The sequence below is a fragment of the Azospirillum rugosum genome, assembly GCF_017876155.1.
Classification (GTDB): Bacteria; Pseudomonadota; Alphaproteobacteria; order Azospirillales; family Azospirillaceae; genus Azospirillum; species Azospirillum rugosum.
The window spans coordinates 115,344-156,237 of the sequence record NZ_JAGINP010000024.1; the positions used below are offsets into that span (position 1 = coordinate 115,344).

General features: G+C 69.1%; 35 protein-coding genes and 1 tRNA gene (1 of these 36 running past the window's edge). 16 read left to right on the plus strand and 20 right to left on the minus strand.

Translation table 11 applies throughout. From position 1 onward, the window contains the following. The 6 genes from J2851_RS27830 to J2851_RS27855 all read left to right on the plus strand — a co-directional run. Nucleotides 1-468 carry the 3' end of an acetate/propionate family kinase gene (locus J2851_RS27830; RefSeq protein ID WP_209770429.1) on the plus strand. Its footprint begins 732 nt before the window's first position, so only the last 468 of its 1,200 coding nucleotides appear in the window; its start codon lies off the left edge, out of view; its stop codon occupies nucleotides 466-468. A gap of 15 nt (nucleotides 469-483) precedes the next feature. Then, nucleotides 484-1,596, plus strand: coding sequence for an efflux RND transporter periplasmic adaptor subunit (locus tag J2851_RS27835; RefSeq protein WP_209770430.1), 1,113 nt, complete (start codon nucleotides 484-486; stop codon nucleotides 1,594-1,596). Then, a complete protein-coding gene (locus J2851_RS27840; RefSeq protein ID WP_209770431.1) occupies nucleotides 1,593-2,765 on the plus strand; it encodes an efflux RND transporter periplasmic adaptor subunit in 1,173 nt (390 codons plus the stop codon). Before J2851_RS27835 ends, J2851_RS27840 begins: the two co-directional genes overlap by 4 nt. Continuing rightward, on the plus strand, nucleotides 2,762-5,923 hold the full coding sequence (locus J2851_RS27845) for an efflux RND transporter permease subunit (RefSeq protein ID WP_246500986.1): 3,162 nt from the start codon (nucleotides 2,762-2,764) through the stop codon (nucleotides 5,921-5,923). Before J2851_RS27840 ends, J2851_RS27845 begins: the two co-directional genes overlap by 4 nt. A gap of 64 nt (nucleotides 5,924-5,987) precedes the next feature. Further along, nucleotides 5,988-8,753: an MGH1-like glycoside hydrolase domain-containing protein gene (locus J2851_RS27850; protein ID WP_209770432.1), complete on the plus strand. Its 2,766-nt coding sequence runs from the start codon at nucleotides 5,988-5,990 to the stop codon at nucleotides 8,751-8,753. 50 nt (nucleotides 8,754-8,803) lie between these two features. Next, a complete protein-coding gene (locus tag J2851_RS27855; RefSeq protein ID WP_209770433.1) occupies nucleotides 8,804-9,418 on the plus strand; it encodes a hypothetical protein in 615 nt (204 codons plus the stop codon). 87 nt (nucleotides 9,419-9,505) lie between these two features. On the opposite strand, the gene J2851_RS27860 is transcribed toward J2851_RS27855, so the two are convergent. The 8 genes from J2851_RS27860 to J2851_RS27895 form a co-directional block, all read right to left on the minus strand. Continuing rightward, nucleotides 9,506-9,754: a hypothetical protein gene (locus J2851_RS27860; protein WP_209770434.1), complete on the minus strand. Its 249-nt coding sequence runs from the start codon at nucleotides 9,752-9,754 to the stop codon at nucleotides 9,506-9,508. Between the two features lie 71 nt (nucleotides 9,755-9,825). After that, entirely contained in the window at nucleotides 9,826-10,431 is a 606-nt protein-coding gene (locus J2851_RS27865) for a PqiC family protein (RefSeq protein WP_209770435.1), read from the minus strand. 56 nt (nucleotides 10,432-10,487) lie between these two features. Beyond that, nucleotides 10,488-11,501: an MlaD family protein gene (locus J2851_RS27870; protein ID WP_209770436.1), complete on the minus strand. Its 1,014-nt coding sequence runs from the start codon at nucleotides 11,499-11,501 to the stop codon at nucleotides 10,488-10,490. A gap of 26 nt (nucleotides 11,502-11,527) precedes the next feature. Beyond that, nucleotides 11,528-12,349, minus strand: coding sequence for an ABC transporter ATP-binding protein (locus J2851_RS27875; RefSeq protein WP_209770437.1), 822 nt, complete (start codon nucleotides 12,347-12,349; stop codon nucleotides 11,528-11,530). 12 nt (nucleotides 12,350-12,361) lie between these two features. Further along, nucleotides 12,362-13,489: an MlaE family ABC transporter permease gene (locus J2851_RS27880; RefSeq protein WP_209770438.1), complete on the minus strand. Its 1,128-nt coding sequence runs from the start codon at nucleotides 13,487-13,489 to the stop codon at nucleotides 12,362-12,364. Nucleotides 13,490-13,546: 57 nt separating this feature from the next. Then, nucleotides 13,547-13,825 (minus strand): glycine zipper family protein, encoded by a 279-nt coding sequence (locus tag J2851_RS27885; protein WP_209770439.1) that lies wholly within the window; start codon nucleotides 13,823-13,825, stop codon nucleotides 13,547-13,549. Between the two features lie 57 nt (nucleotides 13,826-13,882). Next, nucleotides 13,883-14,302, minus strand: a complete 420-nt coding sequence (locus J2851_RS27890; protein ID WP_209770440.1) for a Rap1a/Tai family immunity protein — start codon at nucleotides 14,300-14,302, stop codon at nucleotides 13,883-13,885. A 218-nt stretch (nucleotides 14,303-14,520) separates the two neighbouring features. After that, nucleotides 14,521-16,425: a tetratricopeptide repeat protein gene (locus J2851_RS27895; RefSeq protein WP_209770441.1), complete on the minus strand. Its 1,905-nt coding sequence runs from the start codon at nucleotides 16,423-16,425 to the stop codon at nucleotides 14,521-14,523. 919 nt (nucleotides 16,426-17,344) lie between these two features. Here J2851_RS27895 and J2851_RS27900 point away from each other — a divergent pair. The 3 genes from J2851_RS27900 to ccoG all read left to right on the plus strand — a co-directional run bounded on the left by J2851_RS27900 (nucleotide 17,345) and on the right by ccoG (nucleotide 22,045). Continuing rightward, nucleotides 17,345-18,469 carry an AI-2E family transporter gene (locus tag J2851_RS27900; protein ID WP_209770442.1) on the plus strand — a complete coding sequence of 375 codons (1,125 nt, stop codon included), beginning with the start codon at nucleotides 17,345-17,347 and terminating at the stop codon, nucleotides 18,467-18,469. 405 nt (nucleotides 18,470-18,874) lie between these two features. Beyond that, nucleotides 18,875-20,359, plus strand: coding sequence for an aminotransferase-like domain-containing protein (locus J2851_RS27905; protein WP_209770443.1), 1,485 nt, complete (start codon nucleotides 18,875-18,877; stop codon nucleotides 20,357-20,359). A gap of 195 nt (nucleotides 20,360-20,554) precedes the next feature. After that, nucleotides 20,555-22,045 carry a cytochrome c oxidase accessory protein CcoG gene (gene ccoG, locus J2851_RS27910; RefSeq protein ID WP_209770444.1) on the plus strand — a complete coding sequence of 497 codons (1,491 nt, stop codon included), beginning with the start codon at nucleotides 20,555-20,557 and terminating at the stop codon, nucleotides 22,043-22,045. A gap of 101 nt (nucleotides 22,046-22,146) precedes the next feature. On the opposite strand, the gene J2851_RS27915 is transcribed toward ccoG, so the two are convergent. Then, nucleotides 22,147-22,461, minus strand: coding sequence for a MetQ/NlpA family ABC transporter substrate-binding protein (locus tag J2851_RS27915; RefSeq protein ID WP_307420406.1), 315 nt, complete (start codon nucleotides 22,459-22,461; stop codon nucleotides 22,147-22,149). 186 nt (nucleotides 22,462-22,647) lie between these two features. On the opposite strand from J2851_RS27915, the gene J2851_RS27920 reads away from it, so the two are divergent. Together J2851_RS27920 and J2851_RS27925 are read left to right on the plus strand one after the other, a co-directional pair. Further along, the gene (locus J2851_RS27920; RefSeq protein WP_209770445.1) at nucleotides 22,648-24,027 is read left to right on the plus strand and encodes a pyridoxal-phosphate dependent enzyme; all 1,380 of its coding nucleotides are present in this window, start codon (nucleotides 22,648-22,650) and stop codon (nucleotides 24,025-24,027) included. A 5-nt stretch (nucleotides 24,028-24,032) separates the two neighbouring features. Next, on the plus strand, nucleotides 24,033-25,214 hold the full coding sequence (locus J2851_RS27925) for a cystathionine gamma-synthase (RefSeq protein WP_209770446.1): 1,182 nt from the start codon (nucleotides 24,033-24,035) through the stop codon (nucleotides 25,212-25,214). A gap of 139 nt (nucleotides 25,215-25,353) precedes the next feature. Here J2851_RS27925 and J2851_RS27930 read toward each other — a convergent pair whose 3' ends face one another. The 3 genes from J2851_RS27930 to J2851_RS27940 all read right to left on the minus strand — a co-directional run bounded on the left by J2851_RS27930 (nucleotide 25,354) and on the right by J2851_RS27940 (nucleotide 28,831). Next, nucleotides 25,354-26,001, minus strand: a complete 648-nt coding sequence (locus J2851_RS27930; RefSeq protein ID WP_209770447.1) for a DUF47 domain-containing protein — start codon at nucleotides 25,999-26,001, stop codon at nucleotides 25,354-25,356. A gap of 139 nt (nucleotides 26,002-26,140) precedes the next feature. Continuing rightward, the gene (locus tag J2851_RS27935) at nucleotides 26,141-28,369 is read right to left on the minus strand and encodes a xanthine dehydrogenase family protein molybdopterin-binding subunit (protein ID WP_209770448.1); all 2,229 of its coding nucleotides are present in this window, start codon (nucleotides 28,367-28,369) and stop codon (nucleotides 26,141-26,143) included. Nucleotides 28,370-28,372: 3 nt separating this feature from the next. After that, nucleotides 28,373-28,831, minus strand: a complete 459-nt coding sequence (locus J2851_RS27940; protein ID WP_209770449.1) for a (2Fe-2S)-binding protein — start codon at nucleotides 28,829-28,831, stop codon at nucleotides 28,373-28,375. A 378-nt stretch (nucleotides 28,832-29,209) separates the two neighbouring features. Here J2851_RS27940 and J2851_RS27945 point away from each other — a divergent pair, with 378 nt between their 5' ends. Continuing rightward, nucleotides 29,210-30,133, plus strand: coding sequence for an AraC family transcriptional regulator (locus tag J2851_RS27945; protein WP_209770450.1), 924 nt, complete (start codon nucleotides 29,210-29,212; stop codon nucleotides 30,131-30,133). 21 nt (nucleotides 30,134-30,154) lie between these two features. On the opposite strand, the gene J2851_RS27950 is transcribed toward J2851_RS27945, so the two are convergent. Then, nucleotides 30,155-30,319, minus strand: coding sequence for a hypothetical protein (locus J2851_RS27950; RefSeq protein ID WP_209770451.1), 165 nt, complete (start codon nucleotides 30,317-30,319; stop codon nucleotides 30,155-30,157). Nucleotides 30,320-30,488: 169 nt separating this feature from the next. Here J2851_RS27950 and J2851_RS27955 point away from each other — a divergent pair, with 169 nt between their 5' ends. Continuing rightward, nucleotides 30,489-30,692, plus strand: a complete 204-nt coding sequence (locus J2851_RS27955; protein ID WP_209770452.1) for a hypothetical protein — start codon at nucleotides 30,489-30,491, stop codon at nucleotides 30,690-30,692. A 9-nt stretch (nucleotides 30,693-30,701) separates the two neighbouring features. Here the strand turns inward: J2851_RS27955 and J2851_RS27960 are convergent, their stop codons facing one another. Then, nucleotides 30,702-33,116 carry a hybrid sensor histidine kinase/response regulator gene (locus J2851_RS27960; RefSeq protein WP_307420403.1) on the minus strand — a complete coding sequence of 805 codons (2,415 nt, stop codon included), beginning with the start codon at nucleotides 33,114-33,116 and terminating at the stop codon, nucleotides 30,702-30,704. A gap of 494 nt (nucleotides 33,117-33,610) precedes the next feature. Here J2851_RS27960 and J2851_RS27965 point away from each other — a divergent pair, with 494 nt between their 5' ends. Beyond that, nucleotides 33,611-34,402, plus strand: a complete 792-nt coding sequence (locus tag J2851_RS27965) for an SDR family NAD(P)-dependent oxidoreductase (protein WP_209770453.1) — start codon at nucleotides 33,611-33,613, stop codon at nucleotides 34,400-34,402. Nucleotides 34,403-34,492: 90 nt separating this feature from the next. On the opposite strand, the gene J2851_RS27970 is transcribed toward J2851_RS27965, so the two are convergent. Continuing rightward, nucleotides 34,493-34,568: transfer RNA gene (locus tag J2851_RS27970), tRNA-Phe, on the minus strand. A gap of 196 nt (nucleotides 34,569-34,764) precedes the next feature. Here J2851_RS27970 and J2851_RS27975 point away from each other — a divergent pair. Further along, nucleotides 34,765-35,220, plus strand: a complete 456-nt coding sequence (locus J2851_RS27975; protein WP_209770454.1) for a hypothetical protein — start codon at nucleotides 34,765-34,767, stop codon at nucleotides 35,218-35,220. Between the two features lie 25 nt (nucleotides 35,221-35,245). Here the strand turns inward: J2851_RS27975 and J2851_RS27980 are convergent, their stop codons facing one another. The 3 genes from J2851_RS27980 to soxR form a co-directional block, all read right to left on the minus strand. Further along, on the minus strand, nucleotides 35,246-35,572 hold the full coding sequence (locus tag J2851_RS27980; RefSeq protein ID WP_209770455.1) for a hypothetical protein: 327 nt from the start codon (nucleotides 35,570-35,572) through the stop codon (nucleotides 35,246-35,248). A gap of 100 nt (nucleotides 35,573-35,672) precedes the next feature. Beyond that, complete coding sequence (locus tag J2851_RS27985; protein WP_209770456.1) at nucleotides 35,673-37,697, minus strand: O-linked N-acetylglucosamine transferase, SPINDLY family protein; 2,025 nt, start codon at nucleotides 37,695-37,697, stop codon at nucleotides 35,673-35,675. 80 nt (nucleotides 37,698-37,777) lie between these two features. Then, the gene (gene soxR, locus J2851_RS27990) at nucleotides 37,778-38,239 is read right to left on the minus strand and encodes a redox-sensitive transcriptional activator SoxR (protein ID WP_209770457.1); all 462 of its coding nucleotides are present in this window, start codon (nucleotides 38,237-38,239) and stop codon (nucleotides 37,778-37,780) included. A gap of 140 nt (nucleotides 38,240-38,379) precedes the next feature. On the opposite strand from soxR, the gene J2851_RS27995 reads away from it, so the two are divergent. Then, a complete protein-coding gene (locus tag J2851_RS27995) occupies nucleotides 38,380-38,640 on the plus strand; it encodes a hypothetical protein (RefSeq protein WP_209770458.1) in 261 nt (86 codons plus the stop codon). A gap of 112 nt (nucleotides 38,641-38,752) precedes the next feature. Here the strand turns inward: J2851_RS27995 and frc are convergent, their stop codons facing one another. Next, entirely contained in the window at nucleotides 38,753-40,003 is a 1,251-nt protein-coding gene (frc, locus tag J2851_RS28000) for a formyl-CoA transferase (protein ID WP_209770459.1), read from the minus strand. Nucleotides 40,004-40,110: 107 nt separating this feature from the next. Beyond that, nucleotides 40,111-40,557: a PAS domain S-box protein gene (locus J2851_RS28005; RefSeq protein ID WP_209770460.1), complete on the minus strand. Its 447-nt coding sequence runs from the start codon at nucleotides 40,555-40,557 to the stop codon at nucleotides 40,111-40,113. Nucleotides 40,558-40,894: the final 337 nt, after the last annotated feature.

The window sequence follows — 40,894 nt, forward strand, 5'->3', positions numbered from 1 at the left end:
CTCGACCCCGGCGTGGTGCTGTACCTGATGGACCGGGGCATGGACGCCCGCGCCATCGAGCATCTGCTGTACCACGACTGCGGGCTGAAGGGCCTGTCCGGCATCAGCAACGACGTCCGCGACCTGCTGGCCAGCGACGATCCGCGCGCCCGGCTGGCGCTCGATTACTTCGTCTACCGGGCCGGCCTCGCCGTCGGGTCGCTCGCCGCGGCGATGGGCGGCATCGACGCCCTGGTCTTCACCGCCGGCATCGGCGAGCGGGCGCCGTCGATCCGCCAGGGCATCGCGGAGCGGGCGCGCTGGCTCGGCCTGGACCTCGATGATGCAGCCAACGAGGCCGGGGAAAGCCGCATCAGCACGCCCGGCAGCCGGGTCAAAGCCTACGTCGTGCCGACCGACGAGGAACGGATGATCGCGCTGCACACGCGGGACATCCTCGGCCGGCATCGCCAGGGCCGGCATCATTAGGGAGAACGGCGCGCCATGACGACACGAACGGCAAGCGCGGCGGTCGTCGCCAGCCTCCTTCTCCTGGGGTGCGAGCAGCCGCAGCCTCCGCCCGCGGAGGCCACGCTGGTCCGCGCGCTTGCCGTCCAGGAAACGGCCTTCGACCAGACCACGGCGCTGACCGGCGACATCCAGGCCCGGCACGAGAGCAACCTGGGCTTCCGCGTCGGGGGCAAGGTGGTCGAACGGCTGGTGGACGTCGGGCAGACGGTCGCCAACGGCGACCTGCTCGCGCGGCTGGACGATCAGGACCAGCAGAACGCCGTGCGCTCCGCCGAATCCGACGTGGCCGCCGCGCAAGCCTTCGTGGAGCAGAGCCGCACGCAGGAGGAACGCCAGCGCACCCTGCTCGCCCAGGGCTTCACCACGCGCGTGCAGTACGACAACGCGCAGAAGCGCTACGCCCAGGCGCAGGCGGAGATGAACGCTGCGCAGGCCAAGCTGCAAACGGCCAGGGACACGCTGTCCTACACCGAACTGCGGGCCGACCGCGACGGGGTCATCACCGCCAAGGCGGCCGAGCCGGGGCAGGTCGTGGCCGCCGGCCAGATGGTGCTGCGGCTGGCCGATCCTGGGGAACGCGAGGCGGTGTTCCAGGTGCCCGGCGCCAGCACCCGGCTGGAAGGCCGGAATGAGCTGCCGGCGGTCGAGGTGCGGCTGGTCAGCGACCCGAAGGTCGTCGCCGACGGGACGATCCGCGAGGTGTCGCCGGGCGTCGACCCGGTCACCCGAACCTACACGGTCAAGGTCTCCCTGCCGGATGCGCCGCCGGCCTTTCTGCTGGGCGCCGCCGTCACCGGGCGGGCCAAGCTGCCGGCCCGGCCGGTCGTCACCCTGCCCTCCTCCGCCCTTTATGAGACCGAGCAGGGCGACCCGGCGGTCTGGGTCGTCGCCCGCTCCCCCGAGTCCAAGGCTGATCCCAAGGCAGTCGATAAGGTCAGCCTGCGGCCGGTCTCCGTCCTCCAGTACGACACCGGCGTGGTCACGGTGGAGCGGGGCCTCAGCGCCGGCGAGCTCGTGGTGATCGGCGGCGTCCAGAAGCTGCGGCCCGGCCAGACGGTGACCATCAAGCAGGGGAGCGGAACATGACGCGCGCGACGCCCGGCCAAGCCCTGTCCGCTGCCCTGTCCGCCGCCCTGGTGCTGGCCGCGACGATCCTCGCCGGGTGCCAGGAGCAGGCTCGCCACGAGGCCGACGCGGGGCCGGTGATCCGCCCGGTGCGGACCATCACCGTCCAGCCGCAGAGCTTCCGCCTGTCCGAAACGGCGACCGGAACGATCGAGGCGCGCGCCGACGCCGACCTGGGATTCCGCATTGCCGGAAAGCTGATCGAGCGCAAGGTCGATGTGGGCGACCGGGTCCGCGCCGGCGATCTGCTCGCCCGGCTGGACGACCAGGACCAGCGCAACGCGCTGCGCACGGCCGAATCCAACCTGGCCTCCGCGCAGGCGGAGCAGGTGCAGGCCCGCAACGAGGAGGCCCGCAAGCGGGAGCTTCTGGCCAACGGCAACACCTCCCAGGCCATCTACGACGCGGCCCTTCTTTCCATGCGCACGGCGGACGCCAAGGTGGTGGCGGCGCAGGCCGCCCTCCAGTCGGCGCGCGACAAGGTCGGCTACACCGAGTTGACCGCCGACCGCGACGGCGTCGTGACCACCGTGGGCGCCGAGCCCGGGCAGGTGGTCGAGGCCGGGGAGATGGTGGTGCGGGTCGCCCAGCCGGAGCAGCGCGAGGCGGTCTTCAACGTGGCCGAGGCGGGGATCCGGGGGGCGCCCAAGGACCCGGTGATCGAGGTGACGCTGGCCGGCGCGCCGGACATCACGGCGCTTGGCCACGTCCGCGAAATCTCCCCCCAGGCCGACCCCGTCACCCGCACCCACACCGTGCGGATCGCCTTGGAGAACCCGCCCGACGCCCTGCGCCTGGGCGCCACCGTCACCGGCCGCCTCAAGCAGCCGCCGGCCCCGGTGATCGAGCTGCCGGCGACCGCGCTGCTGGAGGAGACGTCGGCGGACGGATCCACGCGGACCCTCGTCTGGGTTGTGGATCCTCAAAACCAGACAGTGCGGCGTCGCACCGTCGCGATCCGGCCCAGGGATGGCGCCAGGGGCCCGGATGGCCCGGTCCCAGATGGCCCGATCATCGTCACCGATGGCCTGTCCAAGGGCGACGTCGTGGTCGCCGTCGGGGTGCACAGCCTCTCCGAAGGCCAGCGCGTGCGGCTCACCAAGACCATCGAAACGGCGGCGGCACCATGATCACCAAATTCAACCTGTCGGAGTGGGCGCTGCGGCACCGCTCCTTCACCTGGTACTTGATCCTGTCGCTGACCGTGGCGGGCGCGCTGGCCTACATGCGGCTGGGGCGGGAGGAGGATCCCGCCTTCACCATCAAGACCATGGTCGTCCAGACGAACTGGCCCGGCGCCACGATCGAGGACACCATGAACCTGGTGACCGACCCTATCGAGAAGAAGCTGGAGGAGATCCCCTATCTCGACTACGTCAAGAGCTACACCAAGCCCGGCATCTCCGTCGTCTACGTCAACCTGAAGGACTACACGCCGGCGGAGGCGGTGGACGACCTCTGGTACCAGACGCGCAAGAAGATCGCCGACATGAAGTCCACCCTGCCCGCGGGCGTGCAGGGGCCGGCCTTCAACGACGAGTTCGGCGACACCTTCGGCACCGTCTACGCCTTCACCGCCGACGGCTTCAGCTACCGCGAGCTGAAGGATTACGCCGAGACCGCGCGGGCGGAGCTGATGCGCGTGCCGAACGTCGGCAAGGTGCAGTTCGTCGGCATCCAGAACGAAAAGATCTACCTGGACTTCTCCACCCGCCAGCTCGCCGCGATGGGCATCGACCGGGAGCAGGTCATCGCCGACCTCCAGGCGCAGAACGCCGTGGCGCCGGCGGGCGTGGTCCAGGCGGGCGACGAGAAGATCTCCGTGCGCGTCAGCGGCGCCTTCACCTCGGAGGACAGCCTGCGCGCCATCAGCCTGCGCGCGAACGGGAAATTCTATCGACTGGCCGACGTGGCGCAGGTCCGGCGCGGCTACGCCGACCCGCCGACCCCGCTGTTCCGCTACAACGGGCAGCCGGCCATCGGGCTGATCATCTCCATGGCGGCCGGCGGCAACATGCTGGCCTTCGGCGAAGGCATCCACGAGAAGATGCGGCAGGTGGAGGCCAACCTGCCCGTGGGCATCAACGTCCACCTCGTCGCCAACCAGTCGGTGGTGGTCGAGGAGTCCATCGCCGGCTTCACCAAGGCGCTGAAGGAGGCGGTCATCATCGTCATGGCCGTCAGCTTCGTCAGCCTGGGCCTGCGGGCCGGCATGGTGGTGGCGACCTCCATCCCGCTGGTGCTGGCGATGACCTTCATGGGCATGGCCTATTTCGGGATCGAGCTGCAGCGCATCTCGCTCGGCGCCCTGATCATCGCGCTGGGCCTGCTGGTGGACGACGCCATGATCACCGTGGAGATGATGATCACCAAGCTGGAGGAGGGCTTCAGCCTGGATAAGGCGGCGACCTTCGCCTACACCTCCACCGCCTTTCCCATGCTGACCGGGACGCTGGTCACGGTGGCCGGCTTCATCCCCATCGGCTTCGCCCAGGGCGGGGCGGCGGAATACTGCTTCTCGCTGTTCGCCGTGGTGGCGATGGCGCTGCTGTTCTCCTGGATCGTCGCGGTGCTGTTCGCCCCGCTGATCGGGGTGAACGTCCTGCGCCCGCCGAAGGCGGCCAAGCAAGGCCACGGGCAGGGCCACGGCGCGCACGAGCCGGGTCGCCTGATGCGCCTGTTCCGGGCAAGCCTGCGCGCCGCCATGCGCGCGCGGTATCTGGTGATCGTCGGCACGCTGGCGCTGTTCGCCCTGTCGGTCTTCGGCCTGAAGCACGTGCAGCAGCAGTTCTTCCCGGCGTCGGATCGGCCGGAGCTGCTGGTGAACCTGACGCTGCCGCAGACCGCCTCCATCAACGCGACCCGCGAGACGGTGGACCGGCTGGAAAAGGTGCTGGCCGCCGATCCCGACGTCGCGCACTGGAGCTTCTATGTCGGCCAGGGTGCCATCCGCTTCTACCTGCCGCTCGACGTGCAGCTCGCCAACGACTACTTCGCGCAGGCCGTGGTGGTGACCAAGGGCTATGCGGTCCGCGACGCCGTCCGCGCGCGGCTGGAGCGGGTGCTGAACGAGGACTTCTCCGACCTGAACACACGCGTCAGCCCGCTGGAGATGGGGCCGCCGGTCGGCTGGCCGATCCAGTACCGCGTCTCCGGCCCCGACGTGGGCGAGGTGCGCGCCATCGCCGCGAAGATGGCCGACACCATCGGCACGAACCCCTACACGCTGCTGATCAACTACGACTGGAACGAGCCGTCGAAGGTCGTGCGCGTGGACGTGGACCAGGACAAGGCGCGCATGCTCGGCATCAGCTCCAAGTCGCTGAACGAGGCGCTGAACGCCACCGTGTCGGGCGCCGCCTTCACGCAGGTGCGCGACGACATCTACCTGATCGACGTGGTGGCGCAGGCGACCAACGCGGAGCGCAGCTCCATCGAGACGCTGCGCAACCTCCAGGTCGCCATCCCGGAGGGGCGCACCGTGCCGCTGAAGGAGGTGGCGACGCTGCGCTACGACCTGGAGCAGCCGGTGGTCTGGCGCCGCTCCCGCAACCCGACGATCACGGTGCAGGCCGACCTCGTCCCGCCGCTCCAGGCCGCGACGGTGGTGAACCAGCTGGCCCCGGCGGTGGCGGAGCTGCAACGCAGCCTGCCGCCCGGCTACACGATCGAGGCCGGCGGCACGGTGGAGAACAGCGCCAAGGGCATGGCCTCCATCATCGCGGTCTTCCCGATCATGGTCTTCGTCATGCTGACCGTGCTGATGATCCAGCTGCAAAGCTTCCAGAAGCTGTTCCTGGTCATCAGCGTGGCGCCGCTGGGCCTGATCGGCGTGGTCGCGGCGCTGCTGCCGACCGGCACGCCGCTGGGCTTCGTCGCCATCCTGGGCGTCGTCGCGCTGATCGGCATGATCGTGCGCAACTCGGTCATCATGATCGCCCAGATCGACGAGCATCTGGCGATGGGCGAGCATCCCTGGGACGCGGTGATCAACGCCACCATGCACCGCGTGCGGCCGATCCTGCTGACGGCCGCCGCCGCCAGCCTGGGCATGATCCCGATCGCGCCGGAGGTCTTCTGGGGCCCCATGGCCTACGCAGTCATCGGCGGCCTGCTGGTGGCGACGGCGCTGACCCTGCTGTTCCTGCCGGCGCTCTACGTCGCCTGGTTCCGCATCAAGGAACCGGCGGGGGCCGGCGCGCCCGCGGCACAGGTCCGCCCGCCGCCGTCGACGCCACCATCCACGGCGGACCAGACGCCGACCAAGGGCGTGCCCAGCGGGGCGTGAGCGGCCCACGCCGTGAGGGGACCGCGCCCCTTCCCCCTGGGGAGTTCCATCGAGGGAGGTTCCAATGCCGGAAGCGGGTGATCGACCGGGAGCGGCCAGGACGGCCGAGCATGTCCGGCTTGACGAGGCGCGCGAGCGGGCTGTGGCGTGGAAGGCCTGGGGTCCCTACCTCAGCGAGCGCCAATGGGGCACGGTGCGGGAGGACTACAGCGAGTCCGGCGACAGCTGGAACTATTTCCCGCACGACCAGGCCCGCTCCCGCGCCTACCGCTGGGGCGAGGACGGGCTCGCCGGCATCTCCGACGAGCGGCAGCGGCTGTGCTTCGCGCTCGCCCTGTGGAACGGCCGCGACCCGATCCTGAAGGAACGGCTGTTCGGCCTGACCAACAACGAGGGCAACCACGGCGAGGATGTGAAGGAATACTACTTCTATCTCGACAGCACGCCGACCCACTCGTACATGAAATACCTGTACAAATACCCGCAGGCGGTCTTTCCCTACACCGACCTCGTCGAGACGAACCGCCGGCGCGGCCGGCACGAGATGGAATACGAACTGCTCGACACCGGCGTGTTCAACGAAAGCCGCTACTTCGACGTCTTCGTCGAATACGCCAAGGCGTCGCCGGGGCAAATCCTCGTCCAGGTCACCGCCTGCAACCGCGGGCCGGACCCGGCGGAGTTGCACGTCCTCCCCACCCTGTGGTGGCGCAACCGCTGGTCCTGGGGCGACCGCCCGGACGAGGCCGCGCACCGGCCGTCGCTGCGGGACGCCGGCGGCGCGTCCGGGCGCCGGACCGTTGCGGTCAACGACCCCGAAGAGGGCGAGAAGGCGCTCCATTGCGACGGCGATCCCGACCTGCTCTTCACGGAGAACGAGACCAACAGCGAGCGCCTGTTCGGCGTGCCGAACCGCACACCCTACGTGAAGGACGGCATCGACGCCTGCGTCGTCCAGGGCCGCGGGGACGCCGTCAACCCGGAGAAGACCGGCACCAAGATGGCGGCGCATTACCGCCTGACGCTCGGCCCCGGCGAGAGCCGGACCATCCGCCTGCGCCTGGACGCGGACGGGCAAGGGGCCGGTGACGGCGACGTCTTCGGGCCCGCCTTCGCGGACGTGATGGAGACGCGCCGCCGCGAGGCCGACGCCTTCTACGCGGCCATCACCCCCGCCTCCTTCAGCGCCGATGCCGCCCTGGTCTTCCGCCAGGCGCTGGCCGGCATGCTGTGGGGCAAGCAGTTCTACGACTACGACCTGACCACCTGGCTGGAAGAACGCGGGGCGAGCCCCTTCCGCGCCATGCACCGCGCGCCGCCGCGCAACTTCCATTGGCACCACATGGACAACGCCGACATCATCTCGATGCCGGACAAGTGGGAGTATCCCTGGTACGCCGCCTGGGACCTCGCCTTCCACGTCGTGGCCCTGACGCTGGTCGATCCGGACTTCGGCAAGCACCAGCTGGACCTGATGCTGCGGGAACGCTACCTGCACCCCAACGGCCAGATCCCGGCCTACGAGTGGAACTTCGGCGACGTGAACCCGCCCGTCCACGCCTGGGCCAGCATCTTCACCTACCGCCACCTCAAGACCCGCGACCATGCGCACGACCTGGTCTGGCTGGAGCAAATCTTCCAGAAGCTGCTTCTGAACTTCACCTGGTGGCTGAACCGCAAGGACCGCGAGGGCAAGAACGTCTTCGAGGGCGGCTTCCTCGGGCTCGACAACATCGGCGTGTTCGACCGCAGCGCGCCGCTGCCGACCGGCGGCCATCTGGAGCAGGCGGACGGCACGGCCTGGATGGGTCTGTTCAGCCTGAACATGCTGGAGATCGCCGCCGAACTGATGAAGGAAAAGCCGGTCTACGCGGACATGACCATGAAGTTCGCGGAGCATTTCCTGTGGATCGCCTCGGCCATGACCCGTGTGGGCGACGACACCGGCCTGTGGGACGAGGAGGACGGCTTCTTCTACGACGTGCTGCGCCGCCCCGATGGACGGTCGGAGCGGCTGAAGGTCCGTTCCCTGGTCGGGCTGCTGCCCTTCTGCGCGGTGTGCGTGTTCGACGGCGATCTCCTGGCCGGCTTTCCGCACCTCGCCCGGCACTTCCGCGATTTCGTCACGGACCGCCCGGACATGGTGGCCGCCATGCACGACCCGCGGCGTCCGGGATGCAACGGGCGGCGCATGGGCGCGATCCTGACGGAGCAGCGGCTGCGCCGGGTGCTGGCGCGCATGCTGGACGAGGGCGAGTTCCTCAGCCCCTACGGCATCCGCTCCATCTCCCGCGTCCACGCGGAGCACCCCTACGTCTTCACCGTCGACGGACGGGAATTCCGCGTCGACTACCTGCCGGCGGAATCCGACACCGGGATGTTCGGCGGCAACTCGAACTGGCGTGGGCCCATCTGGATGCCGGTGAACGCGCTGATCGTCCGGGCGCTGCTGCAATATTACATGTACTACGGTGATGACTTCACCGTCGAATGCCCCACCGGCTCCGGCCGGCGCATGACGCTGTACCAGGTGGCGGAGGAGATTTCGCGCCGCCTGGCCGGCATCTTCCTGCGCGACGAGCAGGGCCGCCGGCCCGTATTCGGGGGTTCGGAAACGTTCCAGCACGACCCCCATTGGCAGGACTGCCTGCTGTTCTACGAGTATTTCCACGGCGACAACGGCGCCGGCATCGGCGCCAGCCACCAGACCGGCTGGACGGGCGTCGTCGCCCGCCTGATGCACGTCTTCGCGACCACCAACCCGCAAGAGATCCTGGAAAGCGGAACGGAACCCTACGCCGCTTCGCTCGCACGGCATGAGCGCATGTGAGGCGACGTCAGACGCAAGACAGGCCGGAACCAACGCGACAGGAGGACACCATGAACACTCGTGCAGCCATTCCGACGGCCGTGGCGCTCATTCTCGGCGGCGCCTTCCTGGTGCCGGTCACCCTGACGCAAAACGCCGCGGCACAGGGCAGGCCCGTTCTGACCAACGTCGTGCCGGACGCCGCGGCGCTGTCGATCCGCGCCAAGATCACGGCGATCGACCCGAACAGCCGGCACGTGACGCTCACCGGGGAATCGGGGCGGCGGGTCACCGTCATGGCCGGCCCCAACGTGCGCCTGGAGATGCTGAAGGTGGGCGACACCGTCGATGCGCAATACTACCGGTCCGTCGCCTTCCTGGTGTCGCAGCCCGGCACCCCTGTGCCGGAGGACGAAATCCAGCAGGTGGTCGCGCGGCCCGTCGAGGCGCCGGGCGGCATCGGCATGCAGATGACGCAGGTCAGCGGGCTGGTCGTCGGCATCGACCTCGCCAGCAACAGCCTCGACCTCGTCAACCCCAAGGGCGGCGAGATCCACACCGTCCACGTCACGGACCCCGAGCGGCAGGCGCGGCTGCCGTCGCTGAAGGTCGGCGACACGATCACCGCCGTGGTCAACGAAGCGCTGGCCGTGGACATCCAGCCGGCGAAGAAAGGCCTGTTCTGAGCTTTTGGAAGGCGTGTTGCCGAGACCGGCGCCGGCGGCGGAGTCGCCGGCGACCGGTGATCGCCGTCGGCAGGGACGCGACACGCCTCATTCGCCGACCCAATGTTCGAGTTCCTGCAGGATCTCCCGTTCGAGTTCCGCGACGAGTTCGCGGCAGGCGTTGCAGCGCTCCAACCGTTCCGGGTCGTTCTCGTCCTCACAACCGCGCAGCACCTCGACGGCTTCGCCATAATCCTCGCACAAGCTGCGGAAAAAGCGGTTGTCCGCACAGCACTGCTTGATCGCCTGATCCAGGTCGGGAAAACGTTCGACCGCGTATTGAACCTTGTCCGGCATGCGTGTCCTCGCCTGGGCATGGATGCTCCCGCCGGATCGGGTCGGCCCTCTGAAGCGGATTGCCTTCCGCCTCAGCTTCGCGTGCGGGCGCCGCCCTTCTGCGGCAGCTTGCCGATGGCCGCCGCGATGTCGCGGCTCAACGCCGTCAGATTGTCGTTCATGGCCGCCACCAGCGCGGGGTAGCCGCTTGCCGGGACGGGGGTGGACAGGCGCGTCTCGTCGCGGACCAGGACCTTGCCGGTCGCCCCGTCGCGGATCGCCCAACGGGCGGCCAGCGCGCTGTCGCCCGAAACCGTCCGTTCGAAGCGGTCGAAATCGACCGCGACCTCGTAGTCGAAGCGGTCGCCATCCCGTGCCGGCATCACGCGCACACGGTCCGTATCCAGCAGGACGGACAGGTTCTCCGCCAGGACGCGCGTGACGTTGGTCGGCAGCCGCTCGGCCCACTGGTCGTCGCGGTTGGCGGACAGCTCGTGCGCGGCGGTGTGGGCGACGATCTCCGGACGGTCGAGATACTCCGGCATGGTGACCGGCTGGACGCCGATCGACCGGCCGCTGCGGCGCCGGGCGCCTGTCGGCCCGTTCGCGGAGTTGCCTCCGTTCGGCGCGCCCGGCGGCAGCGGGGTCAGGACGTAGAGGCGCGGCGGCGCGCCGGCGCAGCCGGCCAGGATGCCCATGGCCACAAGTCCTTGCAGGATCCCCCGGCGCCGAACCCCGAACCGTCTCATGATGGTCACCGTCCCGTGATGATGACGTTGGGGCGCCGGTCGAGCTGGTCGGCGAAGGACCGCAGCGATTTCGAGGCGGAAGACAGGTTGCTCATCGTCTGCTCCAGGTTGCCGCGCAGGGGGGATCGCGGGTCGATCACGCCGTTGACCGATCGCAGGACGCCGTCGGCCTGCTGGAAGGCCCGTTCGGCCGCCGCCGCCACCGCCTGGACGCGGGCGCTGAGCGGCTGAACCTCGCCGTCCACCTTGCCGATCACGCCGCGCAGGTCGCCGACCAGCGCGTGCACATCCTGCTGGAGCACGACGATGGCCTCCTGCGCCTCCTTGGCGGTGCGCTCGACATCGCTCAGCAACGGCCGGCTCCGCGTGTTCGCCGTTTCCATCAGCCCCTGGAACTGTTGCAGACCGCCGGCGAGCGAGGCCATGGCGACCTTCCACTCCGGTCCGGACAGCAGCGCGTCCATGCGCGTCAGGACCTGCACCAGGCTGGTGGCGATCTCGTCCAGCGGCAGGTTGCTCAGGGTCGACCGCAGCGTCTCCATGTCCGAGCGCACGGTCGGAATCTCGGTGACGTCCTGGGGCAGCCCACCGACCACCGTGCCCTCCGCGTTCGGGTAGTAGTTCAGCTCGATCGCCAGCAGGCCGGTCACCAGGCTCTGCGACACCAGCTTGGCGCGCAGGCCCCGTTCGATCAGGCGGCGGAACTCGTCGGGCTGCAGCGGCTTGTCCGTCCATTGGACGACGCCGGGGATGAACTCGAACTCCACCGGCATGCGGGGCGTCAGCGTCTTGCTGTCCACCTCCAGCCGGATCGACTTCACCTCGCCGACCCGCACGCCGCGGTAGGTGACCGGCGCCCCCACCTCCAGCCCGGCGACCGAGCCCTGGAAGTAGCTGCCGGCGCGCGGGCGCTTGACCAGCAGGTTGCCGCCGCCGAACAGCGCCACCACAAGGACCAGCAGCGCCACGGCCCCGACGACGAAGCCGCCGACCACCTTCGGATTGGCCTTGGCTGCCATGGCGCACCTCTCTCTCCGGCTGCCCGTCAGACGGGCGTTGCGGCCATCTCACCCCGATGCAGGAACTCCCGCACCTTCGGGCTTTCGGCGTGGTCGATCAGGTCGCGCGGGTTTCCGTGCGCGATCGCCGTGCGGCTCTCCGCGTCCAGGAAGACCGCGTCGTCGGCGATCGCGAAGATGCTCGCCAGCTCGTGCGTGACGATGACCACCGTGCTGCCCAGGTTGTCGCGCAGCTCCAGGATCAGGTCGTCCAGCCGGCGGGAGCTGAGCGGGTCCAGCCCGGCCGACGGCTCGTCCAGGAACAGGATGTCGGGGTCGAGCGCCATGGCCCGCGCCAGCCCGGCGCGCTTGCGCATGCCGCCGCTGATCTCCGACGGGTAGTACTCCTCGAACCCGCGCAGCCCGACCAGCGCCAGCTTCAGCGCCACCATCTCCGCCACCTCGCGCGCGTCGAGGTCGGTGTAGAGCGTCATCGGCAGGGCGACGTTCTCGGCCAGGGTCATGGAACTCCACAGCGCGCCGCTCTGGAACAGCACGCCGAAGCGCCGGCTGATCGCCATGCGGTGGTCGGTCCCGTCGCCTCCGGCGCTGCCGCCCCAGAAGCTCTCCCCGTCGTAGAGCACGTCGCCGCGGGCCGGGCGGATCAGCCCGATCATGTGCTTCAGCATCGTGCTCTTGCCGCAGCCGCTGTCGCCCATGATGACGAATATCTCGCCGCGCCGGACCGTGAAGCTGACGTCGCGCTGCACCACGAACCCGCCGAAGGCCATGTCCAGGTTCCGCACGGCGATCCGCGGCGGGGGAGCGGCCTGTCCGTTCTGACCGTTCCTGGGGGGTGCCGGTTCCATGCCGCCCTCCCCTCACAGCCCGACGATGTTCAGCAGGACGGCGAGGATCGCGTCGCTGATGATGATGTAGACCAGGGCCGTGACCACGGCGGAGGTCGCGGCGTTGCCCACCGCCGCGGCGCTGCGCCCGGACTGGATGCCGCGCATGCAGCCGGCGATGGCGACCAGCGCGCCGAACAGGACGCTCTTGCCCCAGCCGACGAAGAAGTCGGTGAAGGAGAAGCTGGCCTGGGTCTGCGTCAGGTAGGTGGTGGCGGTCAGGTCCAGCATGCCGGTGCCGACCAGGAAGCCGCCCAGCGTGCCGGCGAAGGCCGAATAGAGGTACAAGAGCGGCATCATCAGCATCAGCGCCAGCATGCGCGGCAGCACCAGGAAGTCGATCGGCGAGACGCCCAGCGTGGTCAGCGCGTCGATCTCCTCGTTCGCCTGCATGGTGCCGAGCTGGGCGGCGAAGGCCGCCCCGGTCCGCCCGGCCAGCACGATGGCGGTCATGATGGCCGCCATCTCGCGGGTCATCGCCACGGTGACGAGGTTGGCGACGTAGATCTCCGCACCGAAGGTGCGCAGCTGCACCGCGCCGACGAAGGCCAGGATCAGGCCGACCAGCAGCGAAATGATGAAGGCGATGCCCAGCGCCTGCGCGCCGCATTCCTGCACCGTCAGCATCAGGTCGGAGCGGCGGAAGCGCGCCCGCCCGGCGAGCAGCCGCAGGAAGGACAGGGTGGCCTCTCCCAGGAACGACAACGTGTCCTGGAACCCCGACCAGGAGCGCAGCGCCCCCTCCCCCACCAGGACGAGCAGCGGCTTGGGCCCGCCGGCCCGGCGCGTTCCCGCCCGTTCCGGCACGGCGAGCGCGAGGTCGACGAGGCGCCGGACGCCCGGCGGCAGGTCGCCCTTGTCGAAGGGGATCGCCCGCGACCGGCACAGCTCCTCCACCGCCGCGACGTAGGCCACCAGGGACGAGTCCCAACGCCCCAGCTCGCGCGCCTGCACCGTCACCCGGCCCGGCGCCGGATCGCCGGCCAAGCCCGCCGCGACCTCCGCGACGGAGGGCATGCCGTGCCGCACGCTCCAGTCCCCGGAACAGCGGAACTCCAGGGTCCGGCCGTCGATCCACTCAAGGCGCACGGGGACCGTCATGGCGGGGGACTCCCGTTGTTCGGAACGGTTTGAACGGGCGGTGCCGCCCGCGCGGGGTCAGTTGCTCCTCTGGCTCTGCCCCGTCTGCACGCCGCGCTGGTAGGCGGACTGCTCCGTCCGCTTGTGATAGTCGTAGAGCAGGCCGCCGGCCAAGCCGGCGCCGGCGCCGATCGCGGCTCCCATGCCGGCGTTGCCGGCGATGGCGCCGATCAGGGCGCCGCCGGCCGCGCCGCCGGTCGTGCCGGTGAGCGCGCGCTGCTGGGTCGGGGACATGTCGCTGCACGCGGTGAGCGGGAACGCGACGGCCGCGACGATGAGAAGGCGGTTGGGTGTCATGGCTGTGCCCTTGTCAAAGTGCCCCATCGGGATGGGCCTGCAGGTGCGGCGCGGAGGTCACGCGCGGCAGGGGTAGCGTTGGCTGAGGAAGCGGAACAGCCCTTCCACCGGCGGCGTGTTCATCTGCTGCGGATTCTGCTTCGCCCAGGCGATGAAGGCCGCCACGGCCTCGTTGCGCGACGGCGGCGGGTTCGGCGCGCACACCAGCTGACGCTTGCCTTCGGCCGCGGTCACGATCTGGTGGTACTGGTAGGCCCCGACGGCGAAGCCCTGGCAGAAATGCAGGGCCGCGATCCCGGTCGGGTCGGCCGGCGCAGCCTCGCACAACTTCACGAGATCGGCGGTCGTCCGGACCTGGAAATTGGTTTCCGAAGGAGCCGGCGCGGTTTGCGCCTGCACCGTGGCGGCCGCCATGGCCATGGCCATGGCGATGGCCGCCGGGATGGCCGCCAGAGCGCGTTTGGGCTGGTGTGTCATCGATCACTCCCGACGATCGTTCCCGGTCACCGGAGGCGTCCCTGGCTGGTCGACAGGTCGGCAGCCAAAGGGAGGGCTCGCGTGACTTTCGGTTCCGACGACCATTGAGACGCAACCGCGGGGCGTTCAGAAGTAGCAAGCGGGAGAAACGCGGGCGTGCTACGGTATCATCTCACCGTATCAAGCGGGGTGGTCGGTGGCGACGACGGCCGGCGGCATCAGCCGGACGGGACGGCGAGGCCGGCCTTCCGGACGCCGTCGAGGATCTTGGCGATGGTGGGCGGGGCGATGTTCCGCCGTTCAAGCTCCGTAACGATCTTGGCGCCGAAGTCCGGATCGAGGCGGAGGATTTCCCGCACCTCCCGCGCGGCATCGCTCTTGCGGCCGGCCTCCGCATGAATCATCGCCAGGGCGACGTGGGAGAGAACGAACTCCGGCACCTCGACCCGTTGGGCTTCGGCGAGCGCCTCGTCATACCGGCCGTTCACATAGTGATACGTGGCGATGACGATGCGGTACCAGCTCGGCTGCGCCGGGTTGCGCGCGTACGCCTCCTGGATCAGGGGGATGCCCGTCTGCCAATCCCCGACAAGGCTGTAGCAGCGCCCGAGATCGGCGAGAATGTCGGGACCGTGGGGATTGAGCGCCCGCGCCCGCTCGTAGGCGGCGATGCTGAGTTGCGGCTCGCGCCGCAGCCAATGGACCAGCCCGAGCGCCTGATGCGGCAGCGGGTTGTCGGGCGCCAGGGCCACGGCGCGTTGCGCCAGTTCCAGGCCGGTGGCCACCGGGTTGGGATCGGTGGACCGCGGGTTGAAGCCGAGCCGGGTCTCGTCGATGATGACCATGGCCAAGGCCGCCCACGCGTCCGCGTAGAGCGGATCGGCCTGCACCGCGCGTTCCAGGCAGGTGCGCACCTGGCCGTGCAGGGCCGCGTCCAGGTGGCGCCAGTACTGCCGGGCCCGCAACAGGCATTCGTAGGAGGACAGCGCCGTCGGCGGCCGGTCGGCCGCGTGGCGCGCCTCCTCCTCCTCGATCACGCCGTTCGGCTGCACCAGCGCGCGGGCGACCCGGGCGGCGATGTCCTGGCGCAGATCGACCATGGTGGCCGCCGTGAAGTCGCGGCGGACGCTGTCGGACCACAGATAGCGGCGGGTTTTCGCGTCGATCAGCACGGCGGTGACCTGGATCTGCTCGCCGACCAGCGCGACGCTGCCCTTCAGGACATAGTCGATCGGCAGGTTCGGCTCGGCCTCGCGCAGAGCCGCCGCCGACTTGTAGCGAAAGCTGGTGTCGGCCCCGAAGACGAGCACATTCCTGAAGCGGACCAGCGCGCCGATGAGTTCCTCGGTGTAGCCTTCGGCGAAGATGTCCTGCGATGGGTCGGTGGTGCCGTTGGCGAACGGCAACACCAGCAGCGCCGGGCCGCGCCCCATGGAGGCCGACATCGTCGCGCCCGGCGGCTCCCGCCGGATCGAACCCGCGCCCCACAGGGCGAGAAGCAGCGCGGCGGCGACCAGCAGCACCGCCGACACCAGCGCGGCCGTGCGCGGCCTGACGGCGGCGCGGAAACGCGCGCGCAACGGTCGTGACGGGGGCGGATTCGGGTGCGATTGCGGGGGCGACGTCAGGTGCGGTGGCGGAGCATCGGCCGCCTCGTCCGGGGCCGCGGCATCGCTGTCGGTCTGGTGCTCCGCGGTCTGGTGCTCCGCCCGTGATTGCAGGCCAGCGAACGGGGCCATGGCCGGTACGCCGGTGAATTGAGGGCCAGGGAATTGGGGCCCAAGGAACTGGGGAACGTAACTGCCTTTTGGAATGGTGATGCGGACCGGGTCGGCGGCGCCGTCGGTCAGGTAGTATTGCTCCAGGCAGCGGCGGACACGGCCCGCGTGGATGCGGACCACCGGGTCGAGCAGGGGGTCGAAGCTGGCATCGCGGTCGAAGACATCGATCGCGATGGCGTAAGCCTTGATCCGGTCGGCGTGGCCGGCCAGGGTTTCCTGCACGACGAATCGCAGGAACCGCTGCTTGCGAGCGGACCCGCGGAATCCCCGGCTGGCGAGAACGCGCTCCAGCGCTTCGTCGATGAGCGCGGGCGGAATCGCCTCACCAGAGGATTGCGGCATGCCCCCTCCATCCATGCTCTCACCATCCGCTGGTTCCGGCCACTGGTTCCGGCCCGAAGGTCGCGCACGGCAACCGAACCGACCGTGCCGGAAGGTTTCCCGGCCCTTTCGTACCCGTCAGGCTGCGGCGTCGATGACGTGGCATCGATCCGACTTTGAACACGAACGGCCCGGCACGTGATAATCGGCGGCACTCTCACAATGTTTCGGCACAATGGTTCGAAAGACCACACCGCTGCCGCGAAACGCGCAAAAAGCTGTGCCAGCGCGGGAGTGGCCGCTTTTGTTTTGAATGAATTTCTGATGAAGTCCTTTTGCTTGCCGACGTCTGCAAGCCCTGTTTATCGCCGGCAGGGCGCAATTGAAACCACGGCGGAAGGCGTACATACTCATAGCTTACAGCAGAAGCTACGCTTGCGCTTTCCCCTGAATCGCCTCAATCGTTCGAACGCCGAACAGCATTCCCCAAGATTGGCCAGACTATCTCCAATTTTCGTAGTCTTCCATGACCGACGGTGTATTGGATCGAGCTTTCAGCTTCAGATTGACCAATGGAAGAATGTCTCTACGTATTCTTGGTGGATGGCGGCAGCTTATACAACAAACAAGGTACGCCGACCCTATGAAGGAAGTCGATGGCCGGCGTGGACTGGCGCGCGCCTATGGCTTTGGGCGGAATCGGGGAACAGATGATTCCAGCCATGCCCGCCCTTGGGTGATACGGTACCAAGGGCCGCATCGTGTTACCGTATACGGGCGCGTCCACACGGCGGCGCCTTTCGGCGGCGGGCGACATACCGTATCGCGCGTTCGCGGCGCGGAGGTTTTCGATAGAAAAGACCATGGTGCGAAGGCGGGCCACGATGGCCCCCATCATGGACCGCCGGGCACCCGCACACGCCCTCCCGGGAGCAGAGCCATGGCCGATGTCTTCCACGACGAACGGATGCCGCAGGCCGGAGCGTTGGACACGGCCGACCGTTTTGAGATGAGCTACGTCCGCAAGGCGCTCGTCCTGACCCTGATCCTGGTGCTGCTGGTCGGCTGCTTCGTGGTGCTGCGGCCCTTCATCGCGGCGATCCTGTGGGCGGTCATCCTGACCTTCAGCACATGGCCGCTCCATTGGCGGCTGGAACGCGCGCTGGGCGGCCGCACCACGCTGTCGGCCACCATCATGACTCTGGTGGTGATGACCCTGTTCGTCGGCCCGCTGGTTCTTCTGGGGCTGAAGCTGTCCGACAACGTGCTGCGCCTCTTCGAACTCATCAACACCGGCATCGATCAGGGATTGGGGCCCCTGCCCGACTGGATGGCCCGCGTGCCCATTGCCGGCGAGACGATGCAGGAGGTCTGGACCGCGCTGGCGACCGGCGAGGCGGACCTCCGCACCGTGCTCCAGCCCTATCTGGGGCGGATCCGCGACTTCGTCCTGGCAAGCGGCGGCGCCCTGCTGTCCGGAACCTCGCTGATCGCGATCAGCGTCTTCATCGCCTTCTTCCTCTACCGCGACGGCCGTGCGGCGGTCGAACGGCTGCGCAGCGTCATGGGGCGGATCGCCGGTGCGCGGGCGCGGCAGGCGCTGGACGTGGCGGCGGACACCATCATCGGCGTCGTGCACGGCGTCCTCGGCACGGCGCTGGTGCAGGCCATCGCCGCCGCATTCGGCTATTGGATCGCCGGGGTCCCCGGCGCGTTCCTGCTGGGCTTCGCGACCTTCTTCCTGACGCTGGTCCCCATGGGCCCGGCGATCATCTGGCTGCCGGTGACGATCTGGCTGGCCGGGCGGGGCGACACCGGCATGGCGCTGTTCATCGCCGTGTGGGTCGGCCTGGTGGTCGGCAGCCTGGACAACGTGTTGCGCCCGATCCTGATCGGGCGCGGCAGCGACCTGCCCTTCATCGTCATCTTCCTGGGCATCGTCGGCGGCCTCGTGGCCTTCGGCCTGATCGGCGTCTTTCTCGGGCCCACGCTGCTCGCCGTCGCCTACAGCCTGACCCGCGAATGGAGCGGCGGGTCGGAGCGCGGCGAAGCGCCCGCGGATTGAGGCCGCGGACGGCTGACGCAGTCGGCCTTCGAGCACGGACAGGCGGGAAAGGCGCAAGCGTCGCCATTCACCTCGGTGGCCCGCACCGCCAGTTCGTAGCGGAGGCCCCGCACGAGGGCGACGCCGTCCTGGCCGTGACGCTCGTAACCCTCCACGACCTTGCGGAGCCGTATCAGAATGCCGCGTCGCCGATGGACACTGTGGTCGTGCATGGGATTCCCCGGTCACACCCAGGATAGCAACATCACGGTCGATCAAACCATCATCGGAGCATTCGCGTTACGTCCAACCGCCGAGGGCGCGCCTGTTTCGGACCCCGGCAGTGGGGCCGGCATATTGACAATCCATACAATGCCAGGCCTTATGGTGGGCGGTGGCACGACGCCATAAGCCGCGGGAACAGGCATGCCGACGGACGAACAGGCCCCGAGCCGGATGGATTGGGTCCCCGACATCGAGGACCGGGCCAAGCCGGTCTATCTCGCCATCGCCGACGCGATCGGCGATGACATCCGCGCCGGCCGGCTGGTGCCGGGCCAGCGGCTTCCGCCGCAGCGGACCCTGGCCGAACGGATCGGCATCGACTTCACCACCGTCAGCCGCGCCTATGGCGAGGCCCGCGACCGCGGGCTGGTCGACGCGCGCGTGGGCCAGGGCACCTTCGTTCGCGCCAATGTCCGGCCCGGCGCCCGCCCCGGCCCGGCCGGGACCATGACTTCCCCCACCCTTTCCCCGGCCACCACCGGCCCATCGGCGGCACACCCCGGAACAGCGGCCGGGTCGCTGGTGGACATGACCATGAACCAGCCGCCGCTGCCGGAGTCGCAGGATCTGCTCCAGCGGATGCACCAGGGCATGGCGGGAGTCGCCTCCGGCCTCGCCCTGCCCGACCTGCTGCACTACCCGGAGGCCGGCGGTCCGCGGGAGGAGCGCGCGGCGGGCGCGCGGTGGCTGCGCGACCGGCTGCCCAACCTGCCCGTCGAACGGGTTCTGGTGACGCCGGGAACCCAGGGCGCGCTGCTGGCCCTGCTGACCACGCTGGCCCGCCCCGGCGACACCGTCTGCGCGGAGGCGCTGACCTACCCCGGCTTCCGCGCCGTGGCGGCGCAGCTGGGCCTGCGGGTGGTGGGCGTGCCGATGGACGCGGACGGCATCGACCCGGACGCCCTGCGCGCGGTTCTGGCGCAGCACCGGCCGAAGGCGCTCTACTGCATCCCGACCTTCCACAACCCGACGACCGCGACCATGCCGGTGGAGCGGCGCGCGGCGGTCGTCGCGGCCGCGCGCGACCACGGCGTGCCGATCATCGAGGACGACATCTACGGCACCCTGCCGGAAGACTCGCCCCCGCCGCTGGCCGCCTTTGCGCCCGAGATCACCTTCCACATCGCCGGCCTGGCGAAGTGCGTGTCGCCGATGCTGCGCGTCGCCTATGTGGCCGTGCCCGACGCGCGGCAGGCGCTGCGGGTGTCGGCCGCCCAGCGCGGCACGACGCTGATGGCCTCGCCCCTCGCCGCGGCGATCGCGCGACGCTGGATCGAGGACGGCACCGCCGCCGCCATCCGCGACGGAATCCGCGCCGAGGCGATGGAGCGCCGGGCGCTGGCCGAATCCCTCCTGCCGCCGGGCAGCGCCGTCACCAAGCGGGAGGCGTTCCACCTCTGGCTCGGCCTGCCGGAGAGCTGGACGCGGGGCGAGTTCGCGGCCCATCTGCGCGCCCGCGGCATCGCCGCGGTGACCGCCGACGCCTTCGCGACCACCTCCGACGTGCCGCAGGCCCTGCGCGTCTGCCTGGGCGCCCCGGCCAGCCGCGAGGACACCCGCCGCGTGCTGCACGTCCTGGCGGAGGCGCTTGATCTCATCCCCGCCGCGGCGGGCGTCGTCATCTGACGGAGGGGCCCTCCATACAGAGTGCTACAAAGTGACGCATTGATGGGATTTCCCCGGATTCCGGCATTTCGCACGCCTGACAATACATTCAATCTGCCTTGCTGACCCTACAGTGCGCGCATACAATGCCCGCATTGCCGCAAGGCCGTCGCTTCGGCGGGTCTTCGGCCACGATTGTTCGTGCAGAGGCTCGCCATGCAGAAACTCGCCCGCTCTCCCGTCGCCGGCTCCGGGACCAGCGCCCCGCCACCCTCCCCGCCACCCCCGCCGCCGCTCTACGCATCCCACAAGAAGATCCATCCGAAGGCCGTCCGCGGACGGTTCCGGCGGATCAAGTGGGCGCTGACGACGGCCCTGCTCGCCCTGTTCCTCGTCCTGCCCTGGCTGCGCTGGGACCGCGGCGCCGGCGTGCCGGACCAGGCGGTGCTGCTCGACCTCGACGCCCAGCGCTTCTACCTGTTCGCCGTCGAGCTGTGGCCCCAGCACATCTATTACTTCACCGGGGCGATGATCCTGGCGGCCTTCGGCCTGTTCCTGGCGACCGCCCTGGCCGGGCGCGTCTGGTGCGGCTACAGCTGCCCGCAGACGGTGTGGACCGACCTCTACGTGCGGGTCGAGGAATGGATCGAGGGCGACCGGGGCGCCCGCATCCGGCTCGACAACGGCCCGCGCGACGCCCGCTGGTTCGCCAAGAAGGCGGCCAAGCACGCGGTTTGGCTGCTGATCGCGCTGGCGACCGGCGCCACGGCGATCTTCTACTTCGTGGACGCGCCGGGCTATGTGGGCGACTTGGCACGGCTTCAGCCGTCGATGCTCGCGTCGGGCTGGATCCTGTTCATGGCCGCCTGCACCTACGCCATGGCCGGCTTCATGCGGGAGCAGATGTGCGTCTATGTCTGCCCCTGGCCGCGCATCCAGGCCGCCCTGCTGGACGAGGAGAGCCTGGTCGTCACCTACCAGGACTGGCGCGGCGAGGGCCGGGCGCCCCTGCGCAAGGACCAGGAGTGGGAGGCGCGCAAGAGCACGGGCCTTGGTGACTGCATTGACTGCAACGCCTGCGTCCATGTCTGCCCGACGGGAATCGACATCCGCGACGGCATCCAGATGGATTGCATCAGCTGCGGCCTGTGCATCGACGCCTGCAACGACGTCATGGCCCGCATCGGCCGGCCGGGCGACCTGATCCGCTACGACACCCAATCGGCCCAGGCCGCCAAGGCCGCGGCCCGCAAGCCGGATCCCTACCGGCTCGTCCGCCCGCGCACGGTGGTCTACACGCTGCTGATGGTGGTGGTGGGCGGCGTCATGGCCTGGAGCCTCGCCCTGAAGCCGGCGGCCGGCCTGTCCGTCCTGCGCGACCGCGCGCCGTTATATGTGGCGCTGTCCGGCGGCGAATTGCAGAACAGCTACACGGTGAAGATCGCCAACATGACCCGCCAGCCGCAGGCCTACCGCCTGACCCTGTCGGGAATCGCGGGGGCGGTGCTGACTGGGGCCGGCGTCGATGGTCCAGAGGGTGCGGAACTGGACCTGACAGCCGCGCCGGACACGGTGCAGACCTACCGCGTCCATGTCCGGGTCCCGCGGAGCGCGGTCGCCGCGGTTTCGACTCCCGTTGTGTTCACGCTGACCGACACGGCCGAGGGCGCCGCGCAGAAGGCCGCGACGGTGTTCCTGGGGCCGTAGAGAAAATTTGAACCACGGAGACACAGAGGCACAGAGGGCTTCCAGCCGGCCAATAATCTCTGTGTCTCCGTGCCTCTGTGGTTAACGTCCCAACAACGACCTCACCAAGCCGGCAGGATCGCGCCCTTGAAGCGGGTTTGCAGGAAGTCCTTCACCTCCTGCGACTGGTAGGCCGACACCAGCGTCTTCAGCGCCGGGCGGTCCTTGTCCTTCGCGCGCGCGGCGACGAAGTTGCCGTAGGGGTTGCCGTCGCGCGGCTCCTGGATCAGCGCGTCCTTGGCCGGGGTCAGGCCCTTGCCGTCCTTCAGGGTCAGCAGGCCGTTCGCCGCCAGCAGGTTCAGCGCGCGGCCGCCCTTGCTGGGGTCGTTCGGGATACCGATCTTGGCGCCCGGCTTCAACTCGCCGATCGCCTTCACCTTGCGGGAATAGAGGCGTTGGCGTCGAGTTCGCCGGCGTCCAGCGCCGCGTTGGGAATGGCGTAGTCGGAAAAGGTGATCAGTTCCGCAGTGCCATGGGCATACTGACCCGTACGGATGGTCCGTCACCGCCCGTGCCGCGTTCCTGTTTGCGTTGAAGGCCCGTTCGTTGGAGGGAGGACACCCATGACCACCCGCCGCGCACCCGACCAGAGGTCCGGCGTGCTGTCCCTGGTTGGAAACACGCCCATCGTCGAAATCTCGCGGCTGGACACCGGCCCCTGCCGCCTGTTCGTGAAGCTGGAAAGCCAGAATCCCGGCGGCTCCATCAAGGACCGCATCGCCCTGTCGATGGTCGAGGCGGCGGAGCGCGACGGCCGCCTGTCGCCCGGCGCCACCATCATCGAGGCGACCGCCGGCAACACCGGCCTGGGCCTCGCTCTGGTCGCAGCACAAAAGGGCTACCGGCTGGTCCTGATCGTGCCGGACAAGATGGCGCGGGAGAAGGTGCTGCACCTGAAGGCGCTGGGGGCGGAGGTGCGCATCACCCGCTCCGACGTGCCGAAGGGGCACCCGGAATACTACCAGGACCTGGCGGAGCGGCTGGCGGCGGAGATCCCCGGCTCCTTCTACGTCAACCAGTTCGGCAACCCCGCCAACCCCCACGCCCACGAGACGACCACCGGCCCGGAGATCTGGGAGCAGATGGGCCACGACCTGGACGCGGTGGTGGCCGGCGTGGGCTCCGGCGGCACCATCACCGGCGTCGGCCGCTTCCTGAAGTCGGTCAATCCGAAAACGGAGATGGTGCTGGCCGACCCGGAGGGTTCGGTGTTGGCCCACTACATCGCCACCGGCGAGTTGGTCGAGGCCGGATCCTGGAAGGTGGAGGGCGTTGGGGAGGACTTCGTGCCGCCCATTGCCGACCTGGACCTCGTCTCCAAGGCCTACACCGTGTCCGACGCGGAGAGCTTCGAGACGGCGCGCGACCTGCTGGTGAAGGAGGGCATTTTGGCCGGCTCCTCCTCCGGCACGCTGGTCGCTGCGGCGCTGCGCTATTGCCGGGAGCAGAAGGAACCCAAGCGCGTCGTCACCTTCATCTGCGACAGCGGCAACAAGTACCTGTCGAAGATGTTCAACGACTTCTGGCTGCTGGACGAGGGCTTCACGCCGCGCGCCCACACCGGCACGGTGCGCGACCTCGTCACCCGGCGCTTCGATTCCGGCGGCACCATCACGGTCAGCCCCGCGGACACGCTGCGCACCGCCTTCAGCCGCATGCGCGCGGCCGACGTCTCGCAGCTGCCGGTGACCGACGGCGGCAAGCTGGTCGGCCTGCTGGACGAGAGCGACATCCTGCACGCGGTGGTGGCCGGCTCTTTCGACAAGCCGGTGCGGGAGGCCATGGTGCGCGACCTCGTCACCACCCCGGCGGACGCGCCCATCGCGGCGCTGAACCCGCTGTTCGCCCAGGACCGCGTGGCGATCGTGGTGGAAGGCGACCGCTTCCTCGGCCTCGTCACACGGGTCGACCTGATCAACCACCTGCGGCTTGAGAGCGCGTGAGGATCATGACGGACAGCACGGACAGCAGCAAGGGCAAGAACCGCCTGGCCTTCGCCACGCGGACCATCCACGGCGGGCAATCCCCGGATCCGTCCACCGGCGCCGTCATGGTGCCGATCTACGCCACCTCCACCTTCGTGCAGGAGAGCCCCGGCGTCCACAAGGGCTACGAGTACGCGCGCAGCCAGAACCCGACGCGCATGGCCTTCGAGCGCTGCATCGCCGACCTGGAGAGCGGCACCCGCGGCTTCGCCTTCGCCTCCGGCCTCGCCGCCATCTCCACCCTGCTGGAGACGCTGGACGCCGGGTCCCACATCGTCGCGTCGGACGACCTCTACGGCGGCAGCTTCCGCCTGTTCGAGCGGGTGCGCAAACGCTCCATGGGCCTGCGCGCCAGCTACGTGGACATGAGCGACCTCGACGTCCTGGCCGCCGCCGTGCAGCCGGACACGCGGCTGATCTGGATCGAGACGCCGACCAACCCGATGCTGAAGCTGGTGGACATCGAGGCGGTGGTCCGCTTTGCCAAGAGCCGCGGCATCTGGACCGTGGTGGACAACACCTTTGCCAGCCCCTGGATCCAGCGCCCGCTGGAGCTTGGCGCCGACGCCGTGGTGCATTCGGCGACCAAGTACCTGAACGGCCATTCCGACATGGTCGGCGGCGTCGCGGTGGTCGGCGACAACGCGGAGCTGGCGGAGAAGCTGGCCTTCCTCCAGAACGCCGTCGGCGCCATCTCCGGCCCGTTCGACAGCTTCCTGGCGCTGCGCGGGCTGAAGACACTGGCGCTGCGCATGGAGCGGCACTGCGCCAGCGCCTTGGAGATCGCCCGCTGGCTGGAGCGGCACCCGCGCGTGCGCCGCGTCGTCTATCCGGGGCTGGAGAGCCACCCGCAGCACGAGCTCGCCAAGCGCCAGATGCGGGGCTTCGGCGGCATCGTGACGGTCGATCTCGACGCCAGCCTGGAGGACACCAAGCGCGTGCTGGAGCGCTGCCATCTCTTCGCGCTGGCCGAAAGCCTGGGCGGCGTGGAAAGCCTGATCGAGCATCCCGCGATCATGACCCACGCCTCCATCCCCGCGGAGCAGCGCCGTGCGCTGGGAATCGGCGACGGCCTGATCCGCCTGTCGGTGGGGATCGAGGACGCGGCCGATTTGCGGGAGGATCTGGAGCGGGCGTTGGGTTAGCCCTTCTCCCCTCTGGGGAGAAGGGTTGGGATGAGGGGGCGGCCGAAGGCCGGAAAAGCGCTGCAATGAGGCTGCGTTTCCGCCCTTCGGGCGCCCCCTCACCCTAACCCTCTCCCCAGAGGGGCGAGGGAACTTATGCTCACGCCTGGTCCAGCGTGATCCCTTCGATCAGGTCACCCACGTCGTCGCAGCGGTCGGTGACCGCTTCCAGAAGCTCGTACACCTCGCGGCGGCCGAGGAAGGCGATCATTTCCGGCTTTTCGGCGATCAGCGCCTTCAGGGCGTCGCGCAGGATCTCGTCGGCCTCGTCCTCCAGGTCGGAGATCTGGCTGCAGACGTTCAGGATGCGCTCGGCGTTGCCGGTGATGGTGGACAGCAGCGGCATCACGTCCACCAGCAGCGCCGCCTGCCGGCGGATGATCGAGGCCATGCGCCGCATCGGCGTGTCGAAGGCGTCGATGCCGTAGAGGGCGGCGTGGCGCGGCACCTCGTCCATCAGGTCGATGCAGTCGTCCAGCGCGTTGATCAGCGCCTGGATCTCCGACCGGTCGAAGGGCGTGATGAAGGTGCGGTGCAAGCCGCGCCCGGCTTCCTTGGCGATTCGGTCGGCGTCCTTCTCGATGCGCTTCAGGGCCGCCGTCCGCTCGCTCCGCTCTTCCGGCTCGGCGGCCATGACGGCCTCCAGGGCGTCGGCCGCCGTGACGATGTGGCGGGCCTGCTCGACGAATTGCTCAATGACCCGTTCTTCCTTCGGCATCATGGAACGGATGGCGCGCAGCAGCAGCATGGGAGCTGGTCTCTCGGTCGGTTCGGACGCTCCCTAATACCCCCATGCGCGGTGGCTTTGCAGCAAAATCGTCATATGAACGTCATCATCGGAGGCCGGGCGCGCTGTCCCGGCCTCCGATGATGCTTGCCGTCGCCGGTCAGACCATGCCGGACTTGGTGAAGGGCAGCTGGTGCAGCCGCTTGCCGGTGGCGGCGAACACCGCGTTGGCCACCGCCGGGGCGGCGGTCGGCACGCCGGGCTCGCCGACGCCGGTCGGACGCACCGTGGACGGCAGGATGTGCACCTCCACCGGCGGCATCTCCGAGTTGCGCAGCGGCTGGTAGGTGTCGAAGTTCGCCTGGTCCACGACGCCGCCGGTCATGGTGATCTCGTCACGCAGCGCGTGGCCGATGCCCCATCCGGTGCCGCCGGAGATCTGCGCCTCGATGATGTTCGGGTTGACCGCCTGGCCGCAATCGACCGCGCAGACCACCCGTTCCACCTTCACCTGGCCCTTGTCGTTGACCGAGACCTCCGCCACGTGCGCCACGAAGGTGTCGAAGCTTTCGTGCACGGCCACGCCGCGCGCCCGGCCCTTGGGCAGCGGCTTGCTCCAGTCGGCCTTCTCGGCCGCCAGCTTCAGCACGCCCAGCAAGCGCGGGCTGTCCTTCAGCAGCTCCGTGCGGAAGGCCACCGGGTCCTTGCCGGCCGCGGCGGCCAGTTCGTCGATCATGACCTCCTTGGCGTAGGCGGTGTGGGTGTGCCCGACCGACCGCCACCACAGCGTCGTCACCGGCGACACCGGGGTGTGCAGGTCCACCGCCAGGTTCGGCACCGCGTAGGCCATGTCCGACGCGCCCTCGACCGAGGTCTCGTCCACACCGTTCTTGATCATCACGGGCTCGAACGGGGTGCCGGCCATGAAGCTCTGGCCGACGATGCGCTGCTGCCACGCGACCAGCTTGCCCTGCGCGTCCACGCCGGCCTTGATCTTGTGCAGGAACAGCGGGCGGTAGCGGCCGCCCTGGATGTCGTCCTCGCGCGTCCAGACCAGATGGACCGGCGCCTTGCCGTAGGCCTTGGCGATCATCACCGCCTCGGCGATGTAGTCGGCGTTCGGCGTGGCGCGCCGGCCGAAGCTGCCGCCGGCCCACACCGTGTCGATCGCCACCTGCTCCGGCTTGCAGCCGAGGATCGCGGCGGCGACCTTCTGCTCCACGCCCTGGAACTGCGAGCCGGCGTAGATGGTGCAGCCACCCTCCGGCTTCAGCTCCACCGTGGCGTTCAGCGGCTCCATCGGCGCGTGGGCGAGGTAGGGGAAGACGAACTCCGCCTCCACCACCTTGGCCGCCCCGGCCAGCGCCTTGGCGGCGTCGCCCTTGTTGGCGGCGACGTTGCCCTGCTTCTCGGCCAGTTTGCGGTAGTCGGCGAGGATCTCCTCGGTGCCGCGGGTCTCCGCCTTGGCGTCGTCCCACTCCACCTTCAGCGCCTCGCGGCCCTTGATGGCGGCCCAGGTGTTCTTGGCGACGACCGCCACGCCGACCGGCAGGGTCAGCACGTCGATCACGCCCGGCACCTGCTTGGCCGCAGCCGAGTCGACCGACTTCACCGTGCCGCCGAAGCGGGGGGAGCGCGCCAGCACCGCGGTCACCTGGCCGGGACGGCGGATGTCCATGGCGAAGATCGCCGTGCCGTTGGTCTTGGACACGTAGTCCAGCCGGTGCAGCGACGGGTCGCCGATCAGCTTGTAGTCCTTCGGGTCCTTCAGCGCGACCTTCTGCGGGACGGGCAGCTTGGCCGCGTCCTCCGCCAGCGCGCCGAAGTTGGCCGTGCGGTTGGACTTGGCGTGGCGGACCACGCCCTTCTCCACCGTGATCTCCGACACCGGGACGTTCCAGCGCGCGGACGCCGTGGCGACCAGCATGGCGCGGGCGGCGGCACCGGCCATGCGCAGCTCGTCCCAGCTGTTGGCCACGGCGGTGGAGCCGCCGGTGCCCTGGATGCCGAAGAAGTGGTTGGCGTAGAGCGTGCTGTCGGCCGGGGCGAAGGCGCCGCGCATCTGCTGCCAGTCGGCGTCAAGCTCCTCCGCCACGATGGTGGTCAGGCCGGTCATGATGCCCTGGCCCTTGTCCAGGTGCTTGACCAGCACGGTCACCGTGTTGTCCGGCGCGATGCGCAGGAAGGCCTGCGGGCGCGGGTCGGCCGGGCCGATGATGGTCGGGCCCTTGGTCTCCGCGGCGAATGCAGCCTTCGGCAGCATGGCGCCGATCACGAGGCCGCCGCCGACGGCGCCGGCGCCCTTCAGGAAGGACCGGCGGGACGCGGTAACCGGTTCGGCGGGAACGGCGACGTCACCGGCCGCCTGCTTGATGAGATGATGCAGCATGGATCAGGCCCCCATCGCCTTGGCGGCGTCCTTGATCGCCGCGCGGATGCGCGGGTAGGTGGCGCAGCGGCAGACGTTGCCGTCCATGGCCGCGTCGATGTCGCTGTCCGACGGGTTGTGGTTGTCGGTCAGCAGCGCCACCGCGCTCATGATTTGGCCGGACTGGCAATAGCCGCACTGCACCACGTCCAGCTTCTGCCAGGCGGCCTGGATCGCCTCCGCGGCCTTGCCGGAGATGCCTTCGATGGTGGTGATCTTGGTGCCCACGGCGGATTCCGCGGGCGTCTGGCAGGCACGGGTCGCGACACCGTCGACGTGGACGGTGCAGGCGCCGCACTGGGCGATGCCGCAGCCGAACTTCGTGCCGGTCATGTTCAGTTCGTCGCGCAGAACCCAAAGGAGGGGCATATCGGGCGGCACGTCGACGTCGCGGTCCTGCCCGTTGATGTTCAAACGAATCATGGGATGATTCCTGTCTCTGTCTTCCCGTCGGATCTTTTTGTGTCGGAATGGTCCGCGCGGCGACGGCCGCGCCTCGACCAAGCAACCAGGGCCGGGTGACCGGGCGCCCCCACCCGGTCACGGGGCCGCTCCTTGGCGGAGCGTGCGTAGATGTTCGTACCGGTCGTCCACAAGTCAAGGGACCTACATCGGAAGTCAGCCCCCCGACGCCGGCCTGCGAAACCAGGCTTCGGCGCCGGCCGATCTCCGCTGTGCGCCTTGCCTCATCGCCGCCAGTATCGCGCGGCGGAGCCATCCTTTGTTGCCCGATGCTCGCCGTTCTTTGCCTATTCCTCCAAGATGTCGCGCGAAGCAGGGCGGTTGGGGTAGTCTTGCCCCATGACCACCCTGCTCGATGCCGTCCGCCGCTACGCGGAAATCCACGCCGACGCGTCCGGCCTGGCGCAGACGCCGATCCCGGGCCTCACCGCCGTTCGCGCGACCGCGCCCAGCGGCATGGTCCACTCCATCTACCGCCCCGTCGTGTGCCTCGTCCTCCAGGGAAGCAAGCAGGTGACGATGGGGGCGCAGACCTTCGCCTTCACCGCGGGCGACTCCCTGCTGGTCACGGCGGACCTGCCGATCGTCAGCGAGGTCACGCGCGCCAGCGTCGCCGCCCCTTACCTATGCCTCGCGCTGGAACTCGACCCGGCGGTCATCGCCGATCTGGCGGCGCAGATGGGGGCGGCGCTGGTGGCGGATCCCGCGCCCGTGCGGGTCGAGCCGACCGACGCGGAGGCCGCCGACGCAGCGCTGCGGCTGATGCGGCTGCTCGACCGCCCGGAATCGGTGCCGGTTCTCCAGACCCAGCTGGTGCGCGAGCTGCACTACTGGCTGCTGGCCGGCCGGCACGGGCCGGCGATCCGGCGGCTCGGCTGGCTGGACGGCCATGCGCAGCGCGTGGCGCGCGCGGTCGCGGTGCTTCGGGCGGAGTTCACGCGGCCCATGCCGGTCAAGCGGCTGGCGGCGGTGGCGGGGATGAGCGTGTCGTCCTTCCACCAGCATTTCCGCGCCGTGACCTCCCTGTCGCCGCTGCAATTCCAGAAGCGGCTGCGGCTGATCGAGGCGCGCCGGCTGATGCTGTCGGAGGGGATGACCGCGAGCAGCGCGGCCTTCGCCGTGGGCTATGAAAGCGTGCCCCAGTTCACGCGGGAATACGGCCGCATGTTCGGCCTGCCGCCCGTCCGCGACCGGGAGGCGGCAAAGGGCAAGGTGCCGCGGCCGGAACAGCGGTCCGAAATCGGTTCCAGATTGGCCGGGTGACCGTGCGCCCGGCGGATCCGGTCAGCGGATCTCGATCAGGTCGGTCAGCTCGCGCACCACCAGCTCCAGGCTGTCGGCCACCGCCTCGCAGGAGATGCGGTCGTCGGCGGATTCGAAGGTGCCGGAGCGCAGCATGGCGATGCGTTCCTTCACGCGGTCGATGTAGGCGATCAACTTGTCTTCCATGGTTTCAACCCTTGGCGCTGACCCGGTGGCGCAGGGATAACACCCCGGCCTTCCCTTTGTGGCGCTTCCACCGCCGGATGCCTCGACAGCCGCCGGATTGTGGAGCAGGCTGTTGCGCAGCCGGCGGAGGACGCCCGCCTGAGACTCCCACAGCGAAAGCCCCTGAGCCGTGACAAAACGCGAGGAAACGGAAGCCCTTCTGGCCGAGTTGCGCCAGGGGTTCGGCGCCAAGTCGAACAACGAACTGCTGCACCTGCTCGCCACGCTCGGCCGGATCGTCCTGACCGAATCCTCCAAGGACGAGCGCGGCCGCCGCGTGCTGAAGATCGTCGGAAAGGGCGGCAAGGAACGGCAGATCGTCATTTCGGATTGAGGCTGCACGTCACGCCACGGCGCCCATGCAGCGTTGCAGCGCCTCTTGCAGCTGGCGCGGCGTCACCGGCTTGAAGGCGACGCCGAAGCCCAGGTCGGCCGCCTCCTTCTGCCATTCCGGGCTGGTCTCCCCGGTCAGGATGATCGCGGGAACGGCGGAGCCGAGAAAGGCGGTGATCCGCCGGACGGTGTCCGTTCCCCGCTCGCCGCCGCGCAGCCGGTAATCCGCGACGATCACGTCCGGCTCCCGCCCGTCGGCGCGCAGCTTTTCGATCGCTTCCTCGGCGGATGCCGCGATCAGCGTTTCGTACCTCCAGCTCCGGAACATGGTCTGGAGCGCCAGCAGGACGATGGAGTCGTCGTCGACCAGCAGCGCAAGGCGGCCGGCGCCATCCTCCAGGACCGGCTGCGCCGCCGGTTGGGTCCCGGGCTCGCCGGCGTTTCCGAGCGGCACGGCGATGGAGAAGACGGATCCCCGCCCCGGTTCCGACCGCACCAACACCGGATGGTCGAGGAGAGTCGACAGCCGCTGCACGATGGACAGCCCGAGCCCCAGGCCCTGGCCGCGGTCCCGTTCCGGGTTGGCGAGCTGGTGGAATTCCTCGAAGATCCGGTCGAGCTGCCCGGCGGGAATGCCGATCCCGGTGTCCAGCACGTCGATGTGGACGCGGCCGTCGGCCTCGCGGCAGTCCAGCTCGACGATGCCAGCCTCGGTGTAGCGGATGGCGTTCTCGACCAGGTTGCGGATCATCCGGCCCAGCAGGTTGCGGTCGCTGCGGACGACCATGTCCCGGCCCTCGCGCACGCGAAGCTGCAGCCCTTTCGCGGCCGCCACCGGCAGGTAGGAGGCGGCGATGTGGTCGAGCACCGGCCGAAGCGGGACATCCTCGATGGCCGGGCGGATGCCCCCGGCGTCGAACCGCGACACGTCCAGCAGGCTTTCCAGCAGCCCCTTCATGGTGTCCAGCCCGCGTTCCAGCATGGTCAGGGCGTTGCGCCCGCGCTCGCTGGTCACATGCGGGTGCAGGGCGGACGCGAACAGGAACATGGACTGCATGGGCTGGCGCAGGTCGTGGCTGGCCGCCGCCAGGAACTTGCTCTTCGACAGGTTGGCCCGCTCCGCCTCCTCCTTGGCGGCGCGCAGGGCCCCCTCCGTCTCCTTGCGGTGCGTGATGTCGATGTGCAGCCCCGACAGCCGCAGCGGCGTGCCGTCTCCGGCGTAGGTGGCGTTGGCCACCGTCTCCACCCAGCCGACGGTGCCGTCCCGCCGCAGGATCCGGTATTCCTGGCTGATCGTCGGCGTCCGATCGGCCAACGCCGCTTCGCGCTCCCGCAGCACCCGGTCGCGGTCCGCCGGGTGCAGGCTGGCCGCCCAGGTCTGGAAGCCCGGCGCGTCGCGCTGCGGATCCAGGCCGAAAATCCGGAAGGTCTCCTCCGACCATTCGGCCCGGCGGGAGCGGAGCCTGATGCCGAAGGTTCCGGCTTTGGCGGCCTTCAGCGCCAGGACCAACTGCTCCTGAACGCGGACGAGGCGGCTCGCCCCCCAGGCGACCCCGGCGTAGCACAGGGCCAGCACGCCGACGAACATCGCCATCGTGCGCCACAGGCTGCGGTCGATGGACCCCATGGCCGCGGCCTTGTCGATGCCCGCCATGACCAGGATGCCTTCGGCACCGACCTCCGTGCTCGAATAGGCCATGATCCGCTTGACGCCGTCGAGGCCTGTCGCCTCCACCGTCGCGCGCCGGCTGCCCGTGAGCATGTAGCGCAGGCGTTCCGGCAGATATTGCCCGACCACGTCGGGCAGCGCCGGCGTCCGGGCGAACACGCGGCCGGAACGGTCGGCAATCAGGATGGTCGCGTCCGGCGGCAACGGCTTGCGGGCCAGGAACTCGTGCAGCCACCCGATGTCCAGCAGGGCGGTGACGACGCCCGCGGTCGATCCGTCCGGCCCCTCGAAGGGTTGCCCGAAGGTCAGGACGGCGTAGCCGAGCCGCCGGGCGGTGGCGTAGTTGCCGAGAACGAAGTCCCCGGTCGCGAGCGCCCGCTGGACGTTCTCCCGCTTCCCGATGTAGGCGCCGATGGCGCGCCGGTCGGTCGCGCAGCGGACATGCCCGTCCATCCCCATCACCTCGACGACCAGATAGGGGGGCAGCAGCGCCTGCATCCGGTCCAGGGTCGCCTGGCACCCGGGCCCGGCCAGCTGGGGGGCCGCGGCGGTGGCCAGCGTTCCGAGGATGTGGTGGACGTCGTCGATGAGGTGTTGCTGCTCGGTCTCCACGCCGTCGAGCAGCCGCATCGCCTGATCGTGCAGCTCGGCCATCCGTTCGCGGCGCAGGTTGAACTGCATCGCCAGCTCGACCCCCAGCAGGGGCAGCATGATCAGCGAGAGCAGGACCAGCGAGCGGCGGAGGGTGGCTTGCACGTCAACCCCACGGAAATGCGCGCGACCGAGCCGCCCGGACGTCCGAGTGCGGCACGCGAAAATGATGGTACCCACAACAATGCCTAACAAAAAGCCTGATTCCGTCGAGCCGCGGCTGAGACATTGGTCGTATTGCCCCCCGAATTCATGAAAATCAACTGTACGTCGATCAAGACCCCGCACAGGTCAATTGAGCATCTCTTGCCGACTGCGCCGCACCATCGGGAGGCGGCCATCGGGAGGAAGCGGCCACCAAACGCCTCCCGGACAGGACAGCGGTTCTATAAATCGGCTCTCCGGCGGTCTAAGTGACGTGCTCGAACACCGACCGGGCGGCCACCGCGCGCCGATGTCCGAAAAGGCCCGATGTCTGAAAAGGTTGGATAAGTGTCCTTTAGGCCTTCCGCAACATCGGCTACCACTGTGTCCGGAGACAAGTCCCAAGCCCCCGGGGACGGTCGCCCAACCCCTCAACGCCATAACAGGAACGTACGATGACATCCGTCGCCAAACCGACCGTTCTGATCACCGGAGCCTCCTCGGGCATCGGAGCGGTCTACGCCGACCGCTTCGCGCGGCGCGGCCATGATCTGGTGCTGGTGGCCCGCGACACCGCGCGCCTCGACGCCCTGGCGGAACGCCTCCGCCGGGAGGCCAAGGTGGGCGTCGACACCATCCGCGCGGACCTGACCGACCCGGCCGATCTCGCGTCCGTGGAGGCGCGGTTGCGCGACGACGAGCGCATCGGCGTGCTGGTCAACAACGCCGGGGCGGCGCTCAAGGGCAACTTCCTCGACCAGAGCCTTGAGGACATCTCCGCCCTGATCGCGCTGAACGTTACCGCGCTCACCCGCCTCGCCCGCGTGGCGGCGCCGCGCTTCGCCGCCACCGGCACGGGCGCGATCGTCAACGTGGCGTCGGTCGTGGGCTTCGCGCCGGAAATCGGGCTGACCGTCTACGGAGCGACCAAGGCCTTCGTGCTGTTCCTCAGCCAGGGCCTGCATCTGGAGCTTGGCCCCAGAGGGGTGTATGTGCAGGCGGTGCTGCCGTCGGCGACGCGCACCGAAATCTGGGAGCGGTCCGGACGCGATGTCGACGCCCTTCCGGCGGTGATGGACACCGGCGAGCTGGTCGACGCGGCGCTGGTTGGGTACGACCGGCGCGAAACGGTCACGATCCCGCCGCTTCACGACGCCGGACAGTGGGACGCCTATGACGCCGCCCGGCGCGCGATGGTCCCGAACGTCATGCAGGTCCACGCCGCGCCGCGCTACCGCAACGGCTGAGAATGGGCTGAACCGAATTCGCAGGAAAATGACTGTGGGAGGCCTGGGCCTCGCACCACTCTTCACTGAATCGTAGATTGGGAGGAAGAGTGGTGCCCAGGGGCGGAATCGAACCACCGACACGGGGATTTTCAGTCCCCTGCTCTACCAACTGAGCTACCTGGGCGCCGCAACGTGCGGGGGCTGCCTTATAGAAAGAACCGCGCCCCTTGTCCAGCGGAATATGCACACGGGCGTGCATTCCAGATGTCCGCGCCGCCCCGCCTGATCGGAAGGCCCCGCAGCGCTCCAAAAGGGTCGCGCCACCCCATATTACAGTGCGCTATCGTCATGTGCAGGAACGGCAGGTGTCGGTGATTGGGATGAGGATCGCGGCGACGGCGTTCGTCGGGATGTGGCTGGCAGGCCCGGTGTTTGGCGGCACCGTGCTCACCGGCTCTGGCGTGGCCTTGGCCCAGGCTCCCGCCGCCGGGGAGCGGCGTGCCTCCAACGGGGCGAACACGGTGCCCGGTCCTGCGGCCTCCGTCGTGGCGACCAACGGCGAGGCGACGCTGAAGCTGTGCCGGGACTGGCTGATCACCCACGATTGTCGGGAATACGGCCACATCGACATCCCACGGCGAATCGCCGTCGGCGATGTCTTCGACGTGACCTTCGGCAGCAACCCGAAGACCATGCGGTTCAAGGTGAAGAGCGTGATGGCGCGCGGCGCCGAAGGCTGCCTGCTCGTCCCCGCGCACGAGGACATGCCCAAGACACCCTCGACGGAAATTCCCGCCGACATGCTGATCGTGAAGGACTGCACCGTCGAGCGGTGAGCCCTTCACCCTGGCAACAGCCGGATCAGCGCAGAGGAATGTTCATCTGGACGCTCACCCCCGGGGCGGGGGCCGGAGCGTAGTAGGCTGGCGGCGCATAGACCACGCGCGGCGCCGGGGCGTAATAGACCGGCGGCGGACGGCGCATGACCACGACCGGGCGCGGCTCATCGACGACGACGACCCGCGGGCCACCGTGATAATAGCCGTGGTCGTGCTTGTGCTTGTGCTTGTGGTGCTTGTGGTGCCCATGCCCATGACCGTCGGCCGCGGCCGGGCCCGCCAGGACGAGTGCGAGGGCCATGCCTCCCACGGCAGCGCCGAACCCGCGCATGGCAACCTTGGCGAACATCCCCGTGATCCTTTCTTGCGAAGTGTTGGGGCAACCTTAGCACACAGATTGTGCGTCCAAGCTCACGCTCCAAGCCGCTCCGCTGGGACATTTTTCGGGCTCACCGTTTGCGGCACCACCCCTGCCACATGGCCCGGTAGGCCGCCTCCAGCCCGCGGGCGAAGCCCGGCCCGTCGCACAGAGGGGATTGCTCCAGCCGCCCGCGCAGCCCCGCGCGCAGGTCGGCCAGGGCGGCGGGGTCTCCGGCCAGGGCCGCCACCTTCGCCACGTAGTCGGCGGGGCTGTCGGCCACCAGTCGGTCGGCGAGGCCCAGCGTGTGCAGCAGGCTCTCCCCGATGCGCCCGGCCCAGCGGTCGCCGCGCAGGGTCACCAGCGGCACGCCCATCCACAGGCATTCCGCGGTGGTCGTTCCGCCGCCGAAGGGCGTGGTGTCCACGGCGATGTCGATCCGGCCATGGCCGGCCAGATAGTCGGCCCGTGGCGACTCGCCCTCCATCCGCACGCGGTTCGCGGCGATGCCATGGGCGGCGAACCGGTCCCTCAGGGCCTGCCGCACGCCGGCGTCGCCCATCTGCCGCGCCTTCACCAGCAGCCGCGCCTGCGGCATCGCGGCCAGCACCCCCGCCCACAGCGCCACCGTGGCCGAGGTGATCTTCGCCCGGTTCTGGAAGCAGCCGAGCGTGACCACGCCCGTCCCCAACATCGGCGGCGGCGTGACCGGCACGCGGTCGGACGGCGGCGTGAAGCACAGATAGCTGCCCGGCAGGCGCCAGACCGTCTCGGTGAAGAATCGTTCCTCCCCCGGCGACACCACATGCCGGTCGGCGATGATATGGTCCATGGCGGGGAGCCCGGTCGTGCCGAAGTACCCCAGCCAGGAGACCTGCACCGGCGCCGGCTTGCGTGCGAACAGCGGCAGGCGGTTCCCCGCCGTGTGGCCCGACAGGTCCACCAGCAGGTCGATCCCGTCGCCCCGCACCATGCCCTCGACCGTGTCGTCGTCCAGACCCGCGATGTCGCGCCAGACGTCGGCCCGCGCGCGCAGCCGGTCGGTCAGCGCGTCCCGGCGGACGTTGTTGGCGTAGCAATGGATCGTGACGGCCGCCCGGTCGTGCGCGGCCAGGACGCTTTCCAGGAAATAGCCGACGGGGTGACTGTTGAAGTCCCCGGACACGTAGCCGACCCGCAGCGGCCGGTCCGGGTCCTCCGCGTTGGGAAAAGCCCGCGGCGGCGCCGTCACACCCGTTGCCAAGCCCAACCGCGCGACGCTCTCCCGCGCCGTCGCCAGGAAATCGGCGTTGCCGCACTCCGACGCGTAGTGCTGCGTCATGGCCAGGTTGCCGGCGGCCTCCGGAAAGTGGGGGCGTTGCGCGAGGGCGGTGCGGTAGGCCGCGACGGCGCGGTCGAGCAGCCCCATCTCCTTGAAGGTGTTTCCCAGGTTCGACCAGGCTTCCGGAAACTCCGGCCGGAAGGCGAGCGCCACCGCGAAGGCCGCCGCCGACTCGCTGAGCCGTCCCAAGCCCTGCAAGGCGAAGCCGAGGTTGGAGTGCCCTTCGGCGTGGGACGGCTTGTGCAGGATCGCCGCGCTGAAGGCGGCGATGGCCTCCTCCCGCTGCCCGACCTCCTGCAGCACCATGCCGAGGCTCGAATGCGCCTCCGCGCTGTCGGGCCGGATGGCGATGGCCCGGCGATAGGCGGCGATGGCCTCGATCGGCTGGCGCCGAAGCTGGTGCAGCGCACCGACGGCCATGTGGGCGTCCGCCCGGTCGGGAGCCAGCCGGACGACCCGCTCATAGGCCGCCACCGCCTCGTCAAGTCGCCCGAGGTCGCGCAGCGCCGTTCCCAGGTTGTAGAGGTATTCCGGGGCTTCGCGGATCGCCAGGGCCGACCGGATGCAGCGCACGCACGCCCTCGCATCGCCCTGTTGCGCCCGCACGACGCCGAGCAGATTCCAGCCGTCGCTGTTTCCCGGATCCTGGTCCAGCAGTCGCCGATAGGCCGTTTCGGCCTCCGCGAGTCGCCCGGCCTCGTGGTGCGCCAATCCGTCCGCCAGCAGGGTAGCCGACGCGACGGCCGGGGTCTGCGCGCCCGGAGCGGCGGGGTCGGGGCGGTCGGGATCGGTCATGGCACGGCGGGTCGGGATCGGACGGCGGGTTGTCGCGTTCAGCGCGAGCATAGCGCCCCTGGCACCCGCGCGCCAATCCCTCAGCGTGGATCGAGCAACCGCGGGCCGGGCCCTTCCTCCGACAGCTCGTCCCAGGGATTGCGCAATGGGCACTCGCTGATCGACAGGCAGCCGCAGCCGATGCACTGGTCCAGCTCGTCGCGCAAACGCGTCATGGTGGCGATTCGCTCATCCAGCTCCCGCTTCCAGGACGCCGAAAGGGCCTTCCAGTCCTCCGTCGTCGGGGATCGTCCCTCCGGCAGGGCCTTCAGCGCCTCGGCGATGGAGGCCAGCGAAATCCCCAGCCTCTGCGCGACCTTGATAACCGCGACGCGGCGCAACACCTCACGTGGGAAGCGCCGCTGGTTGCCGTTACTGCGCCAGCTCCGGATCAGGCCCTTCGATTCGTAGAAATGGATGGTGGACACCGCCACGCCGGATCGTTCGGCCACCTCCCCGACGGAGAGATCCTTGCCAAGCTGGCCCGGTTCGAGAATCCCCATCGTCGGCCCTCCGGATGTGCGGAACCTCTTGACCTCAAGTTCAGTTGAGGTTGTACGCTGATCCTGATCATTGCGCAACGCCGAAAGGCGCGAAATGATGGGTTGGAAGCCACCCGTTTGTCGAGCAGGGGGAACCCCGCATGATGTCACCGACGTCCGTCGATTGGACCTCCATCAACACGCTCCGGGCCACGCCCGGTCCGGAAGTGACGGCCCTGCCCGCCTCGCTTCTGGCGATCACCCGCGCCGCAAAGCTGAAGCCGGCCGTCGTCCGGCCGGCCATGGAAATCCTGCTGCGCCAGGGCTACGTCCGCGAATACCAGACCCAGTACGGCAAGGCCTACGCCCGCACCCCGCAGGGCAACCAGCGGATCCTGGAAGTCCGGGAGTGGTTGCGGTAGCAGCGGATCACGAAAAAACGAAAAACGGCGCCCGAAACGAGCGCCGTTTTCCACCGACCAAGTGGCCGAACAGGATGCGATCAGGAAAACCCGATCACGCCGGGGGTGGGGATCAGACCACCTTGTTGGCGTGCATGTCCGCGATCTGCTCCTTCGTGTAGCCGAGGCTCGCGAGGATCTCGTCGCTGTGCTCGCCGAGCAGCGGGGAACCGGTGATCTCGACCGTCATGTCCGAGAACTTGACCGGGCTGCCGACGGTCAGGTACTTGCCGCGCTGCTTGTGCTCGACCTCGACGATGGTGCCGCTCTTGCGGAGCGACGGATCCTCGGCGATCTCCTTCATGGTCAGCACCGGCGCGCAGGGGATGTCGAACTTGCGCAGGATGTCGACCGCCTCGTACTTCGTCTTGTCGGCCAGCCAGCCCTCGATGAAGGCGAAGATGTCGAAGATCTTGTCCTGGCGCGCCTGGGCGGTGTTGTAGGCCGGGTCGTCGATCCACTCCGGCTTGCCCAGCGCCTTGCAGATCGGCGCCCAGGCGTGGCCCTGGATGGTGAAGTAGATGTAGGCGTTGGGATCGGTTTCCCAGCCCTTGCACTTCAGGACCCAGCCCGGCTGGCCGCCACCGCCGGCGTTGCCGCCGCGCGGAACCACGTCGGAGAACTCGCCGTGCGGGTACTGCGGGTATTCCTCCAGGTAGCCGACGCGGTCGAGGCGCTGCTGGTCGCGCAGCTTGACGCGGCAGAGGTTGATCACGGCGTCCTGCATCGACACGGCGACCTTCTGGCCCTTGCCGGTCTTGGCGCGGCCCATCAGGGCGGTCAGGATGCCGATGGCCAGATGCATGCCGGTGTTGCTGTCGCCGAGAGCGGCGGCGCTGACGGTCGGGGGGCCGTCCCAGAAGCCGGTGGTCGACGCCGCACCGCCGGCGCACTGGGCGACGTTCTCGTAGACCTTCAGGTCTTCATAGTGGTGGCCGTCGCTGAAGCCCTTCACCGAGGCGACGATCATGCCCGGGTTCAGCTCGTTGATGCGCGCCCAGGAGAAGCCCATGCGGTCAAGCGCGCCCGGCCCGAAGTTCTCGACCAGGACGTCGGACTCGCGGATCAGCTTCTCCAGGACTTCCTTGCCCGCCTGGGTCTTGGTGTCCAGCGTCAGCGAGCGCTTGTTGCTGTTCAGCATCGTGAAGTACAGGGCATCCGCGTCGGGGATGTCGCGCAGCTGGTTGCGCGTCACGTCGCCGGCACCGGGGCGCTCGACCTTGATCACGTCGGCGCCGTACCAGGCCAGAAGCTGCGTGCAGGCCGGGCCGGCCTGGACGTGCGTGAAGTCGATGATTTTGATCCCTTCGAGCGGCTTGCTCATGGCTCGTTCACTCCCGTTTGATTGTTGCAACGCACGTCCCCGTGCCGGTCGTGGAAATACCGGCGCAAAAGACCCGGATTGCGGACTGATGTGATTGCGGTGAAGGGTTAGTGAGCTGTTGCGGCTTCCAACTCCGCCAGACGGCGGCGCAATTTGCGTTCCTCCGTCCAACGGCTGGTTTCATCGCGGACAATGGCGACAATCCCGGTCACGCTGCCCCCGGTCATGTTGCCGTCCGCCGCGGTGAGCAGGGCCACCGTGAAGGCGATGGACAGCGCGCGGCCGTCCTTGTGCACCGCGGGAACGCGCAGCACGTCGGCGCCATACCGCGTGATCCCGGTCTGCATGGTCTTCTCGTACCCGTCCCAGTGCCGCTGGCGCTGACGCTCCGGGATGATCAGGTCGAGCGACTGGCCCAGCGCATCCTGTTCCGTGAAACCGAAGATGCGCTCAGCCGCCGCGTTCCAGAAGGTGATGGCGCCCTTCGCGTCGGAGATGATGACCGCGTCGCCGGCCACGCGGGCGAGCTGCTCGAAATCGATCGGGCTGCTCATCGGGTCACTCCGCCCCGCCGGTGATGGTTCGCTGCATGACGTTCCTGATCCAACGCTCTGTGGCAACGCTCATTGGCATGGATCATACGGTATACCAGATACGGCACCCCAATCAAGCGCTTTGTGAGGGGTCACGAACAGATTGTCTGGCTGACGATTCCACTCCCTCCCCCGCCCCGCGGGCAGGGCCGGGGTGGGGGCCCAACGCCCGGTGCTTTCCGGTCCAGCCAGAGCGAAAACAACGAAAAGCCGGCGCTCCTGTGGGGAGCGCCGGCTTTTCGTGTGTTCGCGAAGACGTGCGTAAGTGACGATGCTGTATGAAGCGCGTCCAATCGGA

Coding starts and splice junctions, on each gene's coding strand:
- J2851_RS27835 (WP_209770430.1), top strand. CDS start 484: ATGACGACACGAACGGCAAGCGCGGCGGTCGTCGCCAGCCTCCTTCTC.
- J2851_RS27840 (WP_209770431.1), top strand. CDS start 1,593: ATGACGCGCGCGACGCCCGGCCAAGCCCTGTCCGCTGCCCTGTCCGCC.
- J2851_RS27845 (WP_246500986.1), top strand. CDS start 2,762: ATGATCACCAAATTCAACCTGTCGGAGTGGGCGCTGCGGCACCGCTCC.
- J2851_RS27850 (WP_209770432.1), top strand. CDS start 5,988: ATGCCGGAAGCGGGTGATCGACCGGGAGCGGCCAGGACGGCCGAGCAT.
- J2851_RS27855 (WP_209770433.1), top strand. CDS start 8,804: ATGAACACTCGTGCAGCCATTCCGACGGCCGTGGCGCTCATTCTCGGC.
- J2851_RS27860 (WP_209770434.1), bottom strand. CDS start 9,754: ATGCCGGACAAGGTTCAATACGCGGTCGAACGTTTTCCCGACCTGGAT.
- J2851_RS27865 (WP_209770435.1), bottom strand. CDS start 10,431: ATGGGCATCCTGGCCGGCTGCGCCGGCGCGCCGCCGCGCCTCTACGTC.
- J2851_RS27870 (WP_209770436.1), bottom strand. CDS start 11,501: ATGGCAGCCAAGGCCAATCCGAAGGTGGTCGGCGGCTTCGTCGTCGGG.
- J2851_RS27875 (WP_209770437.1), bottom strand. CDS start 12,349: ATGGAACCGGCACCCCCCAGGAACGGTCAGAACGGACAGGCCGCTCCC.
- J2851_RS27880 (WP_209770438.1), bottom strand. CDS start 13,489: ATGACGGTCCCCGTGCGCCTTGAGTGGATCGACGGCCGGACCCTGGAG.
- J2851_RS27885 (WP_209770439.1), bottom strand. CDS start 13,825: ATGACACCCAACCGCCTTCTCATCGTCGCGGCCGTCGCGTTCCCGCTC.
- J2851_RS27890 (WP_209770440.1), bottom strand. CDS start 14,302: ATGACACACCAGCCCAAACGCGCTCTGGCGGCCATCCCGGCGGCCATC.
- J2851_RS27895 (WP_209770441.1), bottom strand. CDS start 16,425: ATGCCGCAATCCTCTGGTGAGGCGATTCCGCCCGCGCTCATCGACGAA.
- J2851_RS27900 (WP_209770442.1), top strand. CDS start 17,345: ATGGCCGATGTCTTCCACGACGAACGGATGCCGCAGGCCGGAGCGTTG.
- J2851_RS27905 (WP_209770443.1), top strand. CDS start 18,875: ATGCCGACGGACGAACAGGCCCCGAGCCGGATGGATTGGGTCCCCGAC.
- ccoG (WP_209770444.1), top strand. CDS start 20,555: ATGCAGAAACTCGCCCGCTCTCCCGTCGCCGGCTCCGGGACCAGCGCC.
- J2851_RS27920 (WP_209770445.1), top strand. CDS start 22,648: ATGACCACCCGCCGCGCACCCGACCAGAGGTCCGGCGTGCTGTCCCTG.
- J2851_RS27925 (WP_209770446.1), top strand. CDS start 24,033: ATGACGGACAGCACGGACAGCAGCAAGGGCAAGAACCGCCTGGCCTTC.
- J2851_RS27930 (WP_209770447.1), bottom strand. CDS start 26,001: ATGCTGCTGCTGCGCGCCATCCGTTCCATGATGCCGAAGGAAGAACGG.
- J2851_RS27935 (WP_209770448.1), bottom strand. CDS start 28,369: ATGCTGCATCATCTCATCAAGCAGGCGGCCGGTGACGTCGCCGTTCCC.
- J2851_RS27940 (WP_209770449.1), bottom strand. CDS start 28,831: ATGATTCGTTTGAACATCAACGGGCAGGACCGCGACGTCGACGTGCCG.
- J2851_RS27945 (WP_209770450.1), top strand. CDS start 29,210: ATGACCACCCTGCTCGATGCCGTCCGCCGCTACGCGGAAATCCACGCC.
- J2851_RS27950 (WP_209770451.1), bottom strand. CDS start 30,319: ATGGAAGACAAGTTGATCGCCTACATCGACCGCGTGAAGGAACGCATC.
- J2851_RS27965 (WP_209770453.1), top strand. CDS start 33,611: ATGACATCCGTCGCCAAACCGACCGTTCTGATCACCGGAGCCTCCTCG.
- J2851_RS27975 (WP_209770454.1), top strand. CDS start 34,765: ATGAGGATCGCGGCGACGGCGTTCGTCGGGATGTGGCTGGCAGGCCCG.
- J2851_RS27980 (WP_209770455.1), bottom strand. CDS start 35,572: ATGTTCGCCAAGGTTGCCATGCGCGGGTTCGGCGCTGCCGTGGGAGGC.
- J2851_RS27985 (WP_209770456.1), bottom strand. CDS start 37,697: ATGACCGATCCCGACCGCCCCGACCCCGCCGCTCCGGGCGCGCAGACC.
- soxR (WP_209770457.1), bottom strand. CDS start 38,239: ATGGGGATTCTCGAACCGGGCCAGCTTGGCAAGGATCTCTCCGTCGGG.
- J2851_RS27995 (WP_209770458.1), top strand. CDS start 38,380: ATGATGTCACCGACGTCCGTCGATTGGACCTCCATCAACACGCTCCGG.
- frc (WP_209770459.1), bottom strand. CDS start 40,003: ATGAGCAAGCCGCTCGAAGGGATCAAAATCATCGACTTCACGCACGTC.
- J2851_RS28005 (WP_209770460.1), bottom strand. CDS start 40,557: ATGAGCAGCCCGATCGATTTCGAGCAGCTCGCCCGCGTGGCCGGCGAC.